71 protein-coding genes and 1 other annotated feature (1 of these 72 cut by a window edge) are annotated in these 56,235 nt (G+C 35.7%); of the genes, 22 read left to right on the top strand and 49 right to left on the bottom strand.

Going from position 1 to position 56,235, the window contains the following annotated elements:
- The 5 genes from JR050_RS09255 to JR050_RS09275 all read right to left on the bottom strand — a co-directional run.
- Positions 1 to 410: the 5' portion of a DNA topology modulation protein gene (locus JR050_RS09255; RefSeq protein WP_204203216.1), read on the bottom strand. 97 nt of this gene lie to the left of the window's left edge; 410 of the gene's 507 nt are visible here — the first part of the coding sequence; the start codon lies at positions 408 to 410; its stop codon lies beyond the left edge, outside the window.
- Positions 411 to 753: 343 nt separating this feature from the next.
- Positions 754 to 1,473 (bottom strand): polysaccharide deacetylase family protein, encoded by a 720-nt coding sequence (locus JR050_RS09260; protein WP_204203217.1) that lies wholly within the window; start codon positions 1,471 to 1,473, stop codon positions 754 to 756.
- 50 nt (positions 1,474 to 1,523) lie between these two features.
- Positions 1,524 to 2,006, bottom strand: coding sequence for a hypothetical protein (locus tag JR050_RS09265; protein WP_204203218.1), 483 nt, complete (start codon positions 2,004 to 2,006; stop codon positions 1,524 to 1,526).
- Positions 2,007 to 2,341: 335 nt separating this feature from the next.
- A complete protein-coding gene (locus tag JR050_RS09270; RefSeq protein WP_239454240.1) occupies positions 2,342 to 2,746 on the bottom strand; it encodes a DUF4440 domain-containing protein in 405 nt (134 codons plus the stop codon).
- 33 nt (positions 2,747 to 2,779) lie between these two features.
- The gene (locus tag JR050_RS09275) at positions 2,780 to 3,268 is read right to left on the bottom strand and encodes a GyrI-like domain-containing protein (RefSeq protein WP_239454241.1); all 489 of its coding nucleotides are present in this window, start codon (positions 3,266 to 3,268) and stop codon (positions 2,780 to 2,782) included.
- 385 nt (positions 3,269 to 3,653) lie between these two features.
- Here JR050_RS09275 and JR050_RS09280 point away from each other — a divergent pair, with 385 nt between their 5' ends.
- Positions 3,654 to 4,331: an SOS response-associated peptidase gene (locus JR050_RS09280; protein ID WP_204203220.1), complete on the top strand. Its 678-nt coding sequence runs from the start codon at positions 3,654 to 3,656 to the stop codon at positions 4,329 to 4,331.
- A gap of 385 nt (positions 4,332 to 4,716) precedes the next feature.
- On the opposite strand, the gene JR050_RS09285 is transcribed toward JR050_RS09280, so the two are convergent.
- The 3 genes from JR050_RS09285 to JR050_RS09295 all read right to left on the bottom strand — a co-directional run bounded on the left by JR050_RS09285 (position 4,717) and on the right by JR050_RS09295 (position 6,351).
- Positions 4,717 to 5,490 (bottom strand): TerC family protein, encoded by a 774-nt coding sequence (locus JR050_RS09285; protein WP_204203221.1) that lies wholly within the window; start codon positions 5,488 to 5,490, stop codon positions 4,717 to 4,719.
- Between the two features lie 194 nt (positions 5,491 to 5,684).
- Positions 5,685 to 5,915, bottom strand: a complete 231-nt coding sequence (locus JR050_RS09290; protein WP_204203222.1) for a hypothetical protein — start codon at positions 5,913 to 5,915, stop codon at positions 5,685 to 5,687.
- Positions 5,916 to 5,928: 13 nt separating this feature from the next.
- Entirely contained in the window at positions 5,929 to 6,351 is a 423-nt protein-coding gene (locus tag JR050_RS09295; protein ID WP_204203223.1) for a hypothetical protein, read from the bottom strand.
- Between the two features lie 297 nt (positions 6,352 to 6,648).
- Between JR050_RS09295 and JR050_RS09300 the strand changes: the two genes are divergently transcribed.
- Together JR050_RS09300 and JR050_RS09305 are read left to right on the top strand one after the other, a co-directional pair.
- Positions 6,649 to 6,867 carry a hypothetical protein gene (locus tag JR050_RS09300; protein ID WP_204203224.1) on the top strand — a complete coding sequence of 73 codons (219 nt, stop codon included), beginning with the start codon at positions 6,649 to 6,651 and terminating at the stop codon, positions 6,865 to 6,867.
- Positions 6,868 to 7,295: 428 nt separating this feature from the next.
- The gene (locus tag JR050_RS09305) at positions 7,296 to 8,156 is read left to right on the top strand and encodes a VanW family protein (RefSeq protein WP_204203225.1); all 861 of its coding nucleotides are present in this window, start codon (positions 7,296 to 7,298) and stop codon (positions 8,154 to 8,156) included.
- A 160-nt stretch (positions 8,157 to 8,316) separates the two neighbouring features.
- On the opposite strand, the gene JR050_RS09310 is transcribed toward JR050_RS09305, so the two are convergent.
- Positions 8,317 to 8,877: a sugar O-acetyltransferase gene (locus tag JR050_RS09310; protein ID WP_204203226.1), complete on the bottom strand. Its 561-nt coding sequence runs from the start codon at positions 8,875 to 8,877 to the stop codon at positions 8,317 to 8,319.
- 347 nt (positions 8,878 to 9,224) lie between these two features.
- Between JR050_RS09310 and cspC the strand changes: the two genes are divergently transcribed.
- From cspC to JR050_RS09325, 3 genes are all read left to right on the top strand, one after another.
- Positions 9,225 to 9,425 (top strand): cold shock protein CspC, encoded by a 201-nt coding sequence (gene cspC, locus JR050_RS09315; protein ID WP_204203227.1) that lies wholly within the window; start codon positions 9,225 to 9,227, stop codon positions 9,423 to 9,425.
- Between the two features lie 388 nt (positions 9,426 to 9,813).
- Positions 9,814 to 10,371, top strand: coding sequence for a CBO0543 family protein (locus JR050_RS09320; protein WP_204203228.1), 558 nt, complete (start codon positions 9,814 to 9,816; stop codon positions 10,369 to 10,371).
- 179 nt (positions 10,372 to 10,550) lie between these two features.
- Positions 10,551 to 11,054: a CBO0543 family protein gene (locus JR050_RS09325; protein ID WP_204203229.1), complete on the top strand. Its 504-nt coding sequence runs from the start codon at positions 10,551 to 10,553 to the stop codon at positions 11,052 to 11,054.
- 251 nt (positions 11,055 to 11,305) lie between these two features.
- Here the strand turns inward: JR050_RS09325 and JR050_RS09330 are convergent, their stop codons facing one another.
- From JR050_RS09330 to JR050_RS09355, 6 genes are all read right to left on the bottom strand, one after another.
- Positions 11,306 to 11,506 carry a hypothetical protein gene (locus JR050_RS09330; protein WP_204203230.1) on the bottom strand — a complete coding sequence of 67 codons (201 nt, stop codon included), beginning with the start codon at positions 11,504 to 11,506 and terminating at the stop codon, positions 11,306 to 11,308.
- A 472-nt stretch (positions 11,507 to 11,978) separates the two neighbouring features.
- Positions 11,979 to 12,167 (bottom strand): hypothetical protein, encoded by a 189-nt coding sequence (locus tag JR050_RS09335; protein WP_204203231.1) that lies wholly within the window; start codon positions 12,165 to 12,167, stop codon positions 11,979 to 11,981.
- Between the two features lie 110 nt (positions 12,168 to 12,277).
- The gene (locus JR050_RS09340) at positions 12,278 to 13,057 is read right to left on the bottom strand and encodes an alpha/beta fold hydrolase (RefSeq protein WP_204203232.1); all 780 of its coding nucleotides are present in this window, start codon (positions 13,055 to 13,057) and stop codon (positions 12,278 to 12,280) included.
- A 93-nt stretch (positions 13,058 to 13,150) separates the two neighbouring features.
- On the bottom strand, positions 13,151 to 13,672 hold the full coding sequence (locus JR050_RS09345; protein ID WP_204203233.1) for a hypothetical protein: 522 nt from the start codon (positions 13,670 to 13,672) through the stop codon (positions 13,151 to 13,153).
- The gene (locus JR050_RS09350) at positions 13,665 to 14,150 is read right to left on the bottom strand and encodes a hypothetical protein (RefSeq protein ID WP_204203234.1); all 486 of its coding nucleotides are present in this window, start codon (positions 14,148 to 14,150) and stop codon (positions 13,665 to 13,667) included. The genes JR050_RS09345 and JR050_RS09350 overlap by 8 nt, the downstream gene beginning before the upstream one ends.
- Positions 14,151 to 14,329: 179 nt before the next feature.
- Entirely contained in the window at positions 14,330 to 15,568 is a 1,239-nt protein-coding gene (locus tag JR050_RS09355; protein ID WP_204203235.1) for a CNNM domain-containing protein, read from the bottom strand.
- A gap of 228 nt (positions 15,569 to 15,796) precedes the next feature.
- Here JR050_RS09355 and JR050_RS09360 point away from each other — a divergent pair, with 228 nt between their 5' ends.
- Together JR050_RS09360 and JR050_RS09365 are read left to right on the top strand one after the other, a co-directional pair.
- Positions 15,797 to 16,726 carry an ABC transporter ATP-binding protein gene (locus tag JR050_RS09360; protein ID WP_204203236.1) on the top strand — a complete coding sequence of 310 codons (930 nt, stop codon included), beginning with the start codon at positions 15,797 to 15,799 and terminating at the stop codon, positions 16,724 to 16,726.
- A gap of 1 nt (position 16,727) precedes the next feature.
- Positions 16,728 to 17,843, top strand: coding sequence for an ABC transporter permease (locus JR050_RS09365; protein ID WP_239454242.1), 1,116 nt, complete (start codon positions 16,728 to 16,730; stop codon positions 17,841 to 17,843).
- A 45-nt stretch (positions 17,844 to 17,888) separates the two neighbouring features.
- Here JR050_RS09365 and JR050_RS09370 read toward each other — a convergent pair whose 3' ends face one another.
- The 4 genes from JR050_RS09370 to JR050_RS09385 form a co-directional block, all read right to left on the bottom strand.
- Entirely contained in the window at positions 17,889 to 18,770 is an 882-nt protein-coding gene (locus JR050_RS09370; protein ID WP_346726734.1) for a cupin domain-containing protein, read from the bottom strand.
- 202 nt (positions 18,771 to 18,972) lie between these two features.
- Complete coding sequence (locus tag JR050_RS09375; RefSeq protein WP_204203237.1) at positions 18,973 to 19,530, bottom strand: peptidoglycan-binding domain-containing protein; 558 nt, start codon at positions 19,528 to 19,530, stop codon at positions 18,973 to 18,975.
- A gap of 83 nt (positions 19,531 to 19,613) precedes the next feature.
- A complete protein-coding gene (locus tag JR050_RS09380; protein WP_204203238.1) occupies positions 19,614 to 20,315 on the bottom strand; it encodes an endonuclease/exonuclease/phosphatase family protein in 702 nt (233 codons plus the stop codon).
- Between the two features lie 295 nt (positions 20,316 to 20,610).
- The gene (locus JR050_RS09385) at positions 20,611 to 21,288 is read right to left on the bottom strand and encodes an RraA family protein (protein ID WP_204203239.1); all 678 of its coding nucleotides are present in this window, start codon (positions 21,286 to 21,288) and stop codon (positions 20,611 to 20,613) included.
- Between the two features lie 326 nt (positions 21,289 to 21,614).
- Here JR050_RS09385 and JR050_RS09390 point away from each other — a divergent pair, with 326 nt between their 5' ends.
- The 5 genes from JR050_RS09390 (at position 21,615) to JR050_RS09410 (ending at position 27,235) form a co-directional block, all read left to right on the top strand.
- The gene (locus JR050_RS09390; RefSeq protein ID WP_430392875.1) at positions 21,615 to 22,484 is read left to right on the top strand and encodes a fumarylacetoacetate hydrolase family protein; all 870 of its coding nucleotides are present in this window, start codon (positions 21,615 to 21,617) and stop codon (positions 22,482 to 22,484) included.
- A gap of 163 nt (positions 22,485 to 22,647) precedes the next feature.
- Positions 22,648 to 24,186, top strand: coding sequence for a Na+/H+ antiporter NhaC family protein (locus JR050_RS09395; protein WP_204203241.1), 1,539 nt, complete (start codon positions 22,648 to 22,650; stop codon positions 24,184 to 24,186).
- 134 nt (positions 24,187 to 24,320) lie between these two features.
- Positions 24,321 to 25,010, top strand: coding sequence for a FadR/GntR family transcriptional regulator (locus JR050_RS09400; protein ID WP_204203242.1), 690 nt, complete (start codon positions 24,321 to 24,323; stop codon positions 25,008 to 25,010).
- 11 nt (positions 25,011 to 25,021) lie between these two features.
- Entirely contained in the window at positions 25,022 to 26,584 is a 1,563-nt protein-coding gene (locus JR050_RS09405; RefSeq protein WP_204203243.1) for a carbon-nitrogen hydrolase family protein, read from the top strand.
- A gap of 126 nt (positions 26,585 to 26,710) precedes the next feature.
- A complete protein-coding gene (locus tag JR050_RS09410) occupies positions 26,711 to 27,235 on the top strand; it encodes a GNAT family N-acetyltransferase (RefSeq protein WP_204203244.1) in 525 nt (174 codons plus the stop codon).
- A gap of 61 nt (positions 27,236 to 27,296) precedes the next feature.
- Here the strand turns inward: JR050_RS09410 and JR050_RS09415 are convergent, their stop codons facing one another.
- From JR050_RS09415 to JR050_RS09485, 15 genes are all read right to left on the bottom strand, one after another.
- Entirely contained in the window at positions 27,297 to 27,713 is a 417-nt protein-coding gene (locus JR050_RS09415; protein WP_204203245.1) for a hypothetical protein, read from the bottom strand.
- 13 nt (positions 27,714 to 27,726) lie between these two features.
- Entirely contained in the window at positions 27,727 to 28,035 is a 309-nt protein-coding gene (locus JR050_RS09420; protein ID WP_204203246.1) for a hypothetical protein, read from the bottom strand.
- A gap of 22 nt (positions 28,036 to 28,057) precedes the next feature.
- Positions 28,058 to 28,210 (bottom strand): hypothetical protein, encoded by a 153-nt coding sequence (locus JR050_RS09425; RefSeq protein ID WP_204203247.1) that lies wholly within the window; start codon positions 28,208 to 28,210, stop codon positions 28,058 to 28,060.
- Between the two features lie 218 nt (positions 28,211 to 28,428).
- A complete protein-coding gene (locus JR050_RS09430) occupies positions 28,429 to 29,676 on the bottom strand; it encodes an ATP-binding protein (RefSeq protein WP_204203248.1) in 1,248 nt (415 codons plus the stop codon).
- Positions 29,677 to 29,681: 5 nt separating this feature from the next.
- Positions 29,682 to 30,698, bottom strand: a complete 1,017-nt coding sequence (locus JR050_RS09435) for a CPBP family intramembrane glutamic endopeptidase (protein WP_204203249.1) — start codon at positions 30,696 to 30,698, stop codon at positions 29,682 to 29,684.
- A 37-nt stretch (positions 30,699 to 30,735) separates the two neighbouring features.
- Complete coding sequence (locus tag JR050_RS09440) at positions 30,736 to 31,179, bottom strand: hypothetical protein (protein ID WP_346726735.1); 444 nt, start codon at positions 31,177 to 31,179, stop codon at positions 30,736 to 30,738.
- Between the two features lie 13 nt (positions 31,180 to 31,192).
- The gene (locus JR050_RS09445; RefSeq protein ID WP_204203250.1) at positions 31,193 to 31,369 is read right to left on the bottom strand and encodes a hypothetical protein; all 177 of its coding nucleotides are present in this window, start codon (positions 31,367 to 31,369) and stop codon (positions 31,193 to 31,195) included.
- A 17-nt stretch (positions 31,370 to 31,386) separates the two neighbouring features.
- Positions 31,387 to 32,100 carry a GNAT family N-acetyltransferase gene (locus tag JR050_RS09450; protein WP_204203251.1) on the bottom strand — a complete coding sequence of 238 codons (714 nt, stop codon included), beginning with the start codon at positions 32,098 to 32,100 and terminating at the stop codon, positions 31,387 to 31,389.
- Between the two features lie 23 nt (positions 32,101 to 32,123).
- Positions 32,124 to 32,633 (bottom strand): hypothetical protein, encoded by a 510-nt coding sequence (locus JR050_RS09455; RefSeq protein ID WP_204203252.1) that lies wholly within the window; start codon positions 32,631 to 32,633, stop codon positions 32,124 to 32,126.
- A gap of 233 nt (positions 32,634 to 32,866) precedes the next feature.
- Positions 32,867 to 33,301 carry an SRPBCC family protein gene (locus JR050_RS09460; protein ID WP_204203253.1) on the bottom strand — a complete coding sequence of 145 codons (435 nt, stop codon included), beginning with the start codon at positions 33,299 to 33,301 and terminating at the stop codon, positions 32,867 to 32,869.
- Between the two features lie 35 nt (positions 33,302 to 33,336).
- Positions 33,337 to 34,119, bottom strand: a complete 783-nt coding sequence (locus JR050_RS09465; protein ID WP_204203254.1) for an SRPBCC domain-containing protein — start codon at positions 34,117 to 34,119, stop codon at positions 33,337 to 33,339.
- 543 nt (positions 34,120 to 34,662) lie between these two features.
- On the bottom strand, positions 34,663 to 35,055 hold the full coding sequence (locus JR050_RS09470; RefSeq protein ID WP_204203255.1) for a hypothetical protein: 393 nt from the start codon (positions 35,053 to 35,055) through the stop codon (positions 34,663 to 34,665).
- Between the two features lie 92 nt (positions 35,056 to 35,147).
- Entirely contained in the window at positions 35,148 to 35,867 is a 720-nt protein-coding gene (locus JR050_RS09475) for a 3-ketoacyl-ACP reductase (protein ID WP_204203256.1), read from the bottom strand.
- A gap of 182 nt (positions 35,868 to 36,049) precedes the next feature.
- Positions 36,050 to 36,163 carry a YjcZ family sporulation protein gene (locus JR050_RS09480; protein WP_204203257.1) on the bottom strand — a complete coding sequence of 38 codons (114 nt, stop codon included), beginning with the start codon at positions 36,161 to 36,163 and terminating at the stop codon, positions 36,050 to 36,052.
- A gap of 40 nt (positions 36,164 to 36,203) precedes the next feature.
- Positions 36,204 to 36,299, bottom strand: coding sequence for a YjcZ family sporulation protein (locus JR050_RS09485; protein WP_149220047.1), 96 nt, complete (start codon positions 36,297 to 36,299; stop codon positions 36,204 to 36,206).
- Between the two features lie 336 nt (positions 36,300 to 36,635).
- Between JR050_RS09485 and JR050_RS09490 the strand changes: the two genes are divergently transcribed.
- Together JR050_RS09490 and JR050_RS09495 are read left to right on the top strand one after the other, a co-directional pair.
- Positions 36,636 to 36,884, top strand: a complete 249-nt coding sequence (locus JR050_RS09490; RefSeq protein WP_204203258.1) for a hypothetical protein — start codon at positions 36,636 to 36,638, stop codon at positions 36,882 to 36,884.
- A 124-nt stretch (positions 36,885 to 37,008) separates the two neighbouring features.
- Complete coding sequence (locus JR050_RS09495) at positions 37,009 to 37,662, top strand: DsbA family oxidoreductase (RefSeq protein WP_204203396.1); 654 nt, start codon at positions 37,009 to 37,011, stop codon at positions 37,660 to 37,662.
- A gap of 35 nt (positions 37,663 to 37,697) precedes the next feature.
- Here the strand turns inward: JR050_RS09495 and JR050_RS09500 are convergent, their stop codons facing one another.
- The gene (locus tag JR050_RS09500) at positions 37,698 to 37,883 is read right to left on the bottom strand and encodes a hypothetical protein (protein ID WP_204203259.1); all 186 of its coding nucleotides are present in this window, start codon (positions 37,881 to 37,883) and stop codon (positions 37,698 to 37,700) included.
- Positions 37,884 to 38,035: 152 nt separating this feature from the next.
- Here JR050_RS09500 and JR050_RS09505 point away from each other — a divergent pair, with 152 nt between their 5' ends.
- On the top strand, positions 38,036 to 38,680 hold the full coding sequence (locus JR050_RS09505) for a hypothetical protein (RefSeq protein WP_204203260.1): 645 nt from the start codon (positions 38,036 to 38,038) through the stop codon (positions 38,678 to 38,680).
- Positions 38,681 to 38,724: 44 nt separating this feature from the next.
- Here the strand turns inward: JR050_RS09505 and lysS are convergent, their stop codons facing one another.
- Positions 38,725 to 40,185, bottom strand: coding sequence for a lysine--tRNA ligase (gene lysS / locus JR050_RS09510; RefSeq protein ID WP_204203261.1), 1,461 nt, complete (start codon positions 40,183 to 40,185; stop codon positions 38,725 to 38,727).
- 79 nt (positions 40,186 to 40,264) lie between these two features.
- Positions 40,265 to 40,532: a binding site (T-box leader), on the bottom strand.
- Positions 40,533 to 40,811: 279 nt separating this feature from the next.
- Between lysS and JR050_RS09515 the strand changes: the two genes are divergently transcribed.
- A complete protein-coding gene (locus tag JR050_RS09515) occupies positions 40,812 to 41,012 on the top strand; it encodes a hypothetical protein (protein ID WP_204203262.1) in 201 nt (66 codons plus the stop codon).
- Positions 41,013 to 41,398: 386 nt separating this feature from the next.
- Here JR050_RS09515 and JR050_RS09520 read toward each other — a convergent pair whose 3' ends face one another.
- The gene (locus tag JR050_RS09520) at positions 41,399 to 41,566 is read right to left on the bottom strand and encodes a DUF3934 family protein (RefSeq protein WP_204203263.1); all 168 of its coding nucleotides are present in this window, start codon (positions 41,564 to 41,566) and stop codon (positions 41,399 to 41,401) included.
- Positions 41,567 to 41,903: 337 nt separating this feature from the next.
- Between JR050_RS09520 and JR050_RS09525 the strand changes: the two genes are divergently transcribed.
- Positions 41,904 to 42,059: a sporulation inhibitor A family protein gene (locus JR050_RS09525; RefSeq protein ID WP_204203264.1), complete on the top strand. Its 156-nt coding sequence runs from the start codon at positions 41,904 to 41,906 to the stop codon at positions 42,057 to 42,059.
- A gap of 372 nt (positions 42,060 to 42,431) precedes the next feature.
- On the opposite strand, the gene JR050_RS20810 is transcribed toward JR050_RS09525, so the two are convergent.
- The 10 genes from JR050_RS20810 to JR050_RS09565 all read right to left on the bottom strand — a co-directional run bounded on the left by JR050_RS20810 (position 42,432) and on the right by JR050_RS09565 (position 51,034).
- On the bottom strand, positions 42,432 to 42,965 hold the full coding sequence (locus JR050_RS20810) for a CBO0543 family protein (RefSeq protein ID WP_430392876.1): 534 nt from the start codon (positions 42,963 to 42,965) through the stop codon (positions 42,432 to 42,434).
- 139 nt (positions 42,966 to 43,104) lie between these two features.
- Positions 43,105 to 43,662, bottom strand: a complete 558-nt coding sequence (locus JR050_RS09530; RefSeq protein ID WP_204203265.1) for a CBO0543 family protein — start codon at positions 43,660 to 43,662, stop codon at positions 43,105 to 43,107.
- A gap of 438 nt (positions 43,663 to 44,100) precedes the next feature.
- A complete protein-coding gene (locus JR050_RS09535) occupies positions 44,101 to 44,646 on the bottom strand; it encodes a GNAT family N-acetyltransferase (RefSeq protein WP_204203266.1) in 546 nt (181 codons plus the stop codon).
- Positions 44,647 to 44,784: 138 nt separating this feature from the next.
- On the bottom strand, positions 44,785 to 45,501 hold the full coding sequence (locus JR050_RS09540; RefSeq protein WP_204203267.1) for a DUF2161 domain-containing phosphodiesterase: 717 nt from the start codon (positions 45,499 to 45,501) through the stop codon (positions 44,785 to 44,787).
- A 22-nt stretch (positions 45,502 to 45,523) separates the two neighbouring features.
- Entirely contained in the window at positions 45,524 to 46,378 is an 855-nt protein-coding gene (locus JR050_RS09545; RefSeq protein ID WP_204203268.1) for a PhzF family phenazine biosynthesis isomerase, read from the bottom strand.
- Positions 46,379 to 46,560: 182 nt separating this feature from the next.
- Complete coding sequence (locus JR050_RS09550) at positions 46,561 to 47,166, bottom strand: hypothetical protein (RefSeq protein ID WP_204203269.1); 606 nt, start codon at positions 47,164 to 47,166, stop codon at positions 46,561 to 46,563.
- A gap of 133 nt (positions 47,167 to 47,299) precedes the next feature.
- Positions 47,300 to 47,860: a glycerol-3-phosphate acyltransferase gene (locus JR050_RS09555; RefSeq protein ID WP_204203270.1), complete on the bottom strand. Its 561-nt coding sequence runs from the start codon at positions 47,858 to 47,860 to the stop codon at positions 47,300 to 47,302.
- Between the two features lie 115 nt (positions 47,861 to 47,975).
- A complete protein-coding gene (locus JR050_RS09560; protein ID WP_239454244.1) occupies positions 47,976 to 48,815 on the bottom strand; it encodes a thermonuclease family protein in 840 nt (279 codons plus the stop codon).
- Positions 48,816 to 49,431: 616 nt separating this feature from the next.
- Entirely contained in the window at positions 49,432 to 49,563 is a 132-nt protein-coding gene (locus JR050_RS20515) for a hypothetical protein (RefSeq protein ID WP_283244064.1), read from the bottom strand.
- 97 nt (positions 49,564 to 49,660) lie between these two features.
- A complete protein-coding gene (locus tag JR050_RS09565; protein WP_204203272.1) occupies positions 49,661 to 51,034 on the bottom strand; it encodes a hypothetical protein in 1,374 nt (457 codons plus the stop codon).
- A gap of 637 nt (positions 51,035 to 51,671) precedes the next feature.
- On the opposite strand from JR050_RS09565, the gene JR050_RS09570 reads away from it, so the two are divergent.
- The 4 genes from JR050_RS09570 to JR050_RS09580 all read left to right on the top strand — a co-directional run bounded on the left by JR050_RS09570 (position 51,672) and on the right by JR050_RS09580 (position 55,312).
- On the top strand, positions 51,672 to 53,153 hold the full coding sequence (locus JR050_RS09570) for an esterase/lipase family protein (protein ID WP_204203273.1): 1,482 nt from the start codon (positions 51,672 to 51,674) through the stop codon (positions 53,151 to 53,153).
- A gap of 593 nt (positions 53,154 to 53,746) precedes the next feature.
- Positions 53,747 to 54,766 carry a DUF3231 family protein gene (locus JR050_RS09575; protein WP_204203274.1) on the top strand — a complete coding sequence of 340 codons (1,020 nt, stop codon included), beginning with the start codon at positions 53,747 to 53,749 and terminating at the stop codon, positions 54,764 to 54,766.
- A gap of 53 nt (positions 54,767 to 54,819) precedes the next feature.
- Positions 54,820 to 54,945: a hypothetical protein gene (locus JR050_RS20520; protein WP_283244065.1), complete on the top strand. Its 126-nt coding sequence runs from the start codon at positions 54,820 to 54,822 to the stop codon at positions 54,943 to 54,945.
- A gap of 4 nt (positions 54,946 to 54,949) precedes the next feature.
- Complete coding sequence (locus JR050_RS09580; RefSeq protein ID WP_204203275.1) at positions 54,950 to 55,312, top strand: hypothetical protein; 363 nt, start codon at positions 54,950 to 54,952, stop codon at positions 55,310 to 55,312.
- Between the two features lie 62 nt (positions 55,313 to 55,374).
- Here the strand turns inward: JR050_RS09580 and JR050_RS09585 are convergent, their stop codons facing one another.
- Positions 55,375 to 55,779, bottom strand: coding sequence for a MaoC/PaaZ C-terminal domain-containing protein (locus JR050_RS09585; RefSeq protein WP_239454246.1), 405 nt, complete (start codon positions 55,777 to 55,779; stop codon positions 55,375 to 55,377).
- Positions 55,776 to 56,225, bottom strand: coding sequence for a MaoC family dehydratase N-terminal domain-containing protein (locus JR050_RS09590; RefSeq protein ID WP_204203276.1), 450 nt, complete (start codon positions 56,223 to 56,225; stop codon positions 55,776 to 55,778). Before JR050_RS09590 ends, JR050_RS09585 begins: the two co-directional genes overlap by 4 nt.
- Between the last annotated feature and the right edge of the window lie 10 nt (positions 56,226 to 56,235).

Consider the following 56,235-nt stretch of genomic DNA (forward strand, 5'->3'; position numbering starts at 1 on the left):
TTCTCTCTTTTTACCTTAGGAAAATCCCACACCCATTTTAAAAATTTAAGATCAAACTTTTCATTACACCCTTCTTGCATGTCAGGACGAGTTCGATTTTGATATTGAATCATTCTCTTAAGAACACGCGCAACACAGATTACTCTTGGGATATCTAAAAATACGATGGTATCTGCTGCCTGCAGCCTAATGTCTAAGGTGCTATTGTAGTTACCATCTATTAACCACTTTTCTTGATGTATCAGTTTTTCTTGTATTTCCCTTTGTTCCTCTTTAGAGGTTAATGTCCAATTAGGCTTCCATAATAGTCGATCTAAATGAAACACTTGAATGTCTAATTTTTCACCCATTTTCCTAGCCAATGTTGATTTCCCTGAGCCACCTGAACCAATTAGAGCTATTTTCCCCATTGAAATCCTCCTATACAACAATAAGAACTCTTACAATTCCTATTGGTTCTTTTCGTAAATTATGCAACTTAATAGATTACTGCAATTATTGTTTTGACAATCATTGAAATATGGGGATAGAGACTACGAAAAAAACCTTACTTCAAACTGAAATAAGGCTTCATACTAATATTCGGAAAAGGATAATGATTTCCTTCTTGTTTGTTAAAAGTAGTTAAAAAGTGATTAACTAAAGATAACCATTATTTAAGATGTTTAGGAAATGTAGCTTGGTTTTCAGAAGAGGTCGTCATTTGTATAGCTATATCAGAATAATTCTCAACTCTTCTAGCTTTCTATCATATCACTTTTCTTTTTCATATTTTAAGAGTTCCGAAACAGTTACAAATGTATATCCCTGATCCTTCAACGATGTAATAATACCTTCAACGGATTCAAGTGATTCTTTTCTGCTTTCATACATGACGTGCAGTAATATGATTGAACCTGGTTCTATGTTTTCAACTACATGGTCAACTATTTTAGTTGAATCAGTTGCAATTTCAGCATAAGATTCCGGCTCAATATTCATATAAATGGTTTGCCTGTTTTGTTTAGATAAATAATAAGGTAATAGCATTAATCGTTTCCCAAACGGTGGTCGGAAAGTTATTTCTCCCTCATATCCGATTTCACGTATTAACGCATCTGTTTGTTCAATTTCATTTTTTATAAACGATGGTGATTTAAAGACCATTCGCTTATGCGCATACGTATGGTTCCCGATTTCATGACCTGCTTGTACGAGCTTTTCTGCATCCCTTTTATTCTTCTCAATGTCAGAACCAATTAAGTAGAAGGTGCCAGGCACATTATTTCCACCTAATATTTCTATTATTTCATCTGTGTGAACCCCTGGCCCATCATCAAATGTTAAAGCTACTACTTTTTCATTTGTTTCAACATTTGTAACGAGTCCACCGAAAAATTGAAACGTTCTCGATTTAGATAACTCATTCACAAAATAACCGGCAGTCAAAATAATCATGAGTCCAATCACACAATTTATTATTACTTTTTTCATATTGCCTCCAAGCGTTGTCCCTTCAAGGAATTACACGATTAATCATTAACCTATTGTTCATTTAATTTTAAGAGTCTACCATATTTGATTATATCATTCACAGAAAGTGGAACAACATTTGTTTCATAAACGCTTTCACCATTAAACATACATTTATTGATCATAAGTCCAAAAGCATATACATCCACTTCCTCGCATGTGTGAGTTCCATCTGGCAAATTCTTAAAGCCATCAAATGTTACCTCATATGTTCCATCATCTACCCTAGTCAATGAAACATTGTTAATAATGGCACCATGTTGTGAATCATGTCGAACTTCAAGTTTTTCCGTTTTCTCTAAAAGGAAATCCTCAAGATTCTCTAAGTTTTCTACCGTATATTTCTCTTTAGTAGTCCCCGTCGTTGTGTCGGGAACAGTCGTATATGTAATAAGTACCTTTGAATTCATATCATTTTTTACAGTACCTTCTGAACTGCATCCAGCCAACAGCCATATCATACAGATTAAAATGTAACTAACACTCTTACCCATCCAATCCCTCCTTACTATTACTACGGATTAACGAAGAATTGGTTTCACTGTTCCTTAATAAATCGAAAAAACCGACTGATTAAAAAATCAATCGGCATACTTCTCATATGCATATTAACTAGCTATACCGTTTCAAGTAAAAATCTTTATCGATACTTTCATCTTTTTCCTATAGAAATCCCCAGCCAAAAACAAGCAATTCCTACTAAATTAAGCATCATATTCCTGATTGTGTCGAAATCATCGATCGTCAAAGCTAGTAAACTACTTTCCCAACAAGATGAATGGTATTGATAATACGAATCTCAAAGCTTTCCCCCATCTCGCCCTCTAAATTAGCTAATTGGTTCTTCAATCTCCCTGACAATCATCCATTTATCATTCAGTAACTTCCAATTTTCAATCGTAAAAAGTCTAGCTAAAACTTCCTCGTTTCTCACAATTACTTGTTCATAAAAAACAACTGCCGTATCGTCATTCTTCATACGGATCACTTTATTTTCAAATTTCTTTTGAGCTCCAATAAAATGCATAACCAATTTTCTCATCCCGTCTAAAGCATCCTGTTTTGTAAAAAAGAGTGGTTTTTCATGCTCACCTCTGAAAAATGCAACATAATAATCCTCTGTCATTCTATCTAATGCTGAAAGATCGCCTGTACTCATTGCTAGATTCCAATCAGCATGAAATTCATCATGCATGTTCGTAAATTCAACTACTTTGTTCGTTAAATCAATCAATTTCCCTACCTCGCTTTTCACCATTACTTCAAGTTACACACTAACTGGTAAGTAAATATGTACCTCTTCTTCATGATCTTTCACAGGATGATAAGTCTCAACAATATAAGAATTCAGATCCCTTTCATACCCTTGCTCCTCAGCCCATTTCACTAAGTTCATATGTAGGGTGCCAACATTTGATATGGTCCCTTTTGTTGTGACATAATGCTGGTTCGTTTCAAGATACGTCATTCCATCCGGAACTTCATTTACTTTCTCATCAACCATTAATCCCACATAATAGCTTCCTATTTCATGATCTGAACCCCTTTTCGGTTCAAATAACGCAATTTCGATACCCGCATGATGTTGGATTTCATTTTCCCTATTCAATAATTCTTGTGCAAGTAAAGGAACTTCATGACTAAAGCTTGCAAAGGATCCAGTTCCTTTTAATCCGACCATTTTAAAATCCTTATTAACTTTTGAAAATTCCATCATATTCCCCCATTTCATCTCACCTAAATATTTCCACATCATAACGAGAGTTCCTGCATCGACGTGAGAAAATTCGCAAACCGTTGGAATCTCAACAATTATGTTAATCTTACATTATCTTGTGATCATCAAAATAGAAACCTTAAAACATATAGACATTGCTTTGATTAAGTTGATTCCTATAAACTATCAGGTATAGTTGTTATTTTTATAAGGCTCTTTTCGTAAAGATTGTTGCTATTTGGATAGCTCTGTTAAAAATTGAGTTGATTGCAGCGGAAGGCACTCGACTCCTGCGGGAGATAGAGGGAATCGTGAGACCCCGCAGGCGAAGCCGAGGAGGCTCACGTCCCTCCCCGCGGAAAGCGTGAGCCTGAAGCGGAAATCAACGGTGAAAACAGCCTTTTTTAAAAATGGAGTGATTTGTATGTGTGGAAGATTTACTTTATATGCAGATTATCGTTATCTCGTTGATCGTTTCGACATCGAAGCAGCCATTCAAGAAGAATTATACTCTCCAAACTACAATGTTGCTCCTTCTCAATCTGTCATCTCTGTCATTAATGATGGGGAAATGAACCGTTTAGGAAAAATGAGATGGGGGTTAATTCCGAGTTTTGCAAAGGATGAAAAAATCGGCTACAAAATGATTAATGCTCGAGCAGAAACGTTAACGGAAAAACCGAGCTTTCGAAATGCTTATAAGAAGAGACGTTGCTTAGTATTAGCTGACAGTATTTATGAATGGAAACGACTTGATGCGAAGACAAAACAGCCGATGCGAATCAAATTGAAATCCGATGATGTGTTTGCAATGGCGGGAATTTGGGAGCATTGGAAGTCTCCTACTGGTGACAGAATATTTTCTTGCTCAGTCATTACCACTACCCCAAATGAAGTAGTTGCAGATATCCATGACCGAATGCCCGTTATACTTCAACGTGAAGATGAGAAAAATTGGTTAAACCCAGCAATTTCGGATACCGACTATCTCAATCAGTTACTACAACCATTTCCAGCAGAATTCATGGAAGCGTATGAAGTATCATCTTTAGTAAACTCACCTAGGAACAATTCACCTCATTTGATTCAAAAAATATGTTAATTGAATAAAACTGATTGAGAATTTGTTGCGTTTTGATATCAAAAGTAGCTATTTCTGTACGTTTCATACGTTGTCTCTTTATGGAACTGAGTCAATTCCAATCCTCTAATGAATGTCGGCTTAATTTTATCGACGAACTTTATATATTTCTTATGAGTTTAGTCTAATTCGGCGACTATTGAACATGATTCGGCGAAAGTTTAAATCTTTTCGGCGAATTTCAACTATAATTCGCCGAAACTCCGAACACTTCCGGCGATGCTACTTCTATTTCGACGAATCCGATAGTATATCAACAACTTAAATCTTATTTCGGCGAAAAACTTACAACCTTCCCTTAAAAGCAAACAAGCGATAATCCACTTAATTATCGCTTGTTTCTACCTTACATAGATTCTGCTTCTTTTCCTTTTTTAGCCGGTGCAAACCAACCGATAAGTGCGATAGCAACTAATACACCATAAAAGACAAGTGTCCAACCAGTACTGTGAGGGAAATGATGATCTAATACACCGATATCTGGATGAGCAAGTGTAATGACTGCAAGCTTCACACCAACCCATGCAACAATGGCATAGGCAGTTGTTTCCAACGCTGGGCGTTTGTCAAGGAGCTGAACAAACCATGTAGCGGCAAACTTTATCAATACAAGTCCTGCGATACCACCGAGAACGACAACTATAAATTGTCCTCCGTCCATCCCACCGAAATTACCTAATGGTGAATCTGGAAGACCTAGTGCAAGTGCTACTGCAGCTAAGATTGAATCAATCGCAAAAGCAAGGTCAGCTAATGCAATCTTCCCTACTGTAGGGTAGAACCCTTTACCCCTAGCCTCTTTTTCATCATCTTTATGAATATCTTCATTTTTCTTACCGAACTTTGCTTTAATGACATGCTTTAAACCTAAGTAAAGTAAATAAGCTGCTCCGATGGCCTGAATTTGCCATACGTTTGCAATAAAAGAAATTGCAAATAGTGCTAAAAACCGAAAAGCGAAAGCCATCAAAATACCATAATTGATTGCCTTTTTCTTTTGATCTTCTGGTAAATGTTTCGCAATAACTGCAAGCACTAGCGCATTGTCAGCTGATAACAAACCTTCCAACCCAATTAAGATTAACAAGGTCCATGCATACTCTAACCAAATCGAATCCATTGATTTCTCTCCTATCTAAATGAATAATGACTATTTCAAAAACATCTCTTACTGTAGATTTTCCCATTAACCTACATGTATTCCTGTAGATATTTGGTTTATATTAATTTTTATAAACACTATTTGAATAAACCTTTAAAAGAAACACATTAAAGACATATACGTACTGATAAAGGAAAATGTTTCAATTTGCCTTATACGTCAGTTTCCTTTTCCTCCAAATACTTGTTATATACTTCTTGTGCTTTATCTTCCTTGGGTACAAATTTAGATATTCGTTTATGTAGATCATTCAATAAGTATAAACCTCTAAAAATACAACCAACTACAATACCAAATCCAACAATGCCGGCCACAAATGGGTCAACAATCCATAATATGTAGGCTAACACAGTCGCTAAAATAATTGATAAAAATAAATACACTTTACTCCTCCGCTCAATTCTTCTCTTCAGCTTTAATCATACTGATCAATTTACGTATTATAAGTGCAATCAGAACAGATGAAGAGACGAACATAAAATACGTATTCACATTAAAATATTGAGAATTCACATGGATTGACATAAACGACGTGATGTCTTCTATATACTGCCAGTCAATAAACCCAAACTGTTCTTGATATACACTTGCAAGTAATTTTTTGTACGTAAAAAAAGCTTGTCTTTGATACAGAAACGAACTTGTGAGTTGTATGACGAGTACGGTAACGATCATGATGAAAGTCATACGATTTAACGTAAATTCCTTCAAAATCTTATACCACACAAACACTAAACTACAAAAAACAACGAAAAGTATACCGACAAATAATATCGCAGGGTTTCCATTGCCCGATGTTTGACCAGGGTTTGGATTCATTTCATAACATATCCAAAAAATAGGAACTGCAAATAGCAACAAGAATAGAAGAATCGTTATCTTTTTTCGAATAGAACATTCCTCCATTTTGACACGTTTCTGACAAATATAAGACTTCTTACATAATTTTACCATAGCTACTTGCATTATAAATAAAATTATAGATTATGAAAAGAGAGAAATACTCTAGTATTCCATGTTAAACTAGTAAAAAATTTTTCTAGTAACATTGGTCTAAATTCCACATCTATTAAATAGTTATAGAATATAAAAAATTTAATAGAAAAGGTGATTACAATGTTTAATGTTTCATTCTATGATAAGAAAGATGTTTTACTCGTTCAATATCGAAGCCAAGTTCCAGCTGAAGGAGAAGAATTAAAAGTAAAAGGACGTAAAGGGAAAGTAACTCGTGTTGAAACGGTTACAGAACACAAATTCAACGTACACGTAGAATTAGAAGCAGAAAAGAAAAATAATATGGCGGCAGATGCAGGGAAAAAGAAAAAGCGATAAGTAAATAAACGCACAAGTTAGGGGTATCTCTAATTTGTGCGTTTTCTAATATAAATACTGCTTTTGTATGCGACGTTTTTTAAACTGGTAATTTTCTCTGGTTCTTTAGCCGCAGCTTTCATTCCTATGAATGTACCATTTGAATAACCAATGACGTTTACCTTTTGTTTAAACCATTGTGCTACATAATCAGTCAATTAAAGTAAATCTTCCACGTGTAGGTCTTTATTTACATCGAATAATTCTCAAAAAATGAACCGTCTTCTAACTTCCTCTTTAATCATTCTTTTTCGTCACAACTATTTACTCCTCTTGTTATGCCTTAATTACATATACGAGAACACACTCTGTTTTCCTTTAAATACCATTAATGTAAAAAGCTAATATTCTCCCAAATAAAGCACATAGTATTGGTAGGAGGAATCAGGATGATTAATTTATTTTTCTCATTATGTTTACTTACTTTCAGTACTTATAACCCTACAAATAATGATGACCTGGCTCTCAAACATGATGGTGAAACAATCGCCACAATCAATCATGATGCATTCACATCATCTCTCATTGATATTCCGACTATAAATGAAAAAATGTTTGAGCAATTGGTAACAAAATTAGAGCAGCATATTAACGAAGAGCCCGTGAATGCCTATATCAATGAGAAGAACGTAATTGTATCCGGTAAACCTGGATATCAATTAGATCGTGAAAAATTCAAACAAGAACTATATACATATTTTTTGCATCATCAACCATTAGAGTTAGAAATTCCTACTGTAACCGTTCATCCGAGAGTTAGTTCTGAGCTAATAGCCGACATCCATGTGAAGCAAATCGGCAGCTTTGTTACCTATTACAGTGTTCATAAAAGCGAGCGGTCGTCTAATATTGCAATAGCTGCAGAAGCCATTAACAATCACGTTGTGTTCCAAGGAGAAGTATTTTCCTTTAATGAAGTGGTAGGAAAACGGACAGCGGAAAAAGGTTATCTACCTGCACCTATCATTATTAAAGGTGAATTGTATGACGGCGTTGGCGGCGGAATTTGCCAAGTATCCTCTACTTTATTTAATGCCGTTGATGAAGCTGGTGTAAAGATAGTCCAACGGTATTCCCATAGCCGCCGCGTTCCGTATGTTCCACCTGGTCGAGACGCAACAGTTAGTTGGTATGGACCGGACTTTACATTTAAAAACGTTTATAATCAGCCAATTTTAATTCGTGCTAGCGCCAAATATGGAAGACTGGTTATTCAGATTTATTCTTCTGAAGTGATTAATACAAATTAATTAAAATCAAACTCGGATGGTTCGATGAGCCTCCACAAATGGAAGACCGGGGTAATTAAGTGATAAAATTAAAAATAAATAGCTTTATACTTAGAAACGCATGGACTTCCATGCGTTTCAGCTTTTATTATTGCTATATGTATGTATTCAAAAAATGAATTTACAATTCAATGTACTTAACTATTCTTGCTGGATTTCCTCCAACCACAACGTTATCTGGTACATCCTTCGTGACTACTGCACCTGATGCAATAACTACATTGTTCCCTACTTTTACACCCGGGTTTATTACTGCACTTCCTCCAATCCAAACATTGTTTCCAAAATAAATCGGTTTTGCATATTCTTTTCCCGAATTACGTTCCACTGGATGAAGTGGATGTGTCGCTGTATAGATTTGCACGCCAGGAGCAAGCATACAATTATCCCCAAATCGCACTTCACAAACATCTAATATAGTGCAGTCGAAGTTTGCATAAAAGTTTTCTCCGACGTGTGTGTTATATCCATAATCGAAACGAATATTGGGCTCCATATATAAGTTTTCACCAGTTGAACCGAGTAATTCTTTTAAAAATGTTGTTCGTTTCTCTCCTTCCGTTTCTAGTGTCTGGTTATATATCCTTACCTTACGTCTAGCCTCCACACGATCCTTTACTAAAACTGAATCAGCAGGGTCATACATTTCTCCAGCTAACATTTTTTCTTTTTCTGTTCTCATTGCATTTGACCTACTTTCTAAATCTTTTTAATAATGGTAACGTGTATACTCAACATATTACTCTTCCTTACTTTCTATTATAACGTACTGCTCCACCACATAATTAAATGGATTCTGATTCCCTAGTTACATATAAGTACATATTGCCAAAGTTAATTATTTGTCCCGGTAAGAAGTTACAGTAATAGAAAATAATTTATCCATGATTTGCTTTTTGCAGATTTTCCTGTTATGATGAATAAGAATTATTTTTGTTCGGTGTAAAAAATATTGACTTTTCGTCTATAAAATCACTTTGGGCAAGGATAGTAATACATTGTGTGGTAACACACTAGGAGGCAACAAAAATGGAACAAGGTACAGTAAAATGGTTTAATGCAGAAAAAGGTTTTGGATTTATCGAACGCGAAAACGGAGACGATGTATTCGTACATTTCTCAGCAATCCAAAGTGATGGCTTCAAGTCATTAGACGAAGGTCAAAAAGTTACTTTTGACGTTGAGCAAGGTGCTCGTGGACCTCAAGCTTCTAACGTTCAAAAAGCTTAATCTTAAAGCAACCTACAAACAGGCTCTAATTTTAGAGCCTGTTTTTTTATGAGAATTAGTAAATAATGAAAAAAACGGTAAACCTCTAGGGTTTAACGCCTCTTTTCTCTTGTAATGATAGCTTCTGTCACTACGATTATTCATATCATTTAGTTCTGTATTACTTTAATTTCTTTTCCCTCTTTGCTTTTGACCACACTTTTATAAATTTTGTTCGTAACATAACCCACATGAAAAAATACTTCAAAATGATTTCAAAAATATATAAAGTGTTTCTCCATTGTGAACTACATTAGTTGAAGACTCTCTTCTTTTTTCTTGAATTAAGATCTTAATAAATGAAAATAATAATAAAAACTGAATAAGATTTCATTGGTGAACTCAAATTATGAACACAAACGTAAAGATAGCAATTAAACTTGTGAATCAGCATCATCAGAATGTTACTCAAGATATAAACCAATGGCTAAACAATGAATTATTTACATGGAACTGGTGGGTTCTTTTGGCATTTGCACTACTGCCCTGGATGGTTTGGTTCAAATTCAAAGAACGCAAAATACTAATAGAAAGTATCCTTGTTGGTACCATAGCGATCATACCCACTACCTATTTGGATGCGATTGGACTTGACTTAAAGTTTTGGACTTACCCCGTACAATTTATACCATTAGGTGCAAGGGCTCTACCATTTGATATGTCAATGGTTCCTGTCGCTTATATGCTGCTGTATCAATTTTTCAAAACATGGAGAGCCTTTATTATTGGTTTATTAATAATGGCAACTCTATTTGCTTTTATTGGTGAACCTGTTAGTAAAGCGATGAACTTGATCTATTATTTAAAATGGAAGTATTATTACTCTTTCTTCTACTACATAATTCTTGGTCTTTTTATAAAATGGTTTGTTAATAAATGTAGAGATATTAACAAGAATAATATTTAAGATCGTTCTTAATGACATATTTAAATGCAATGTTTACGACTCAAAAGAGACTTGGTTATTAACTTAGTTTCTTTTGTATCATTCGGAATCTTCCTTTTTCTTCACAACCCCTATCATTCACGACTGGTTTTACATAACAAATAGAAATGATGACACACTAAATAAAGGAGGTGTTGAACTTGAGAAGAAGACAAAAAGTGAAATTATCAGGATCCTTCCTTGCTATAACTACAATAATTGGGATATGTTTGTTACCCTTTGCAATTTATAAACGTTCATTCAAAGACTGGTTAATTGTTTACCTTGTCAGTTTAATCGGGAACTCATTGGCCGACCGATATCTTGTATCAAAGGGGTATTTAAAGTACAATATACGACCATTTCCAAAGAATGTTAAAATTCATTTACCTTTTGATTATATACATTATCCAATATTGCTTCTTTACTATAATCAATGGACACTAAATAGTAGACCTTTAGGAATAATCTTAAAACTCTTCCCTTTTGTTATACCACAAGTAATTATTGAGACGATTGCAGCAAAGAAGACAAACCTCATATCATGGAAAAAAGGATGGACTTGGTACCATTCATTTATCTGTTTAGTGATTAAACTTCTATTATGTAGAAGCATTATTGCAATTATTAGGATGTTAAGTAAAGAAAAGGTTTCTACTACTTAGTAAGCATTATTTTAAGGAGAAGCCTTTAAAAAGTAAAAGTTCTAAGTAGTCACTTGTTTTCGCATATGCTTGTAATATATTTTAGATTTATAAAAACTGCAGCAGTGATTTAACAATTTTATTTAAAATGGAAAGTTACTGAAAGTAGAAAGGTCAAGATGTTAAAACTTCTGAAATCTTCAAAACTATACCTAAATTGATGCGAAAGTGGCGGATCACTATTATCTATCCCCTGTTTATAAAAAGGTATTTTATTCTTCTAATTTTAACAATTCTGCAATCATATCAGAACTACCTGGCATAAACAGAATCAATGCGAAAACGATACAAAGAACACCAACAACAAACAAAAAGATTAATATTTTAACTGACCGAGGTACCTCTTTCCATAAAGCTCCTATCATAATAAGTACAACACCTAACAGAAGTAATAATAAATAATAAAACCCCACTTCATCACCTCGTGTAACCAGATTTTAAATACATAGAATTTTTATGTATGTAGTAATTCTATGTATAAGAATAAACGATGATGTTAATAAAGTAAATACTTTTGTATTAGGAACCCAATAAAAAAGTACATGATCCATAATGGATTCATGCACTCTACACTTTTCACAGTTCGTTACTTTTCCTCTCTTCCATTGCCAATGAAATATATAAAATTAAAAATATGATACCTTGAACCAACGGAAAAAAGATTACTATCCAAGTCAATGTACTTATTTCACCATTTCCAATTGGACCAACTTTTGGGCGGTACATTTGATATAGAGTAAAAATAAAAAAGAATATAGACAATATTGAAACGGTCAGGAACACATTTTTCCGCACTTTTTACACCTCTAATCTAAACTAACGTTTAACCATTATTAACTAGTACAATGTGTGACCTTTCCAACTTATATACCAGTATTTCCTTTCTTAATAGATTTCTTTAATAAAAGTAAAGTTCTTATTCAGTTCACTTTCATTGATTGCGATTCTATTTGTTAAATCTGTCGTTCTAAATACAAACTCTTTTACCCCAATAAATTCTGATTGACTAATCAAGTAAAACTGAGTTCCCTTTTTATAACCATTAAACTGTCTTTTTAATTTATATACTTTCATTCATTAACCTCAAATGATAATTTGTTTTCGATATATGTTCCCTACCTATTATTATTCACCAAAAAAGAACACTATCCTCTATGAATAGTGCGGTGAATCTAACTTTTTCACTAAATAAATTGTGTTAGTAGCTTGTTAAACTTATCACGTTCTTCCCAAAATGCGCCATGTCCACTATATTCAAACGGTATTAGCTGTGAATTTCTTATTTTTTGGTTAAGTTCTGGTGCCTGTGCAAACGGAATAACTTTGTCATGTATTCCGTGAATGATTAACGTAGGTACATTTATTTTTGGAAGATCCTCATCCAATTTTTCATCTCTTAATGTCACAATAATAGCAGCTGTTGACCAACTTGCAGCTTGTAATCCCATTTGCATAAACCAGTCCGAAAATGGTTTCGAGATATACTGAAAGAAAAACTGATCAGTTACACCTTGCATCATTTTAGGGCGATCATTTAATGTTTCCGTAAGAAGCGCATTTGCTGTTTCTGGTGTAAATCCAGTTGGAGCTGCCGCATCAACGAGAACAAGTTTTGATACCCCATAACCATTGTGGCGTGACATATACCGAATTGCAATAGCCCCACCCGTGGAGTGACCTACGAAAGTAAAATTGGTTAACTGTAGGATATCGACTACGGTTCGGATATCATCTGCAAGTCTGTTAAAAGAATACCCACTCACTGGTTTATCCGATTTTCCAAAGCCCCTCCAATCTATACCAATACATCGGTAACCCATTGCAGGAAGAATCGAAAATTGATACTCAAACTGGTCATGACTTAACGGCCAACCGTGTAAAAAAACGATGGTCTTACTCCCTCCAGGGTTAACATCTTCCACATATAAATTCACACCTGGCTCCACCGTAACAAAATATCCCATGAAGATTCCTCCCTAGTTAAAATGTGCTAACTATAAGTTATTCATTTTGTCAACATAGGTGAGAATCTATAGGAAATAGTTTATTCTGCAAAGTTAAGCTTCTTTTATTAGTCGTCCAATCCATTTAAAATAAAGTATATTAACAACCATTGCAAAACAATAGAATAAATAAGAGTAGTAATTCTCCCATTTCTTAAATTGAAACAAATTAAAATACTCAGCAGATATCCATTCTAATCCCATTAAAATGAAGGCACACAGTAGAATAAAAATAATGTTGTTTAATTTGAATTTTTGATAAAAGTGAATAAACGTAATAACCGGCAATGGATATACGAGTATTTGAAGAATGGAATCAAAGAATTCGCCATGTGCGTAATCTAACGTATCATAAAAATCGAGTGGCGGTTCGGCGAAAATCCGATCTCCTACAGTTGCAAATAACATATTAAATACAAATAATGCTACAATCTCCGTTTTGAGTAGAACGGGATCCTTTCTATGAATAAAAAACAGAATAAACCACGTAATAAAAATGATGGCTATTACAAAAAGTTCATTTTCATCAAAGTCTTTTGGTGTTAGTGGCCCTAAAATTATTGATACATTATACAACGCCGATATATTCCTTTCTTAACACTTCTTGTAGATTCCTCATGAATATAATCGAAATACAAAGGATTCCAATTGAAATGCATAAATCTACAATCGGATACCAATGATTTGATTCAGATTGTAAAGCTCCTATTAACAAATAAACTTGTTTAAACACTAAATCGATTACTACCCAACTAACCAAAACTAACGATATAATCGAGTGTTTTGTTCGATACATATATAATAGCCACATTAAAATGATTGGAAGTGTAATCCCGAAGTGCAGATAACTCCAAACTCTAGGTATTAATTCTTCTTTAACTCCTAAACGTTCATAAGCTGAGAAGATTTTGAAATTAATATGTTGGCATAAAAATGATGTGAAAATAAACAGCAATAGTACTTCTAACTTCATAAATAATTTTGTCAAATGCTTTAGTGAGTTTAACAAATAGATCATGAGTAAGAGTTCAAAAATTAAACAAATATATAGCATTCTCAATTCCATCCTTTTTCCAGCTAAACTTAAGTTATAATTTCTTCTTATTATCTAGTTTCACAGCATTTATATTCTTCTAACGAACTAAAAAAAGCCTCTTACTTTTCAGTAATGAGGCTTTCTTTCGTAAATCAACGTTCATAATAATAGCTTATAAAACTTTTCACACCAAGATATTACTGTCCAGGCGGTGTTTTCTTTGTAACTTTAATAGCTTTCAACTTATTGTCCTCAACAGATTGGATTAGAAAATGCAGATGGTGATATTCAAATGTTTCACCCTCAATTGGAAACCTACCTAATTCCTTTAATATAAATCCTGTTAAAATATCTTCTTGTTCTGGTATTTTTGTTTTAAATGCTTCATTAAATCTTCTAAGAGCTAGTTTCCCATTACAGATAATATGAGATTCTGTTAGTTCATCAATTAGAATTTCCTCATTTAGATCCGTTTCATCCATGATTTCCTGACCAATCATCGCTTCGATAATATCTTCATGGCTAATAATCCCTTTTGTCCCACCATATTCATCCAAAACAATTGCCAAATGTCTTCTGTTTTTGAGCATTAGTTTAAAGACATTTTCAATCGAATGAAATTCAAAAACAAATAACGGATCACTATCAATATAATCCTCTAGCTTTTTTGTCGGTTCTAACGACCATTCAAGGAGCAACTTTGAGTGTAACACCCCTACAATATGATCCATATTCTCTTTATAAACTGGAAAACGTGTATGGCTTCCATTTAATATTATTTCTCGAGATTCTTCATAACTTGCTTCACAAGGAATTCCTTGTATTTCTGTGCGTGGTGTTTTAAGTGCATCACGGACATCCATATTATAAAAGTCAAGAACTCCTTTAATTCTCCTTGTTTCATCATTTTGAAATGTACCTTCAGATGTTGCGATATTGACCATCGTGATTAACTCTTCTCTTGAAACAGATATAGAAGGTTCCGCATCTTTCGAAATTAACTTAATAATGAACCTTGTAAAAGCTGACAAAAGAAACGTAAGCGGCTTAAATACAATTAATAGTATCCTTATAACCGGGAATACGATATATGCAACTTTGTCAGCGAACGTTGCAGCAATTGACTTTGGTAGTACTTCAGCAAAGATGATTAAGACTACTGTTAAAATACCTGTTGCGACACCAACATTAACTCCATATTCAATCGCAATAATCGTGACAATCGTAGGCAGCATGATATTTGCGATATTATTACCAATTAAAATTGCCGTAATTAATTCATCAGGTTTTGAAACAAGTTCCAGTAGCTTTTGAGATTTTTTATCATGATTCTCTGCTCTAGTTTTTATTTTCATTTTATTTGCTGCCGTTAAAGCTGTCTCACTTCCAGATAAAAAGAAAGAGACCATTAGAAAAAACAGTATTGCAATAAACAATTTAAAATTCCTCCATATAGGTTGATAGAAAACGTATTTACATATATTTTACCTCTCTACTGAAAATTTTACCAATTTACGTATTTTCTTTATTAAAAAGTTGCAGGTTATGTATGATCTCTTGTCATTGTAAATTTTTATAAAATAATGAATCTTTATCCTTTGTCATACGTACTAGTAAAGGTAGTTCATTTGTACTGGTATTTTTTATAGAAATGAGGAGATGTAATGGCGGTATTAGAGGTTCATAATCTGAAAAAGTCTTTTGGAACAAACCACGCTGTGAAAGACATAAGTTTCACTGTCAAACCTGGTGAAGTCTTTACGATAATTGGTCCAAATGGTGCTGGCAAAACGACCACACTAGAAATGATTGAGGGCTTAGTAGATCCCGATCAAGGTGACATTCTTTTCGGAGAGTTAAACTGGAAACAGCATTCCGTTCAAATTAAGAAAATGATTGGCGTACAACCACAAACAAGTGCGATGTTTGACCTGCTAACACCCGAAGAGAACTTGGATTTATTTGCTACCTTCTTTGACAAGGCAAAGTCTACAGAAGAAATTTTACAGCTCGTGAACTTAACAGATCATCGGAAAAGCCACGTGAAAAAGTTATCAGGTGGTCAGCGACAACGTCTCGCGATTGGCCTTGCGATGATTAGTGATCCTGATATTATCTTTCTAGATGAACCCACAACAGGACTTGATCCACAAGCCCGTCGAAACATTTGGGACATTGTACTGGAGTTAAAGAAGCTTGGTAAAACGATTATTTTAACAACTCATTATATGGAAGAAGCTGAAAAGTTAAGCGATCGTGTTTGTATTGTAGATTCTGGGTTAATTGTCACATTAGACACCCCTACTGCTCTTATTGGTCAGTTAACAAAAGAACGTGAAGTTAGATTGTCGTTCACAGATAATGAAGCAGCGGCAATGGATGCAGAAAAATTGGCTGAAAATCTTGAATCTGTATCCAGGATAGAACGAGAAGGAACAGCTTTAAAGGTATGGAGCGAGAGCCCGGAGGATTTATTATATGACTTATTCAAGTTTACAAAAGAAAAGGAATATCAAGTAGACCAAATCTCCATCCATGAAATGAGTTTAGAAGATGTGTTTATCGCCTTTACTGGCAAGGAATGGAGGGATTAAGATGAAGCAATTCAAACAAATGTTTCTCGCTCAATTGCGGTTAACACTCCGTGAAAAGCAAGCCTGGTTTTGGGGAATCTTCTTCCCTGTTATTCTCATGGTCATCTTTATGACGATTTTTAGTGGTGATAACTCGAATGACGAGTTCAAAACTGAAGTTGCCATCGTCAGTGAAAACTCAAATGCTACTTCTGATATGATGTTAGAACAGCTTAAGCAAATTCCTGTTATTGAGATTTATGAGGACGGACTCGTTAGCCAAAAAGAAGCAAATGAACTCGTTCGCGAACAAGAAATAGACGCTGCCATTATCTTACCAAGAGAAGTAGATGCAACTGAAATTGGTTTAATTGTAAATAAAGAAAACGAAAGCAGTGCAACAACACAAGTTGTTGCGGGCATTCTTGATAAGTTTGTCCAACAAGCAAATTTAGCGGTTGTTGGAGCAACTCCTACGTATGAGCTGCAAATCGATTCAATAACGGCTGGAACTAACACGTTAGAGTATACCGATTTTCTTTTAACCGGGATGATTGCCTTATCAATTGCTCAAGGTGGATTGTTTGGAATGGTCGGTCTTGTAGATATGCGCCGAAAAGGCTTGATTAAGAGACTACGAATGACACCTGCAAATATGGGGCTTTTTGGTCTTAGTGATATGCTTGTGAGGTTATTGTTTAGCTGTATTCAAATTACATTATTAACGCTCATTGGTGTATTCGTTTTTGGGGCAAACGTTTATATTAATGTCATTAGTCTATTATTTGTTTTCTTAGTCGGAGCCCTTTCGTTCAATGCCATTGGCTATTTAATTTCTTCATTCAGTAATACAAATGAAGCCTACATGGGCGTTGCAAATATTACTAGCTTTGTGATGATGTTTCTTAGCGGTATATTCTTCCCAGTGGAAACAATGCCAGAATGGCTTCAGCCGTTTTCAAATATCTTACCTCTTACTTACTTTGCAGATGGATTGAGAGATAGTATGGTGTACAACTCAAGTATTGCAACGAGTTCGCTATGGCTAAGCTTTGGGAATATGGTCATTTGGGGAGGAATTGCCTTCTTAATTGGCTCATTGTTGTATAAAAGAAAATCGATTGTAGAAACGAGATAATGAAAACGCAGTGATTTCACACCGAATTCACTGCTTTTTTCATTACTAATTGCCTTCTTCAGCTTCTGCTGCTAATGCGTCAGCTTTTGTTTTGTGTACCGTACCGAAAGGGTGTTGAGGTGGTGCATAGATGGAATACAACTTTAAAGGTTCATTACCTGTATTGATTAGGTTATGCCATTTTACTGCAGGGATAATGATTGCAAAGTCATCATAAATCTTTTCCTCAAAAGTAAGTTGTTCCCTGCTATCCCCCATCTTCACAACTCCTTGGCCTTGTTCTATACGAAGGAATTGATCTAAATCCGGGTGAATTTCGAGCCCGATATCTTCCCCTACACCAATACTCATTAACGTTAGTTGTAAATGACTACCTGTCCATAATGCTGTTCGGAACGTATCGTTTTGCTTCGTCGCTTCCTCGATATCGATCACAAACGGTGCATCGCCATAATCTTTAAGTTGAAGAAGTGCCTCAAATCTCATCGCATTATCTCGTTCATTATTTAGTGCCCAAATAAACATATTTTGAACCTGTGGATTTTTAGTAAGTAAACAACTCTTTTGATAAAGATCATATCCCGCTACTTCCGTTTGATACGCCTTTTCCAACCCATCACGATAATTTTGATAATGTATCTGTTCGTGTTGAAATTGTGGATGTGTTCCAGTCAATTGAACATATAAACTATGAAGCTGGCTATATTGCACTTTGTTTCTTTCTAGCGCATATAAAATATGCTGCTGATGACTTTCATTTGGTGCTGTGTGTGCTAATCTCGTATAAAGCTCTATAGAAGACGCCTCTTTTTTTATCCCATCTACCACAGCATCAATAAGCGGCTGATCATATCGATACATCGAGTTTGAATAAGTAGGATAATAAGGATAAGAATTTGTTAATGAATCATCATACATCCTGTTCATTCCCTTCACATAAATATTCAAAACATCATATGCCTATAAATTCAAAATGGAAGTTGTATACAAAACAAAACACTTTAGCACTTTAAAGGAATGGGGGCCTGGCCCCCACTCCTTTAAAGTGCTAAAGTTCATGTTTCAATTTCCACAAATAGAAAAACAGCCTGATACATTGCTATCAGACTGTTCGTTTCCATAATGTATATTAATCATTTAATACTTTATCCATAACCGTCTTTGTTTTTGGTCCAAAGACACCATCATTCGCTAACTCAGGGAATCTCTCCTGGAATTTTACGACTGCTGCCTTTGTATTTGGACCGTATACACCATCCACCGCTACGTTATAACTCATATCATTTAGCGCCTTTTGAAGTGTTTTCACGGCTTCCCCTCGACTACCGACTTTTAGTACACTAGTTTCTGCAAAGCCGAACGAGTTTACTGCTTTCGAAAGTGAAGCATGTGTTTTAGCTCCGTACACACCATCTTGTGATAGATTCTTAGATTTTTGAAACGCAACAACAGCTGTCTTCGTGTTCGGACCGAAAACACCGTCCTCCGACAGCTCCGCCCCCATAGCCTTATTCAGGGCACGCTGCATAATTTTCACACTTTCTCCTTTTGATCCTACTTTTAATACTCCCGATAAATCAAAAATCGAATAATTGATGCTATCTTCTGCATGAGTCGCTGCTGGTACTCCTGCAAATAACAAAGAAGCTGTAAGTGCTGTAGCCGATAATACCTTCCACGTTTTCATAAAAAAATCATCCCCCTAAGTTTTCATTCGCTTATGTAACGGAGGATGTTTTGGATTTGTTGCATAGAAATGGAAAATAATTGTTAATTCATTTCGAGAATTAGCGGCAAATGATCACTTAATCCTTGCCACACATCATTATCTTTAATACAAAACCTCGTGTTTTTATCTAAAATGGATTGAGAAACAAAACAATAGTCTATGTGAAAGGGTTGGTCTTTTTTTCTATGATGATAGTATGTAGGGGTAGCCTCTTCACCAAATGATTCATTCGTGAAATGATGATAACAACTTCTAATTCCAAACATACCTAGAAACTCATTTATTTCACCCATACCCTTAATACCACGGTAGCTAGCTTTTAGCTTCTGATCGATATTAAAATCTCCCATAATAATTACATGTTGATTTCGAAGCAATTCTCCATATTCGCTTAAAGCTGTAAGTACATATTTTCCGTATGAAATACCCTCTTGCCTAATTGGCCAAACAGCTATTAAAGTAAAATCTTCTTCACCAGTTACCTTTATAGGAACAATCCACTCAAAGCTAGGGAATTCTTTGATGATACTTAGTTTGTATTTATCAGATAAAGAAATAATTCCTAAACCTTTATTCTCATTTTTACCACACCATATCCCGTCATAAATATTCAATTCACGCATAAATTGATCTGTGTTTTGACACTCTGGAATAATCGCAATATCAGGTGCCAATTCTATTAATCTTTTATACTTATCTTTATTGATAAATCCTTGCTGGCAGTTCCAAGAGATTATTTTCATACATACCTTCCACTCCTATATAAGTTTCTGTTAATTAATACCTATTCGGATTTATATATATTTACCTACCTAATTTTGGTAATTTATGATATAAAAGTAATTATTTTATTAACAAAAGGGACCAAACTGGCCCCATTTATAACTGCATTATTCGTTTATGTACTTAACAGTAGCTATCTCGCTTGCAAATCTATCCCCGTTATCAATAAAAACTATTCTTGAGATTGAGTGCACCTAGATTGTCAGGGCCATAACTGCTAGTTTTAGATTTTAAGAGAACTAGTAAAATGTTTTCTCAATCCACCCCTTCACACCCCTTCGTTCTCAAAAGCACGTCAACAGCCGATCCGTCGTAGGATCCATTATCAATGGAGGCGAGAATTTCTATCTCATTTAGCATTCTTTCTTTTGCTAATTTAACAATTTCTTCTGCATGATCTGGTCTTACTGCCACGACACCATCTTCATCACCGATGACAATATCCCCAGGATGAATGACCATTTCAGCAATTGAGATTGGTACATTGATCTCCCCTGGACCATCTTTATACGGACCACGGTGTGTGACGGCTTTCGCATAGACTGGGAATGATTCTTTTGCGATCACCCCGGAGTCACGGATTGCTCCATTTATGACAAATCCGTTTACGCCTTGTTTCATCGCAAGACGCATCATAATTTCACCAATCATCGCGTGTGTCACCTCACCACCACCATCAACCACAATCACATCGCCAGGCTCTGCAAGCTGAATTGCCTTATGAACCATTAGGTTATCACCAGGTCTCGTTTTTACCGTTAATGCTGTCCCAAGGAGCTTTCCGTTATTATGAAATGGACGCAAATGTGCACCACCCGAAAACATACGATTCATACAATCACTAATCACTGTCGTTGGTATATCTCGAAACTTCGATACAAGTTCCTCACTTGCCTTACGATCTCGTTGTAATATTCTAAAACCTAGATTCATATAAATTCCCCCTCACAAACACACAAGTGATTCATTATATTTCTCCCATGCCCCATTTCAGAACAAAACCAAACCATCTTTTACAACGAACTTTCACTTTATCACTTTAAAGGGGTGGGGGCCTGTCCCCCACCCCTTTAAAGCGTAAAAGTGGTATCAAATAATTACAAAAATAAATTTTCTAAATGTTCTAAATTTAGGATTAGGTAGATAAGTATATGGTAAGACCATACAACTTGGCAGTGAGTTAAAGGTAGACTCGGATGGATGTTTCTACAATAGAAATGTAAGCCCTTCCAGTGTTGTGCGGATTATTTAATAGGATGGTGATAAGCTTGAAGTTGCTTTGTTTTGAGTCAAGTAGTGGTGTTCGTTTAGGAGTAAAAACAGAAAATGGTGTCGTGGATGTGCGTGCAACAGCTGAGAACGCTGGATTACGTGCACCTACTTCAATGGCAGAGGTGATTGCTTCTGGTCAATCAGCTCTAGATCAACTTAATCAGGTTGTTGCAAGTGCAGAATCTTTCCTTGAAGAAGCTGAGATTACATTTGCACCAGTGTTCCAAGAGCCGAAGAAGATTGTGTGTTCTGGTGCGAATTATTTAGCTCATGTAGCTGAAGCGAACTTAAATATTCCAGAATATCCAATTTACTTCCCTAAGTACCAAAATAGTTTGGCTGCTCACAATGAGGTCATCTCTCCTCCTGATGCGACGGATCAAGTTGACTACGAGGTGGAGCTAGTTGTTGTGATTGGCAAGCAAGCTCGTGATGTATCTCAAGAAGATGCCCTTGATTATGTGTTTGGATACACAACTGGAAATGATTTATCAGCTCGTGACTTACAGTTCCGTGGTGTTCAATGGTTAATGGGTAAAGCAATTGATAAATTTGCACCAGTTGGCCCATACCTCGTTACAGCTGATGATGTTCCAAATCCACAAAACTTAAATCTATCAACTACTGTTAATGGCGAAGTTCGTCAAAGCTCTAACACAAGTAAAATGATCTTCCCTATTGCAGAGATGATCAGTGACCTTTCAAAGGTTATGACACTTGAGCCAGGAGACGTCCTGTTTACAGGAACACCAGAGGGCGTCATCGTCGGAATGGCAGAAAAGAACTGGCTAAAACCAGGTGACGAAATTGTTTGTGAAGTTGAGGGAATTGGACGCCTCGTAAACAAAATTGGCTAGGTGCCAGGCACTTGTCGAAAAATCTTTATTCATTCTCAAAAATACGGATCAATCGCACCAACGACTGATCCTCTTATTCACACAGGTTTGTAAGCGATTACAATTCTTTCCTCTATGTCGAGCATAATGAAACATCATTTCATTTAATGGGGGGCTATATGTTATGGAAGGTACAATATTTTCACTGATACCACCGATTGTCGTCATTGTTCTTATTATATTAACGAAAAGAATGTTCTTATCTTTAGGTGTGGGGATTGCACTTGGTGCACTCATGTACAACGGCTGGAACGTTGTTGACAGCTTTACAAATGTCTTCACGATTATGTCAGAGGTTTTACTCGGTGATGGAAAGGTTTTAGTGTTCGTTATCCTCATCGGGATTCTTTCTTCCCTTCTCTATCTTTCTGGTGGAATTCTCGCCTTTGCTGAATGGGGCGTTCGTGTTGCAAAAACTAGATTTCAAGCTCAATTAGCGACGATGTTACTCGGGTTCTTTACTTGGTTTGATGATGCATTCAGCTGTTTATTCCGTGGTGCTGTAATGAAATCTGTTACTGACAAATATCAAGTTTCTCATTCGAAATTATCCTATCTTATCCACTCTACTTCTGCACCAATCGCCCTACTCGTACCTGTATCAGCTCTTGCTGCATTCATCACTTCCATTATTGCAGGAGTTTTAACTTCTACAGAAATCACTGAATACCAAGCACTTGAAGCTTTCTTACTTTCAATCCCTACAAACTACTATACTATTTCAACAATTGTTCTCGTATTTATCGCAGCCTACTTCAGCATTAATGTAGGCCAAATGAAGCGTGACGAAAAACGTGCACAAGAAGAAGGAATCTTATTTGATGAATCTAGAGGAAAAGTACCCGGCGCAGAAGAATCTAAGCTGCCAAGTCGTACTGACGGAAAAATCGCAGACTTATTACTCCCTGTTATAACGTTGATAGTTGTAACAGTGATCAGTGCCATCTGGATGGGTCAATCGGCAGAAGGTCCAACTTCTGCGATGGAAGTTCTTAAAAATACAGATGTTATTTCAGCACTTGTAAATGGTGGATTATGTGCAAACCTTGTGATCATCGCTCGTTTACTCATGAAAAAAACACCTGGTAATCATTTAACACAATCTATTGTTTCAGGTGCGAAAACAACATTACCAAGTGTATGTATTTTATTCCTTGCCCTAGTAACAGCTAACATTATCTCTTCATTAGGTGTTGGTCAATATTTCGCAACATTAATCGAAGGAAACTTGTCTCTAGCATGGTTGCCGGTTATCTTCTTCCTATTCGCTGCATTCATTTCTTACTCAATCGGAAGTACGCTTGGAACAGCAGGATTAATGCTACCAATCGGTGCTGAAATTGTTGCAGCAACTGACATCACATTCTTAATCCCAGTAATTGGTGCAGTATTAGCTGGAACTGTATTTGGGGAGCATAGCTCACCACTATCTGATACAACGATTCTTGCTTCAATCGGAAGTGCCGTGCACCCAATCGATCACATGTTAACTCAGTTACCATATGCTATTTTATCAAGTATTGCTTCCATCATTGGATTCGTAGTACTAGGTTTCTCTGGAAGCACAGTATTTGGACTTATTGTTTCACTTGTAACAGTTGTACTTGGTGCCTTCATCCTCAAGCATAGGCAAACCAAAGCGTTACAACCCGCTATAAAGTAAAAAATAGTAGACTTCTAAGACGGAGCCCTCCGTATTTCCGGCAGGGCTTCGTTATTTTACTAGAATAATCGATAATGAAATGCGATAAATATAGCTATATACCCTACTATTCTTTTAAGAAAAGGTGAAGAAAAATGATAGAACCAGTGAAACGATTAAATGTTACAGATAGTATCGTAAATCAAATAAAAGATCTTGTTCTTCAAGGAAAATTAACGATTGGGGATAAACTCCCACCTGAGCGAGAGCTGATGAATCAGTTTGGTGTTGGAAGACCATCACTTCGGGAGGCGTTAAAAGTGCTTGAAGCACAAGGCTTAATCGAAAAAACTCAAAAAGGTACGATCATTACAGGAAACCACAATAAGTTTTTTACCGAGTCATTAATGTTTCAACTGTATTTTTCCTCATCAGATCTAAACGACATCTTTGAAACAAGAAGATTCATTGAACGAGAATTAGTATTCATGGCAACAAAGCGTGCAAATGATGATGATCTCCATGAAATCGAACAAACGATCTACGCCATGGAATTAGCCATTCAAACTGAAAATCAAGCAGACTACGTTTCTGCAAATCTACACTTTCACGACCGAATTGCGAAAGCATCGAAAAACGAAGTGATGTATAACTTATATCAATCCATTACTAGTTTAGTTGAGCACTCACAAGTATTAGCGGTCGCAGTCCCTGGTATTAAAAGCGATTCCTTGCACTATCACAAAGAAATTTTTGCTGCCCTAAAAGAAAGAAACGCTCAATTAGCAAGTGAGCGAATGGTCAATCACATTACAAGTGTATCTCAGTTTCTTTTTAAAAATTGAGGAGGTATAAAATGAGAGTCGCCTCTATTCAGACGCCTGCCTTCGACTTATCACAATACAAAGAAGCATTACATTATATGTTAGCTAAAATTGATGAAGCTGCTAGCCTAGACCCTAAACTTATCGTTGTCCCAGAGTGTGCCTATCCATCCTACTATCTAGGCTCCAGTGAAGTACACTTACACGAAGCCATGAACCTGGTGGAGGATGTCATTGACTCTATCAAATACAAAGCGATTAAATATAAGACGTACATTGCGTTCGGACTCGTCGTAAAAGAAAATAACAAACTTTTCAATAGAGGAATTTTGCTTGATCCGAGTGGAAATCAAGTGGGACATGTAAACAAATCATTTATGTGGCATTTCGACAGTGATTGGTTTTCTACTGAAGAGTCTGCGAATATCGTAGAAACACCTTACGGAAAATGGGGACTCATCATTTGTGCAGACGGTCGCATGCCAGAGATCGTTCGGAACTTAGCATTACAAGGAGTCGACCTTGTGATTGACCTCGCTAATTTAACATCTACCGGACAAATCAAAGAACAGTTAACAAACGCACAATCCAATTTTATGCTCTCCACTCGTGCACTAGAAAACAACGTTTGGCTTGTAATGGCGGATAAAATTGGCATCGAAGCTCGAACAGTTACCTATTCAGGCCGTAGTAGTATCATTGGTCCCACTGGTGAAATCATTGCCGAAGCATCCCCTCATCAAGAAGAAATCATACATGCGGATATCGATGTTACGAATCGTCCTGGTAAACTACCCTTACGAAAACCAACGACCTATCAAGCACTTACAGAAAAAATTGAAACCCTACCTTGTTCTCAAATTTACAATGAAGAAGTCATTCCTTCAAACTTAGTAATCCAAGGCTCAACCGTTCAATTTTTTTATGGAAACAAAGCGGAATATATGAAACAAGCAGAATTTTTCATTCAAACATTAGAAAAGCAGTTAACAGATGTAATTGTTTTGCCTCACAGTACAGAAGAAATACAACCATCAACGATACAAGCGGCAATTAACATGGATGAAACAATCGTATTTTTCTCAACGACAGAAAAACAAACCCTTACCCTTTATGCAGTTACGAGAAAATCGTTAACTAAATACGATAAAATACATGTAACTGATGAAGAATTGCTACACTATCATCCAGGTCAAAATTACAAAGTATTTGAAACATCAAAAGGCAACATCGGAGTGATGATTGGAGAAGATGGTTTGTTCCCTGAAGTGGCACGGATATTATCTCTTCATGGAGCAGATTGTATCGTTTGGATTAATGAAATGGATCCCATTAATCAAGAAAAGGTTGCCCGAACTCGAGCTGCCGAAAACAAGGTATTTGTCCTAACAGCAAGTCAACTAAATTGCTGTGAGAACACGTCAAGTATGATCATTGATCCAAACGGAAACATTATAGCAGCTACACTTAAGAATACCGAACAGGCTTGCTCTACTCAAATGCCGCTTGTGCTTAGCCGTTGCAAAAACATCGTACCGAAAACCAATGCGATTTTTCACAGAACCCCAGAAAAATATCATCGACTGTTGAACTAAAGAGGACTCGTTCCTCTTTTTATTTATGGCTGTTTTTCGGAACATGTAGTTACACCACCAAAGTGAGTTGTTAGTAGATTGTATAAGAAAAATAAAATACAATAATAAATAAAAGGAGTGATTACAATGCAGCTAACATTTGAGGTGATTTCTGAAAACAAACTCGAAGTTTGTAAAGACCTATGCAATGAACTAATGACATTCCAAAAATCCGTAGCACATATAAGGCCGGAAATATTTGATAACATGCGTTATGAAACGCGACTCGTTCCTTCTGTTAAAAATGCCATACATAATTATATCGTTGTTGTAAAAGACGGCGTGACACCGATTGCTTATATGTACTCAAACATTTCATCGAAAGAATCACATTCGAATGAGTTCGCGACGTTTTTCGACCTTGATTCCGTCAAAAATAAAAACGTTGGGAACTTAGCACAATTTTTTATAAAAAAAGAATACAGACAATATGGTATAGGATCCAAACTGTTCAGTATGTCCATGGACTGGCTTAACCAATTCAACGATGTTGAAGACTACTTTATATACGTATCGAATGGAAATGAAAACGCACTAGAATTTTACAAACGAAAAGGATTCGCTGTTAGCCATGAGATATTAGATGGTTTTATAACAGTGTTACGTCGTTAGAACGATTTATAATCTAGAAAAAATAACGAAGATAAGGTTGTAATACCACCCTTATTCTTCGTTATTCATGTATTTCCTCTAATGTTCGCCCGTCTATTGATTCAACATCCCCATTACCTGGAAATAACGTTAGCGGAGAAGAATGTGCACCGATAACTTGTTGTTCTGCCTTCATTATAAATATATGTCTAAGTCCCGTTTTCAAACGAAAAGCTACAAACCCTTCTGTCGTAACCTCTTTGCCTATATAGGATTTAGGGCTTGTTTCTTGTAGACTCCAAATTTGATTAAATGGCATTTCCAGTAACAGTTCTTTGTTATATGTGGTTGTGTGGATATCGCCTTTCGACCATAGAAGAAAATAACCTTGATTCCTCGCATATTCTCTACCTGCAACACTACTATTCACTATGATTAGAAATACATAGAGATAAATCATTGCAACCACCGTTAAAATCATCCAACACTTTTTTCTCACATAGAACCTCCTGTTATAACCTCCGCACTCGATCCAATAACTTCACTACGACATACATACCGTAAAAAACGATAAAAACATCCACAGTTAGAACGAACAAGGAGAAGTCATCAATACCATTTTCTCTAATATCCATCATTGATACATAAATAGGTAAATCAGATGGCATTGGAGTTAAAGAAGTACTTTGATTCATAAAAGAAAAGGGAAAACCGAGTGGTACATGCTGCAATTGTTCCATTTCAGTAACCTTCGTTTGTTTCCAAACAGGTGAGGAAATGACGATGAATACACTCGTTATGAATAAAACAATGAATCTCATTCGACTACCTACTTTCAGGTACCTAGCCCTTATTAAGTTTATTCGGGGCAACTAATATTTCATTGTTGTCCTGTTGCTGTTGTTCCATTTGTTTAGACATCGATCTAACTTTGAAAAACAAGTAAAATAATATCCCAAATTGAATGAACGTTAGTAGAATGGTAAGGAATGCCATTAGGGTTCCTCCTTGTAATTTATATATTAGTATCATTGTATATTCCACATAATATAGGAAATCCCTTCCAACTTCTATCCTACTTTTCCAATTCTTTTATTAATATTCGTTAATTGTTATAACATAATAACTCGCTATTTTTTTAGATAACAAGACAAAAAAAAAACCCTAGTTTCATAACTGGGATTAGTTTTCTAAATTTTTCACATGCAATATTTTTATTCATTCACCGTAGGAAGTTGAATATAAAATTTCGTCCCTTCTCCTAGTTTACTATCAACTTTGATTGAACCTTTCATCGCATGAATGATTTTATAAGCAACGGATAATCCTACTCCAGTCCCTTTATCTTTCGTTGAGTAAAAAGGAGTTCCGAGATATTTTAATTGAAGTTCTGACATCCCTTGCCCATTATCCTCTATCTCAACGATTACGTCTCCATTTCGTTTATAAGCAGAGACTTTGACTTTCCCACTCTTTCCAATTGCTTCAATACTGTTCTTCATTAAATTTACAAATACTTGCTTAATTTCAGAGCTGTCTCCTTTAATAAACAAGTCATCCTCAACAGAGGCAACAATCGAAATCGCTTGGAAGTTTGTATAGGATCTCATTAATTCTATAATATTATCGAGGTCATCTTTTAAGTTAATTTTATGTAAGTCAGTCGTAGACGGTTTTGCTAGAGATAGAAACTCGGTTAATATCGATTGAGAATGATCGAGCTCCTCTAATGAAATATTAATATATCTCTTCTGCGATTCATTTAAATTTTTGTTATCTCTCATTAGCTGTAAAAAACCACGAACAGCTGTCATCGGATTTCGAACTTCATGAGCTACAGATGCTGCAAGCTGTCCAACAACGTTAATCGTTTCTGCTCTTTGAACCTTATATTCTAGTTCTATTTGTTTATGTAAGTTTTCAAAAATAAACACAACAGAAAGAAGGGTTAACCACGAGATAAAAGAGTAAATGAGGATAGTTACAACTTCTTCCCCGTTATTCGTTTGTACGAGCCACATAGACCTTGTAACAGTAATTACCCATTCGATCAAGCTAATGGAGATCAGTTTTGCAGTTAAAGAAAACTCTTTGAACTTTTTAGAGGTTACAATAAGTAAACCAGTAGCAATTCCAAAATTCACTATCGTCATAAGTAGGTTTCCATCTTGAAATAATACTTTGTATAAAACGGAAAGAACGACGATGATGATCCCAGATAAAGTAGATCCATATAAAAACGCAATAATCATTGGAATAATTTTTAAGTCATATACAAAGTGATCTCCATATGGCACTGAAAATACTAAAGTTAATAGAAGAGATAGTACTAACACAATCGTAAGTTTTGGTTTAAACCTTTTATTCTTATATCCTTCTTCACGTAAAAACAAATGATAAAACCAAATAGGAAAAAGTACAATTAACACTTGATTTAAAACGTGTCCAATATTAAGTAGCATGTCTGTCACTCCTGCCAACTATTTGTGTCAATTTCTCTAGTTACTATACATAGTTCTCGAAAAATTCCTAAAACCCTTTTTTCGACAAAAATTCCCCACGTTAAATATAGATGAATACCTAGTTCGTTAGCTCTACAAAAAAAATGCACAATTTTTCTTTCGCTTGCGCACTTTTCCAATACTTTATGTAGTTTGATTTTGAACAAATGGTATGTTTGCACTTTCTTCGGATATATTCGATATAGAACATAAATAACAAAGGGAATGAGGATAAAGAACATAATGGCACCCGCTTGTAAGTACCGTTCTAATTCATTCAAAAACAATTGAGCGTCATCACTTGTTACAGGACCACTATCATAAAAACTCGTTACGAAAATAACTGATCCAGCTATGGCATTATTAATCGTATGCAGAATAATAGGAACAATAAGTCTTTTCGTTTTTACGTACACAATACAAAAAAGCAATCCTAAAAAGAAATGACCTATAAAACCACTGTTGAAATGTAGTAGCGAAAAAATAAAAGAACTTAAAATCATCGCTTTCACTAATCCCATCGACTCTCCCCATTTATTAAATAGAAAGCCTCTGAAAAATAGCTCTTCAACAACGGGGGCAAAGGTAATCATAATGATAAAATTGAATAGTGCAATAAGAAGTCCTGATGTTTCTTGGGCAGGTACAGTATCTAGCATCTCCTTCAAAAATGCTTCGTTATTTATATGAAGAAAGTTTAATACTGTTGTGATAGCAGCGATTGAAAATAATAAGAAAAATAGTTGGACTCCAGCATATTGAATAAATTCCTTTTTCGATATCCAAATTTCACCGATGATCGACGCCATTTTGATATCATGTTTTCTTAAATATCGTATGAGAATAAACGTCATGTTAACATAAAGTCCAATCGAAAAGAAAATGTCTAGATAGCCAATATCTACATTAAAAACAGAACCAACAATAAGTAGAAAGATGAATAACCCTATTCCTAGCATGATGATTTTAAAAACGATAGACATTACCTTTATTTCTTGTAAACTACTCAGACTCCTCACCTCAAACTCTATTTTTATACGAAACCGATACTGTAATACCGAGTCCGATTACAACTATACCAAGTAAAACCTTGGTAATATTATTGAATAAAAGATTGTATAGATGAAAAGGGGCATCATGAACGAACTCTGCCTTAACGAATTCATCAGGATTTACTTCAACAGCAATCGCTTTTTTAAGTGGAACATCTAGAATCTTATAGTATTTCGTACCTTTGTCATAATAGTTTGAAGCGTTCCCGTAATATCGTCCATTATAATCATTTGCCCTCGTTTTCACTTCACCGATTTCTTTATCAATATTCTCAGCCGAAACGGGTGAATCTTCTAATACTTCGTATACCCTCCCGTCATTTACAACAAATATATAAGCCCATGATAGAGCACTTACTGTTGAAACATACACCAAGGAGAATACGGTCATCATCAGTAAAATCCTCTTCACTCTCACCGCCCCTTTATTTTTGAGTGCCTTCAAATTCATCCTCAAGTTCTTTTTCTATTTCATCATTACTTACTTTTTCTTCTTGCGATATATTTAAATTTTTCATAATGACATCTAATTGATTTTTAATGACCCAGAGGCTATATATCACATAAAATATAAATGCCATGAAAAATATGTCCCAAAACATGTCGTCCCCCCTATCTACTACTCTTCATTGTTATATTCAAAAGTCATAATCTTATGTTTTTGTTGTACACACCCATTCGTGATCATGACTTTTTGCATCGGTATATTTTCTACTTTTGTTGCCCCAACATACATTTTTGCGTGAAAATCATGCTGCAAACGAAATAATCCGATACTGTGCAAAGCTTTTGCATAGCCTTTTCCTTGATGTTCTAGATGAATACCAATCCAAAACATTCGCCCTTCTTGATTCGTGTCAGGTTCAATGTGAGGAAACACAACTCCAATGGGAACGTCATTTTCCATATAAACGGTATACATGTTGTCTACTTGAGTTGGAAGTTCACTCTTCATATTTTCAAGAAAGCGTTTCGCTTTCTCATTAGACACGTTCATTACTTCAGATAAGAAAGATATTGACTTCGAATCAAAAGGTGGCCACACTTCATAGGACGGAACTTCTTTTTCATGCGATTGAGAAAGAGTTTTTGAAAATAGTATTCTCTCTCCTATTAATGTCATTTTTTCTTGAACAGTTGGAAGTTGGTCAAGAATTGTCTTCGAGCATTCTAGAACAACTCTTCTGTCTCTATTTTTGAGCAGTTCATGTATGCACCTATCCGCTTCCTGCCACTTAAGAAGCTCATGATTGGGTATCTCTACTAAAATATCATCGTGATTACAGAGTACGTGCACACCTAACTTTTTCAACTGTTGTATAATTTCTTCCATCTATATCCCCACTTAAAAAAGCACTAATCCGTTAGGACTAATGCAGAATAATCATTGAATGCATATTTAATGAAAATGATTGAACTAGCAATCTTTAATAACTCATCTTTAGTAAGTAAATCTTTGCCTCTATAATCAATAGCATATTCTACAGAATCTACTCGGAAGCTAATCATCTGTATACCATCGACCTCATTGTAATAGACCTTTCCTCCATGAATTTGAAGGGTTTCATCCCACTGTGTGACATTATTCCAACCAATTTCCGTCGTCGCCCATACAATCATACTTTCATCTTCATTTTCATATACAAGCTTAACTCGATCTATACCTGAAATTTTGTAATAGCTGTCTTCTACTTCAAATGGTATATAGGGGGTGTACACTTTAAACGGAACAAACCACTCCACCATCGAAACCGGCAGTTTTGCGAAATAGAACAGACCACTTAGGAGGATAACTCCAATGATGACATTGGTAATCACTCTTCTTCTGTTCATTAGTTTTCTATAGGTTGAGACTGTGTTTTCCATGCGTATCCCCCATTCCATACAGTTTATTTCTAGAAATGAGGAAGAATTCCTTCTTTTGTTTTGACACTGTTACAGAAGGAGGTTGGTTTACGTTACATGGTCGTACGGTAAGCCTTTCCTCTGCACTCTGTGCCTATGGCATCTTACTAGCCCCGCTGCCGTGGGAGGCATTAGCAGAGGTTCTTACTCGATAAACTATTGATTCGATATCTACCTAGTTAAAACAACCTTGTTTAACTTTCTAATATTTCCTTTATTTTCTTTAAGTCTTTCATGTTCGCTTTCTTCATCATCGTAGACATAAAAGGAGCAAACACCTTCGAAAAACCAGTAGGAACTCCGCTGTTTCTTAAGGTCATCTTTGTGAGATTAGGCTCTAATTCATAAAACTCGTACGTTGTTTCCATTGGAAAAGGTCCTTGTGCTGTTTTCATCACCATTTTTTCTCCTGGAATAAACTCAACAATTTCATAAACATAAGCTAAATCCCTGTTAAGGAATTTAGCCTTAAAGGCAATTTTCGAACCTAATGTAAGGGGCTTCGGCGTTTGCCACTGGGCTGAATGAATATTAACATACCAATGAGGTGCGTTATCAGGATTTATCGCGTACTCTGAAACTTTATCGATAGAACGATTAATCGTAATCTCAGTTTGAACTTTTACCATATCTATTTTCCTCCAGTTAATTGATATAAGAGAAATTATTTATCATTTTTTTCTACGTAGTTCTTTAATAATGTTCCTAGGAGATACTGCCAACCCTTTGTATGTTCCTGCTCCCAATGTTCTTGAATGACTCCTGATGCTGTATGAGATAATTGAAGCAATGTTCCTCCATTTTTTTCAAGTAAACGGTACGTGTAAGCACTATTTACCGCACCCTGCATACCAAGATGTCCGAACAGACGAATTTCCTCTGGAGCATTAACATAGTACACATTTCCCCATACAGCCCCAGCTTTCCCTCCCCACATCTCTTTAAATTGACCACCAGGTACTGCATCAAATGTGAATTGGCTAGTCACACCTTTTGGCGCTAAGCGAAATTCCCACCAATCCTCTACTCTATTTGTCAAAGCCTCATAGACTTCTTCACGGGGTGCTTGAATAAAGATCTCTTGTTCAATTTGAAATTGATTGTTTTTTTCCATTGCTTTTCTTCCTCCATTTTCTGTAATGACTGAACGTAAATTTAATAATGAGTTTGAAGTAGATTGCATATATTTCCCAACCCACCGATCATGCATTTCTTGAAGAGGGACAGCGTTGAGAAAATTCCGCCGATATTTCCCCTCACGCCTTACTACAACTAAGTTTCCCTCCTCTAATAAGTTTAGATGTTTCATAATTGCATACCTTGTCACTTCCGGGAAGTATTCATTCAATTCACCAGTAGTTTTCGGTGAAGATTTTAGGATATCTAAAATTTTTCTCCGAATAGGATGACCTAATGCCTTAAATACGGTAGAAAGTTCTTCTCCCATTTTGCTATTTCCCTTCTTTAAAACTAGAAATAAGTGACTTAAAAGTCACGTATAATATGTGACCATATGGTAACGTGTATTATAACGTAAAGTCAATTACTAGTTCTAGATACTATAATATGTAAAATAATGACCTTACAAATGGAGTTATTTCTTAGATAAATATCTGAAATTAGAAGATAACAGCGAATCGACACTAATAACTAATGCGCCTTTTTCAACTTGATCCTGATCAAATAAATCTATGAAATAATATTGTCATTTCCCAGGCAAGCGCAAGAACTGACATTTTATACTGCTATTACACGCGTTCTTGTCGATTTCTTGTGCAAATTTAATTGAAAAAGGTATAACCATGTTTATGGTTATACCTTTACTTTTTTATGGGCTTAGTAAAACAATAAAGATTATTTCGGTTACCGGTTTCGCAGGACATACTGGTGCTTCCTCGGCACTTTGACATTGGACATCTCATCTGTCCCGCTACTCACAGAAGTCATCCACCTACCACTACATTCAAAATAGGTTAATAATCCAGCCATATTAAAAACAAGTAAATGATGAAATTTGTCTTAAATCTATTCCGAAGTATAGCCATCTAAAGCCATTCCAACGCCATCCTGATACAGATCTTCTTCCAACAAATGTTGGATAAAACCAAAATTGTCGACCATTATTTAACCACACATATGTGTATCTAAATAAACAACCTCTTATACTTCCTGGATCCACTGCAAACGTTCCCGCCTGTTGAGTTTGCATTGGTACAGCTGATGGTGGTGGTGCTGATGGTGGTCCACCTTGACCTGGAGTATATGGTGAAGTTCCCGGTACTCCTGGGGGTGGTCCCATAGGTCCTCCTCCAAACGGAGGGAAAAATTGTCCTAATTGTCTTTCTTCCATCGGATAATAAAAATACTCATATTCTGGATACATGATCTGCTCTCCTTTATTGTTCAGATATACAGCATCATATGTAATAGACTTTGGCCTATCAACTTGTACCTAGAAAATGTGCGTTTACCCACTTATGGATTCGTTGACCATAAACCTGCACTTTTTACAAATACCCGACGATTAAGTTTCAGATTTGCAATCATTAACTCCGCTAAATCTTCTGGCTGCATGAAGCGATTTGGATCATTTTCACTAATTAAGTTTGTATCAAATGCTAAGTCTGTCGCTACTGTACTTGGTGTTAAAGCACTTACACGAATATTGTGCTTTCTTACCTCTAACATTAATGATTCCGTTAAACCAAGAACTGCAAACTTCGAGGAGCTATATGCACTCGTTACTGGTGCACCTTTTTGCCCGGCAGATGAGGAAATATTGATAATATCGCCCGTTTTTCTCTCAATCATTTCAGGTAATACAGCTCTCGTCACATTATAAACTCCCATGACATTTACTCGAATGATATGCTCCCACTCTTCAGGAGACAAATCTAAAAAACCGCCGAACTTCGCAGTTCCTGCATTATTAATGAGAATATCAATTGCACCTAGGTCTGATCTAATGTGTTCCACTGCATGATTTACCGCTTCTAGATCTGCAACGTTTGCAGTAGCTGCTGATACATCGACTCCTAAATCAGATAACTCTCCCGCTACTTTTTCAAGGTTATCCATCGATAATCCCATTAACCCAACATTTACACCTTCCTTCGCCAGCGCAATCGCAGTCGCTCGTCCAATTCCTCTACCTGCACCTGTTACAAGGGCTACTTTACCTTTTAACGATTCCATTATGTACACCTCTTTCATAAACTTTCCATTATTCATTAGTCCCTAAATAATAGAAAGACTAAACTATCACCAAGTCCTTGGACGCAGGTGATAGCTTAGTCTTTATTATACGCTTAGAACTATGGATATAATTCTGATAAACCAAGAAAAAAGGCTGCTATTTCTAGCAGCCTCTTTACCAATTAATAAGTTAATGTTGCACCAACGATGATTAGTAGAATGAATAGCACAACGATTAATACGAACGTATTTCCACCGCCGCCATAAACCGGAGCTGAGTAACCACAACCGTACATACAATCTCCTCCTTTATTATCTATTTATTAAACGTTTGAATTACCATCCAACGTATGCTGAACCAACAATTACTAATAAAATAAACAACACTACGATTAACGCAAAGCCTGCGCCATAACCTGTTCCATGACTCATTAATAAACACCTCCAGGTTCATTTGTTATAACATATGTTGTTTACCTACTAGTGGACTGGGCGAATATCACAATCTTAGTAAAACTGGGCGAATGTTTACATTGTAATTCTTATACACCTTGATTTGCGTTGATTTAAATGGGGATTATTTATTACTAAATGATATTGCTACCGCGCTTAACGACTATTCCAACAAGAAATCCACACAACTAACTTTAGCACTTTAAAGGAGTGGGGGACAGGCCCCCACTCCTTTAAAGTGCTAAAGAACCGTATGCCTAGTAACTTTGTTCTCTCTCCCCACGTCTAATGGTATAAACAGAAGGGATGGTCAGTATGTATTTCACTTTTGTGCTGCTTATTAGCTTCATCTTACCTGTCCTATTTAGAAAAGCAAAAAATCCTCACCTAAAATGGATACCTTCACTTTTATTTGTTTTTATAACAATCATTCTAGGTTTTAAAGTTGTTTACTTCCCCTCACCAGAGATGGCAATTCTTGCTGATATTATGTATGTTATGACATTTGGAATAGCTATAATCGGTTCTATTATTGGTGCAATCATTGTGAAGCTTACAAGATAGTCATCAAGCACTTTATTGGACTAAACTCCTTCTAAGCAGTTATACTAATTGGCATAATGAATGGGAGGTAATCACAATGCTTTTAATTGAAATGTGGACTGATTTTGCTTGACCATTTTGCTCAATAGGCAAAAAGCGTCTGGAAGACGCTCTCACTAAAACGAATGAAAATGTAAAAGTTGTATATCGTAGCTTCCAGCTTGATCCGACTTTACCGAAGGATATTAATATGAGCTTAAGCGAAGCCATTGCGAAAAAATATGGAATTAGCATTGAGCAATCAAAAGCTAATAATGAAAATATAAAGAAGATGGCACTAGAAGTTGGTCTAGATTTTCAACTTGATACACTTATTTTAACGAATACGTTTGATGCTCACCGACTAACCATGTTAGCGAAAAAGCACGGGCTAATGAATGAAATGACAGATCGCCTACTACATGCTTACTATACAGAATCTAAACATATTGGTGACCATCAGACACTTGTAGAACTTGCTAAGGAAATCGGATTAGACGAAGATGAAGTAAAAAAAATGCTTTCAAGTAATGACATGGCAGAAGAAGTACAGGCTGACCAACAAGAAGCATCAGAACTTGGTATTCGCAGCATTCCATTTTTCCTCATCAATCGTAAATATACGATCACTGGTGCACAGCCGACAGAAACATTTGTTCAAGCAATTGAAGAAATTGCAAAACAAGATGGTCCTTTCACTGAAATTACAGATGAAGGCGTAACCTGTGACGAAAATGGCTGTGAAATACCTAAAAAATAATGAAAAACCTCGTCCAATGGATGAGGTTTTTTCATTTACACATTATCGCTTTCCTTTTTTGCTCCTGTAAGTCCATCTTCATCAAAACGCATTGCTGCAATTTCTGCTTCACTATCAATATCTCCGACAACTGGAAAACTAGAAACTTGAATATTCGTCCCGTCAAGTCCTGCCTTCCCAAACTGGTAATTTAGATTTTCTTCTTTTTCATGATTTTCCATTGTTATCACCTCTTTTATAACATTTACAGAAGGTTGAAAACTATACACTTTTCCAATGTTTACATTTTTTGGTATCATGAAGACAACAAAGTTATATATCTATTATATACATACGATTATAGTCTATTAAAAATCGTGAAAGGTGTGTTGGAATGATTCCATTTGTTATTGGATTTACGATGCTAACTATTGGAATAATAATGTTTTGGATACGGAAATCAGCTCCAGAAAGTGAAATGATGAGAGATTTTGATGATGCAGAATTTAAGAAGTTTTTCAGTATTTTTACAGTAGGAGGTACTTTGCTCGTTGCTTTTGGAGTTTACTCCTATTTAACAGCAAAACCACCCTTCTTAACTGTAACCTACGCTAAAGCAGAGCATTTTATTGACGGAGAAATTGAGAAAATCGGTTACTTGCAAAAAAATTTATTTATAAAAGATGAAGAATTTGAGTTAACCGTTGTATCCTGGGAAGATTTAAATGAAAATGAAGTCCGTTTCGAGTTCATCGCACCAGATAAGAGTAGTCAAGAAGTGAAAGTTACGAAAATCAACGAAAAAAGAGAAAAAATCTTACTTGAAACAATTGAAGCAAAAGAGGTATATAAACTACCTCCTTTTGACTTCTCTCAAAGCGGAGAATGGAAAGTAAACATTTACGAAGGAACTGAAAAATTTTCATCATGGATCATACAAGTTAGAACCCAAGAAGAAGTTGATCAAATGTTTGAAGACTATGAGAAAACTATTGACGATGATCCACGCTTTGAAAATTTTTATAACTTTATGAAATAGATAAAATCCCCTAGCGACTTTTAGCACCAGTCGCTAGGTGTCCACTATATTTTTTTTGTTAAAGGAAATAACACACAATCCTTGATTGTTTCACTATCAGTTAGCACCATTAATAATCGTTCAATACCAAACCCAAATCCAGAAATAGGTGGCATTCCATACTCCATCGCTGTGAGATAATCTTCGTCCATCTCCATCGCTTCCACATCTCCATTACTTTTAAGTAGTGCTTGTGCCTCTAATCTTCTTCTTTGTTCTAAAGGGTCAACTAACTCAGAATAGGCATTTATAATTTCCGCGCCATTCACTACTAATTGGAATCGGTCTGTAAGTTCTGGATTGTCATCATTTGCTCTAGCTAGTGGAGACAAATCAATAGGATGCTGAATTAAGAATGTCGGTTTCACGAGTTGTGGTCGACACATTTTCTTGTACAGCAAATCGATAAAATTCCCTCTTCCTAATGATTCAATATCGGCATGCTCTATGTTGATGTTTCGCTTGACCGTCTCTTGATATAAATATTTCACATCCATAAATAGGTCTATATCAATCCCGGTGTCTTTCAAAATTAAATCTCTGAAGGAGACAATTTCCCATTCACGTGAAAAGTCTATCGTTTGACCTTGCAATGAAATCGTAGTTGTATGAAAGGTTTGTTCTAAAACAAATAAAACCATCTCCCGCATTAATTTCATCGTATCTTCATAATTCCAGTATGCTGCATAGCCTTCAACCATCGTAAATTCTTGAAGATGCTGTGGGCTAATCCCTTCGTTTCTAAAACACTTTGCAAATTCAAACACTTTCGTAAACCCACCTACAATTAACCTTTTTAAATACGTTTCCGGTGCAATTCGTAAGTTTAATTCAGTATCTAAAGAGTTATGATAGGTTCGAAAGGGTTTCGCTAGAGCGCCCGAGGAGGTATGCTGCAAGACAGGTGTTTCAACTTCTAAGAAATCTTGGTCCTCAAAAAACGTACGAATCGCACGTACCATTTTTGATCTTGCCAACAATCTTGATTTTGTGTCTTGGGTCATCATCAAATCTAAGTATCTTTGTCTATACCGAATATCTACGTTGGTTAATCCGTGCCACTTTTCTGGAAGAGTTCGTAATGCTTTACCAAGAAATACATAGCTCTCAATTCGCAACGTTTTCTCATTTGTTTGAGTCGAATACATGAGACCTTGTACACCGATAAAATCTCCTATATCAATTAACTGATGGAATTGATCAAACAGTTCGTCACCTATCTCTTCCTTTTTCAAAAGGAGTTGTAAACTTCCTTCGATGTTTGAAATCGAAATAAATGTTAATTTTCTAAAATTCCTAATCCCCATTATCCTTCCTGCAACTCGTACTTCCGAAGTTCCATCTTCAAGCTCTGCTGCCTCAAACAAATCATAATTTGTAGAAAACCTTTCAGGATAAGCTGATATCCCCTGCGATTTTAATAGCTCTATTTTTTCTGTTCGAATTTCCGTTTGTTCGTTGCTCATACTACACACTCCATTCTATTTTTTTGTAAGACTTAATTTTCTAAATAACAAAAAAACTCCCACCCCCAAGATTATTCATCTTGAGGACGAGAGTTTATAGCTCCGTGGTACCACCCCAGTTTATTGATATGTTACCATATCAACCTCTTCGGGTACGTCAATTTATTAAGAATTGATTATACCCTATCTCTGTAACAGGAGATCCCGTCGCAGTATCACTAAGAACTCTCTTAGATCCGTGCGAAGCTCCGAGCCTTTTTTCATTAAGATCATTATTACTCCTTCTCACCAACCGGAGCTCTCTGAAAATAAATAATCAAAACTACTCTTCTCTTCATAGCTATCTAAACCGTATTAATTGAAAATATCTTAACGTAATTTAATGATGCAGTCAATCATGTTTCATGAATTTTCTAAATTAATGCTTCATCTAAAACATTCAAGTATACTAGACTTACTAACTTTCCCGGCTGTTATTTTGTTAGGGAAAGAAAAACAAAAATTGAGGTGAGGATATGGAAGTCCGTTTAACGAATGACTCACAAGAACAAATCATGAAAAGACTTGGCAAGGAGCCAATCATTAGGATTAATGAATTCCAAACAACTGGTTGAGGAGCAACCTATATGTATGAACTTGCTCAGGGTGAGCAGGCAGAAAATGATCAAGTTTTTAATGTTGGAGAAATTACCATCTTAATAGACCCTGTTGTCATTAGTCATCTAGATGGGGATATTGTTATCGACCATAATAAAAATTATGGCTTCATTCTCAAAAACAATTTTGAAGTATTAAACTTTGGGATGAAATTAGTAACAAATCCTTAATGAAAAACTTAGTAAAATGAGGTTGGGACAAAACTACTCTAAAGACGAACAATTTCAAATTAGATAGCCTTATAATACAGCTGTTAATTTCCGTGCAAGACTTCGCTTTCCGCGGGGTGTTGGTGAGCCTCCTCAGTCGTTCCTCCCAGCGGGGTCTCACCTAACTCGCTTCTCCCGCCGGAGTCTTCGTCTTGCACTCCAATTAACAGCTAGAACATACTTAAAACAATACGTAGTCTCTATAATACAAATAAAAAAATCCGAACTCATTCAAATCCTATTAAACGAATTTGAGGTGATTGTTCGGATTTTTCTTCGCCGAAAATACTTTTTGCCCAGCCTCTTTCCTTTACTTATTGCTTAAACACTCCCTGACAATGTGTTCTCTATTTTTCAGAAGTCTCTCCGTTATTTTTTGTACTAGGAGAATGTTTAACACCTTTACTTTTATAAGGTTTTGCACTCTTTGCTTTGTTTGCACTAGTTTGCCAACGACTCCAGCCTTTTTTACCAGTTCCTCTCCCGGTTCCACCCTTTCCCTTCGCTTTACTCATAGCATCATCTCCAGTTTATATAAATCGTGTATATTGTGATCCTTATCAATTGCTCTGTTAAACAATGATGTAATTTCCGTTACAATTGCTCCATAATCAACGTCGTCAATTAAGTAACAAATAAGATTTATATTGTATCACATTTTAAAAAGTCTCGAAGGTTTCTTAATCATTATCTCACCATTTAATTGTTATTGTTTTAACTTTAGAGGACTACATTCACTTCGTTTTTCTTAAGGAACAAGGATTAAAAATTATACTTTACTATCTTATAATAATCGTTATAATAGGAAATACGAACCATGTATATATACCCATTCAACAAGAGGTGATTGCAATGAAATTCACATTACTATCAGATGAATTACTAATAGAATCCTATATTAAGTCTCTAAGTCCAAAATTTGATCAGCAATTTCGAGAGCAACTCCTCAATGCAATAATTGAAAGAAACCTTCAGGAGTTCCTAAACGTAAAAGCATATTTAGGATAATCAAAAAATCAAAAACACAGATAGTGCTAGCCGGCACTATTTTTATTTTTTTAGCTCAATACATGAGCACCTATGATAAGCAAACTAATATATAAGTTAAATTAGATTCATCTCCTTATCAGTCCCCTAAAACCATTGGCCCTCTATTTCAACTTGTCGAAATAACACTTACTATTTCTTGTTCAACTTTAAAATTGTGGGCAAGAATAATCTAGAGAATAAAAGACTTGATAAGACGATCATGAGCAACATTTCACCCCAAATCCTTTTATTTTCATGCACCAAAATGGCTACTTTATTGTAGCAGTAGCCTTTCCAGCTATTTTTAAATGTCCTTTCAAAAACGAACTCGACAAATATACCCTTACTTTTTTACTTAAGTGGTACATTAAAAAACCAAACCATAAATACAACACATATGACTGATATTCCATATGTAAGTAAAGGTCTTGTGAAATGAAGGCGAATCATCAAGTACATCGCACTATAAAAGAATATTTCCATCCAATATTCGTAACCATGCTTCAAGAGAAGTCTCTCGAACTTTACAAAAGGGAATTCAATAATGATTGAACCTATTACCCAATACATGATATATAGGAGCTGATGACTTTTTTTCTTTAAGAATGGGTAGTGAGTAAGATATATAAGAGTTATAGCTGGCAGGATAATAAATAAGTAAAATAATTCAACAATATAGTGTTTTTTTGGCAGAATATCGGGTTTATGTTCCCATAGTAAATAGTCTTTGCACAATAGGTTATAAAGGAAATTACATATTATTACATAAGCAATCGTTAGGGCATATTTTTGCCAATTTCGCCAATCCCCCTTCCAAAAAGCAAAACAAAGTAGGGCTATTGTTAAAGTTAAGTGGGATACAAGTCTCCTGTAACTATTTTTTATTGATTAGTAATATGAAGATTTCTAGTGCCTTTAGCTTGGTTTTGAAATTTATAGTGTAAATACTTATTAATAGTCTTTGCATTATGACCGAAAAAATTCTATTCTAACTAATCTGTTATCTCTCTTAAGCTCGATCCACTCACTCATTTAAGGATGCAAAGTTGTTTCTTTTTGAAATATAGTGGGCCATTAAATAAATCACAATCTGAATTGGTACCGAATAACTATATCGCCAGTGCTTAAGATTATAGATTTGTAACCAGTGAAAAAAAGGTTCAGCTAAATAAGAACTAATTACGGCAAATATTAACGCTTTTATTAAAGGGTTCGCTCCTGGTCTTATTTGAAGTATGATTATGACTGTTAGAGGCATTAATGTGATATCCCAAGGTACATATGTAGGAAGGACAGGTATCACATTAAAACGGTATCCCCAAACCCCCAGTTGATCCCCCAATACATCTAGGCAAAGTGAAACAACCATCACAAATAGTGCAGTATACAATAATCGATCAGTGCTATCTTTTTTACGAATAAAAAACCAAATGATCCAAGGGATTATTGAAAGAGCCACTCCTAACCACCATAGTTCTGAAAAGAGCACGTATTCTCTCCATATATCTATTTTTTCAGAGATTAATTTTTCAATCTCGTTCCCATTTTTATCAACTAAGCTTATATATTTATCATTATTCATATATATCTCCTATCAAGATAATAGTTCTTGTAGTAGTATCTCCTAATTCAAAAGTTGAAATGTAGTATGTTTAGACATTATAGGTGTGGATTTATTTAATTTTTTTCTTGGTACATTTTTTTATGAGGATTATTATGAAGTTTTAATTCTTAAAGCTCAATGTATTTCATCTTACTAAGTAAAGAACGAGAGCAGTGTGTGGTGGACAAAGTTGAAAAAGGTTTGATCCTATTATTTGTAAATGACAAAAAAAGAAGAATCTTTAAGATTCTCCTTCTATCGTCTAAAAATTGACTTATATGTCATATTCAAAAATTTCATTATTCATTCTATATGAAATTACTTATGTAAGAAAAAGGTGGGTAAACCGAGTAAAGACTCACAAACACGTTTAAAACGATACTAATATTTCTAAACGTCAAAAAGAGTAAAATAAGATCAAGATGTCTCTCCTTTTAAAATTGAAAACATATATAAATCATCAAATTTACCACAAGTAAATTCATAATGTCTAAGCAACCCTTCTCTAGTAAAACCTAGCTTTTCTACTAGTTTGATTGATGGTACATTGTCCGGTTCAATTAATGCCTCAATTCTTTCTAATTGAAAATGCTTAAAACCATACTTAACAACTGCTTCCAACGCTTCTTTAGCAATCCCTTTTCCCCAGTAATCTTTATTTAATTCATATCCAACTTCAGCACGGTAATGTTTAGATTTCATATTCAAAAACCCGCAACTACCTATTACCCTACCTGAGTCTTTAAGTGTAATTCCCCATCTTATTCCTGTGCCTTCCTCATGTATTGATTTATACCATCTAATTTCATCTAGTACTTCCTCTTCAGTTTGAGCAGGCTCTAACCCCATATGTTTCACAACATCTTTATCAGATAAATAGGCAAACATATCCTTTGCATCCGCTGGCGTGACCTGTCTTAATATTAATCTACTCGTTTCAATAACGGAAAAATGTTTGAACATTGAATGCTCCTTTTCATACTTACTCTGTTTTTTTATTATTAATGCCTGTTGTTGGATTTATTATCTCTGTTCAGAATAGTTTTACAACTGAAAGTTTCTAATCATTAATAAAGGAAAAACATCCTTTATCCATAAAGATTATTCGACAAGTAACTGGCACCAATACTCATAAATCTCTGGATTATCTCTTATTTCTGTTTTGCCTTTTTCGGTTAATTCGTAGATGCCACGCTCAGCTCGGTTGAACCAGTTGTAGTAGTTTTTAGTTAAGATGGAGGAGGTTTTTTCGCCTGTTCCCAGTTGCTTTAGTGCTTTCGGTGATAGCTGTCCATATTTGTCCAGGTAGCATGCGATTTGGATGCAGTTTTCTTTGTAGGCTGTCATGATTTTCGTTTTATTACTTCCACCTACATTGTAATCAGCACTGCGTCCGTTGATTTCTTTTAATAAGGCTGAACGTCTTTTTTTGTTAAAGCTTCTTTTACGATCAAAAGTGGATGGACCAAACATAACCTCCACCTTTTTCCGATTTCCAGAAAACGTTATGACGATTAAACCTAGTTCAAGTCTTCGAATTAAGTGACAAAGATCTGTCCAGCGTTTCGAACGCAGTTTATATTTCGGCTTCGGTATGGCAATGTATACTTGATCCGTTAACCGTTGACGCTTCGTTGCTTGCACAAGTAGATCGACCGTTAAGTTCAGCTTCAACTCAATAACGACTAACTCCTCGCCTCTTACTGCTGCGACATCACAATCGTTCACTTCTCCATAAACATCATAACCTTCTTGCGTAAAATACTTGTGAATCGGTTTATATAAATCTACTTCTTGCCGTTTTATCGTTTCTGACATATGTTACACCATCCAGACTTTCCTATATCTCAATATGTTGAATTTGAATCTCACCTGCTGTTCCACCAACTTCAATTCGATCTACACTGTCATGTGTATTTACTAGTAATCTAGTAATAATCAATGAAGATTGCTGCATCGCTTCACCTTGTACAAATAAATAAGAACCACTTCCAAGAGCTTTATACTTATGTAAATAACAAGTAAGTGCACCATTTGATGTACCTGTTGCGCTTTCTTCGAGTATGTCATACAAAGGAGCAAAGTTCCGACAACTTGCTATTACTCGCTCGGTATCTAATGTAAACAAATGGTATCCAATTACATTGTACTTTTTACTGATTGTAGTAATCTCTTGAAAATTTGGTTGAATGTTATGTAATATTTCCTTGTTTTTGATTGGAATGATTATATCGCGGAGTCCAGTTGAAACAATTTGAATCGGAAACTCAAGATTTAAATCCGTTTCAAGTATGTAAAGCGATTGAACAATTTCGTCAGGCTCAATTACTTTATCAAATGTAGGCAAAGCTTGAGAAAGATAAATATACTCAGACTCTATAACAACTTCTAGGATTCCCGCTTTTGTTTCAATCTTATAAATGCCGTTTCCAACACCTGTCTGTCTTATCAACTGAAAAGCTGCAATCGTCGCATGTCCACATAGATCCACTTCCTGAACTGGTGTAAAATAACGAATCATGTAATCTGCAACTTTTGAGTGTTGCACAAAAGCCGTCTCGGAAAAACCGACTTTTCTAGCAATGGTTTGCATTTGTTCGTCTGATAAAAAGTCAGATTGTAGGACTACACCAGCAGGGTTTCCACCTTTTGATTGTTTTGTAAATGCATTAAGGGTATAGACTTTACATTCCACGCCAATACCTTCTTTCTTCTAGGTAAATAAAGTTATGTAAGCTATAAAGTATATGCTGTAATGTACTATTATTCTATCATGATTCTTTTATTATTCGAACTCTCAATTTAATTTGATTTACAAAACCGAGAGACCAAAATAAAAATAGCCTGTGTCGACTAGACCAGGCTATTTTTCACTATCTATTGACCCCACTTATTCCCAATGCTTAAATTAAAATCTGGATCGAAGTTAAAATATGCTTGTGTGTTAGGGTTTACTTCGATATTGCTATTTAAACTAGGATTTACTTGAGTCTGTGGGTTTACTTCTAAGCTTGGATTTACTTGTGTATATGGGCTAACGTTCAAGTATGGATTCACTTGAGTTGCTGGGTTAATTTCTGAATGGAAGTGGAATCCTGGGTTTCCCATGCTCTCAGCCATATCTGGACTCATTTCAGTGCCCCAAACAGGACTCATCGTATTTACTACAGGGCTCATGCCGCCTGGATTCATCATACCTGGACTCATGGTAGGACTCACCATGGATGGATTCATGCCTGGATTCATAACTGGACTCACCATAGTTGGACTCATTCCTGGATTCATATCTGGACTCATCATAGTTGTACCCATTTCTGGAGTCATGTATGGGCTTACCATGGTTGGACCCATTTCTGGAGTCATACCTCCACTTGTTAACATTGAATTTAATTGATTGAAACATTGATTATAGTGATGATATTGTGCAGCCGCCTCTTGCATTTTACACCAATAGTAATGTGTTCTTCCCATAATATCATGCATTGTGTAAAGCCTCCTTTAAGTTTCATCCCTGTATCTATATGGAATGACAAAGGAATAGGTAACTAGTCTATATTGAAAATAGGCAAGAATCTATATCAAAAAAGCACTCTGAATCGAGTGCTTTTAGTTGAAGTCATTCCAACTTCTCCTTAATTCCATCCCAATGAACGAAAATCATGATCGCTACAACGATACCCATTAAGATGAAGGAGGTGATTGAATGAGTGATATACAGTAGAATAATAGGAATAAGTGCAAACCCGCTCATAGCGGCTAACGTAACACTTCGAAGTATGAGTAAAAAAATAAGAAATATAATAACAAAAACTAATGTTACAACCGGATGAAACGTTAATAGCGCACCGATAAAGGTTGCAATTCCTAATCCACCTTTAAACTTCAAGGTAAAAGGCCATATGTGTCCTACGATAACTGCGAGCATGGAAAGGAGTTGAACTTCGACGGAGAAATCTAAATACTTCGCACCACCAATTACGAGCACTCCTTTTAACCCATCACCTATTGCCGTAATGAGAAAACCCTTTTTCCCTATTAATCTACCAACATTACGTGCCCCGACATTTCCACTGCCAAGTTGCCTGATGTCACCACCATTTTTGATTCTCATCACAATGAAGGCAGTCATAATGTTTCCAACTAAATATGCAGCTATTATGTATAACACTTCGAGCATTATTTCACCTCCTTCTTTAAAATATATACCCTACTATATAACTACATAAATAGAAAAAAGCCATGTATCCTTGTTTTTATGATACATGGCTTTTTTCATTATTGAAACATATTTTTCACTCGCAAGCCCAGTTGTCTTTATCACGATCATGTTTTGAAGAATAGGCTGGGTGAGTAGATGGAACACCATCAGGATAAATCTTTCTTAGCTCTGTACAGTTTTGATAACTCTCATTTCCTCCACTACTCGCTGGTGGTGAGCTTGATTTTGGTGCACGCTTATCCATATCGCCTTTTGTCGTTCCATCAGGTCCATAGCCCCATAATCCTGTGTTAGATTCTCTCGCTTCCCTGGCAAATTTTAAAAAGTACTCACTATATTTAACATCTGGAGGATACGTTGACGGTTCAGCAAATCCGTTTAATACTAAGTGAGCATTGAACATCTTCTTACGAATTTCAGTTTCATTCATGTCATCTGTCGGTACATCCAGCCAAATGATTCTCAAGTGTCTGCTATATCGGTCTGTTTCGGAAACATCCTTTTGAATCCAAACATTTCTTCCGTCAAGTTCATTAGTCGTATATTCTTTCGCTTCCTCCCCATATACCTCTGTTCTTGTTGTTGACTCGGGAGTGTTAATACCAATTAATCTTACCTTTCTTCCATCTTGAAGAACTACTGTATCTCCATCAACAATCCTTGAAATAGCTACTTGTTCTAACCCGTAAAGTGAAACAAAATCCTTTGTCACTTGAGGATCATCAGGTTTTTCTTCTGGTTTTTCTTCTGGTTCATCATCTGTTAATTCTAGTTGAACCTCATTCTGATTTCCATTCTCTTGACTTTCAACGTGATCCTTTGACTTTACTTGTATCTCCGTTTCAGAACTTGCGCACCCGCCTACAAATAATATCGAGGAAAGTATACTAAGAAGTCGTAATTTTAGTGTCAATTTACTTTCACCTCTAGTTGTAGATAATTTTAGTAATAATTCTATTATATCCTTAAATTGATCATCGATAATAAAAAGAGCTTGAAGAAAACCTCTAGCTCTCCTTTTACCATTTGTTAGCATCAGTAATAATTATTATTCTTTTAATCTTCTAACCTCTTGATACTGAATTTGGTTTCCATCACTACTTTGAACTTTAAATAAAATATTGATTAAATTTAATCTTAGTCCCTTTACCACCAACTGTCTCAACATCTTCATGTTGTATATCAGTACCGAATAAATGATTGACATCTTCAATTTATAATTTTGAATTTAAAAAATATGAAACTCACCTAGGTTTCTAAGATTATCTCTCAAGAAATTTACCATTACATCCGCAGACTTATGTACTCCAAATTTCATACCAAGAATAATCATATACCTCTATTCCCCCTGACAAAGCTTGTATATTCTTTGATTGTAACAAAGAGGACCTTTGAATTTTGTCAAAACAACTAGAAATATAAAATTAGACCTATATGCCTAAATATAAAAAGCTACCTAACAGAAGTTAGATAGCTATCTTCATAGGGTTTATGTAGTCAATCTCCCTAAAAAGATGACTTATAAACCCTTATTTTGTTTTAACTGGTGTCACGACTGCGTAAAGATTATCAATCAGGTTTGATACGTTAACCTCTACTACTTTGTACCCTGATACATAGTCAGAAGTGTTTGTTGTCTTGTTGTTTTCTTGATTATTCATGTTGTTCTTCCTTCCTTTCATCAATTACTCACACAAGAATAATCATATGCAGGAAGTGAAAAATTGTTCCGTTTTTATATAAATTTAATGAATACATCTAAAAAACAGCCAACAATCCAAGTAAAAACGTTGATACTACAGCGAATAATATAGCCGTGAATTTTGCATTCCATTTGGCAACCGTGAAGGTTTCTTTCTTTGTTAAGGATGACATCATGGCCGTTGTTCCGTTAAATGGGCTAATCATAATTCCGATGCATAACGCTGTCAGCATTCCTACTCCATATATAATCGGTGAGATGGCTAAATCAATGGGATTAATGACAAGTGCTACAATTGTGATGGAAACGAATTGGTGAACCCCAACTATGGAAAGTAAAATAAGAGACGCCATACCAATTATTAGGAGCGGTCCTGTTCCAACTTGATCTTTTATTACTGTAAAAAACTGATAAACAGGCTGAATATATGTGTCATGTTTCAGAGATTTCACAAAAAATCCAGCTGACAATAATATACCAATTTGGCTATACATACTAGGGATTACTTGTTTAAAATGTCTCTTTACAGATTGATTAAATGGTTGTAATTCACGAATGATAATAACCCATACAAACGTGAATGGAAGAGTTGCAACCGTTAATATATAGAGCATTCCATATGGAAGTAGCAAATCTAACATAATCGTTAGGCACATGAAAATTAACAAAGGAATGGCCAACGATATAATGTTGAGTTTCTTTGTTTCTCCTTGTTCCTCTCGCTCCACAACCCTATTCCTAGTCTGTAATTTGTGTAAAAGTCGATCAAGCATTAAGCCACCTATCGCGGCCAAAAATGTAAAGGGAATCAATGTAATAACTGACGATTTCGTGAGTTCAGCCACAATTGCAACACCTGCTCCAATCGGACTCCAAATCATCGCTAACGCAAAGCCACGTGTAATCGAGGTAGAAAGGGTTTGCGTTACTTCCTCTCCCTTTTCCAACTTATAGCTCGTATTCAAATACGACCACGTTAACGGCAATGCTCCCATATTCATGATGCTAGCTAAACTAAATGACATTGTAGAACCTTTTGTATATAGCTTACTTCCAGAAAGCTGCGGCATTTTTTCTAGTGACTGATTACTTTCACGTGTTCGAATTAACGAAATCGGAATGGCTAAAATTGGGATGATTCCAATAAACGCTGCGATGCTTGATAAATCCGAAAAAGATAAAATAAATTCTGTTAGGTCTGTATGGACCAATACCTGCATGGCTACTCCAGAAACGACAAATAAAACGGATAAATAAAAGGACAATCCTCTCATAAACGGAATCGTCAAGAAAATTGTCGCAATCGTAGAAATGGCAACAACAAGTGATAAAGGCTTATAATCTATCGGAATTGCCAAACTATACAATAAAAAGTTGAGTCCAAATACGAGCGCTTGAACCTTCGTTATGTTTTGAGATAATGTTCTCATGCTGATCGTCCCTTGAGTTTGATATATTCATTATATACTACACAGACTTGGAACATATATGTTGATGACTTGTGGATATAGACTAAAGAATTTTTCCAATAAAAACGGAATGGTATTTATCAATGAATGAAATGGGACAATTTTTTTGTTACTATAATTTTTAATCTTTTCAACTATGATCACTAGTACCTTATTACGAGAAACTAGGCATGTTAAAAACAAATTATCATAAACAATCTGGTAGAAAAAAAGAATGCTTGGATCTTAGCTGGCCAAGCGTTTTGCTTTAGAAATCTATATTTTTCACTTTGAACCCAATCAAGAACACAAGATACTACGCTAAAAAAGCAAAACGGACTAAGCTTGATAGATACACGAGTGCCTTGTTCAATAAAGACATTGTGATAATCCCTACAATTCCCCCAATAATTCTTACATTATTTCAATTATTCCCTTTCAACATACCTTTTATCACGTCTAATTCCATCCTCTAGTACTTTCGGTATACCTCCATCAAAAATACTCCCTACTTTTCTCTCATTCTTACGAAAAATGTACTACACTGACTACCACCATCGATATATTTGAAGTGGATAGAAGCTTCATATCCTCTAATTACACGATAAGGAGTGAAACGATGTTTAAAAAAATGTTACTTGTTTTTGTAACCGCTTTCTTGTTATTCCCTTCATTTTCTCATGCTGGGTCGTTTGGTAAAGATAATGATCCGTCTGGTGTACCTGGGCAGTGGTATGTTGGTACAACCCCTTCTTATGTTGCTCCTTCCAAGCACCCTATTTTGTACGTACATGGGTTAAATAGTTCTTCTAATACGTGGTGGAACGAAAATAACATGTATGACATAGCGTATCAAAACGGATACGAAACTGCATTTATTGATCTTTATCCAACGAAAAATATGTGGGACAACGGGTATCTGCTGTCACAAAAGATTCGTGATATGTACAACTATTTTGGAGAAAAAGTAGTAATTGTAGCTCATAGTAAAGGTGGAATTGATACTCAATCTGCACTTGTTCATTATGGAGCCTATCCTTATGTTGCACGTGTGATTACACTTTCTTCCCCGCACTATGGCTCTGAGCTTGCTGACTTAGCTTATAGCAGTTCTGCTGGTTGGCTAGCTGATATTATGGGAAGTAAAAGTGATGCGACATACTCATTGCAAACAGGATATATGAGAAATTTCCGAAGCCAAACTGACAGTCATGCTAATGTAAACAAATCGAAATTTTACACACTTGCTGGAACGAAATGGGGAAGCTTTGGTTCTTCGCTATATTGGGGTGGTCTATACTTAAGCAGCTATGGCTCTAATGATGGCGCAGTAACTGTCACCAGCTCCAGGCTGCCATACAGTAGCGAGTTACGTGTAGGTGATTGGAACCATACAACGATTAAAACGGGTTCAGCAACGTTTAACTTATTTAAAAATTACTTAAATGAAACAATTGCCTCTACCGCAACTATAACAACACAAAATGCAGAGGCAGAACCGGGAGCCTCTACGTTCGTTCGTGGTGGCGCAGCAAAAGGACAAAAGAAAGAATCCATCTTTGTTGAGAGCGGAGTAAATTCAGTTACAATCGATTGGATGAGCGACACTGAAAACCCATCTCTTCTATTAAACGATCCAGACAATAACAGTTACACAAGCTTTTCTACAGAAATGGACACTGAATTCTTTAACGGTGCCTATCACCACTCCATCACGATTGACAATCCAACAGCTGGAGAATGGTCTGTAGAGTCAAAGACAGATAGCACTGAACATTATTTACTACACGTTACGTTAGATAGTGAAGTAAACGAAAATCTCCAAGTTGACATTGTTGGAGAAGAAGTAAAAGTAGATAATAAAAACAAAAAGTTGAATGTAAAAACAAATATGACAATTGAATACTATAAAAATGGGAAGTTAAAGCAAGGAAAAGTAATAGCGAAGAAAAATGGAGAAAGCTACAAAATTCCTAAGCTTGGCGAAGGTGTATATAACATGACGGTAGAAATTGACGGTAAACATAATAACGAAACATTTAAGCGTACTGTTATTAAATCAGTTTATGTGGATCATACTGGAAAATTATATTTTGAATAAAACGCTTAAGAGGCTGGGAGATAACTAAATAAATGATCCTTAAAGGCGAATAATATCATAAATTATTCTATCTATTAAAGTATACTTTTTTCGTATACTATATTATTTATTAATCAGTTCAGTTGGAGGAACAAGTTCATTCCATTGCGCTGCAGACACTCGCCGGATACCGCGGGGAGGAAGCTGAGCCTCCTCGGCTATGCCTGCGGGGTCTCAGCCTTTCCTCTACTTCCCGCAGGAGTCGAGTGTCTTCCGCTCCATTCCACTAGTTTTTAAAAATAGTATGCGAAATCAAACAAATCTATTGAAAGCAACAAATAAAGACCCGAACTATTAGGTGAAAGATATTGCCTAATAGTTCGGGTTTATCATTTGCTGAAATACTTATGTCCCAGCCTCTTACTATTTAGGGCAGTTTGATAATTAACATGCCAGTTCCATGCCACAAGATACTAATATGTTTTTCTCCTATTCATAAAAGGAAACTCTTATTATCCTTTCATTAAATCAATTGGAAATTCCCTGTAAATAAAGCAAATAATTTGAAATGAATAGGAAAAACTATGTTTATGAACATAAGGAGGATTTTCTTTGTGGAGACTGATCATCATATAAACTTGACTTCAGCAGAAATTGCCCATTTATATACTACTTTTTCTAGCGATAGCATGGCGATTCGTGTTCTATCCTACTTTTTAGAAAACACTCAGGATACTGAAATTAAACCTATTCTTGAACAATCATTGTCCATTTCTCTAAAGCACCTTGAACAAATCTCAAAAATCTTTACAGATGAGAATTATGTAATTCCGATTGGATTTGGAGAGGAAGATGTCAACGTTCAAGCGCCTGCTTTGTTTTACGACACTTTCTATATTCATTATGTAAAGCAAATGAGCCGTGTTGGGTTAAACGCTTATAGCTTAGGGTTATCTATTGCCGCTCGCTCAGATGTCCGTATGTTTTATCATGAAGCATTGAAGGATGCAACAGAACTTGATGAAAATGTGACAAATGTTGCTCTGCAAAAAGGCTTGTATATTCGAGCACCTTACATAATTGGTCCAAAAGAAACAGAATTTGTTCATACCTATGACTTTCTTGGTGAACTGATAGGAAAACCACGTCCTTTACTAGGAATGGAAATTGCCCATTTGTACGGTAATCTCCAAACCATTTCATTAGGTAAAGCATTGTGTATTGGTTTTAGCCAGGCTGCACGATCTAAGGAAGTGACGAAGTTCTTCATAAAATTAAGAGAATCTGCTGGCAAGCATATGGATATGATAACGGACAAAATCAATGGTAGCCATTTAAAACCACCATTGACATGGAATGACACTGTCACAGAATCGATTTTCCCTCCTTTCTCAGATAAACTCATGATGTTTCATATTAATGCTGTAATGGCAACTGTTGTAGGGGATTTCGGTGTATCCCTAGGAGCAAGTTTAAGAAAAGATATTAATTCAATGTATGGAATTTTAATAACAGAACTTGAACTACATTTATATGAAGGAGCGAAACTCATGATTAAGAATGGATGGATGGAAAAACCACCACAAGCGATGAATCGTGATGAACTTGCCAATCTTTCAGATAAGACGGATTAAACGGAACATTAAGATTGATTTTAAATATAAAAAGGACATTAAGGAGGTATAACATGAAGAACAAAGAAAATAAGAAGAACTTAATTCCAACTGAAGAAGTTCCGGCAGTTCCACAATTGAACCTTGAAAATAAAGAAGAAGGAATTAAAACGATGTACAAAAAAGGTGAAAATAAGTAGGGTCATGGACGTTTTAAAACCTGAAATGAAACAATTAATTAATGAAGTAATAGATGGATTACGTTTCACGAAAAACTTTCGTTCTGCAACTGCTGAAGAGTGGTATATTTTCTTGCCTCATTATGAAGATCCACGTACAGGTGGCGCCGCGGGGAAAGCCCTTATTCATTACAATTTATTCGGCAATCGTGATGTGATGATCAATACAACGGTTATATTAGATGATCCAAAGTTACATCGTTCAGATCTTCATCCACTCGTTTATGCAGTTGCCGATGAAATTGTGAACCGATTAGTGGGCTATGCCGATACCATCCTATCAGTCCACGCGGGTGAAAACACGTATGACGCGGAGTATAAGCAGTAAAAACCAGTGGTATTGTACCCGCTGGTTTTTACTTTTAGTTTACATAATAATATTATTGTCGCTTAGAGTAATTGATACACAACTTCCCCTTTGATTACATCTTTGCCATGTTGATTTTGAGCTGCAACTTTGAAGGTGTAATGATGTCCATCTCTTTCTTTTAGCACGGCTTTTAATGTAACAACATCTTCTAAGAACACCATTCCTTTAAACCGAATCGTATAGTCCTTGAGAAAACCTTCGTCATAAAATGGCGTGAACAGTTTTGCTAGGTTTCCCATCGTCCACATTCCATGTGCAATAATTCCTGGAAGACCTAGCTTCTTCGCTTCTTCCTCAATTGTATGAATCGGATTATAGTCACCTGATGCTCCTGCATATTTGATTAGATCGATTCGAGAAACAGGGGTTAATTGTACTGTCTGCAATTCTTCTCCAACTTGCAAATCCTTTAACTTCTTTATCATGCTTGGGTCAACCTCCTAACCTCTTCAGTAATGATGATCAATCCCTTTGATGAAAAGAGCGTCTTCCCTTGTTCATCTTCACCATTGCTTGCAAGTAACAGGAATCCAAGACGACCTTGACTTCCAGTTTTATCATAATAATCTAGTATTTCTGAGTAACAGTAAATGTCCTCACCGATGAGTAGTGGACGCTCATAATGAAAGGTTTGTTCACCATGAATAAGACCGTCTATTGTCAGCTGAAAGCCATCAATCGTACCATAATCAAACACGCGTGGAAAGGTAGGTGGTGCAATATTTTGACCATAACGGGACTCAGCGCCAAACTGTTCGTCTACATAAATCGGATGATTGTCACCAATTGCATCGGCAAACTTTTTGACAGCTCCTCGTTCCACTGTATTTTTGACTCGTTTCGATTTTACTCCAATTAAACTAGTGAACATTGATATCACC

It is taken from the genome of Bacillus suaedaesalsae (assembly GCF_016890225.1).
Classification (GTDB): domain Bacteria; phylum Bacillota; class Bacilli; order Bacillales; family SA4; genus Bacillus_BS; species Bacillus_BS suaedaesalsae.

Bases quoted from the DNA above. Each gene is read 5' to 3' on its own strand.
- JR050_RS09550 (WP_204203269.1), bottom strand. From the start codon at position 47,166: ATGCATGATATTATGGGAAGAACACATTACTATTGGTGTAAAATGCAA.
- JR050_RS09280 (WP_204203220.1), top strand. From the start codon at position 3,654: ATGTGTGGAAGATTTACTTTATATGCAGATTATCGTTATCTCGTTGAT.
- JR050_RS09490 (WP_204203258.1), top strand. From the start codon at position 36,636: ATGTATTTCACTTTTGTGCTGCTTATTAGCTTCATCTTACCTGTCCTA.
- JR050_RS09555 (WP_204203270.1), bottom strand. From the start codon at position 47,860: ATGCTCGAAGTGTTATACATAATAGCTGCATATTTAGTTGGAAACATT.
- JR050_RS09585 (WP_239454246.1), bottom strand. From the start codon at position 55,779: ATGATAAAGAAGTTAAAGGATTTGCAAGTTGGAGAAGAATTGCAGACA.
- JR050_RS09525 (WP_204203264.1), top strand. From the start codon at position 41,904: ATGAAATTCACATTACTATCAGATGAATTACTAATAGAATCCTATATT.
- JR050_RS09300 (WP_204203224.1), top strand. From the start codon at position 6,649: ATGTTTAATGTTTCATTCTATGATAAGAAAGATGTTTTACTCGTTCAA.
- JR050_RS09485 (WP_149220047.1), bottom strand. From the start codon at position 36,299: ATGAGTCATGGAACAGGTTATGGCGCAGGCTTTGCGTTAATCGTAGTG.
- JR050_RS09275 (WP_239454241.1), bottom strand. From the start codon at position 3,268: ATGATGTGGAAATATTTAGGTGAGATGAAATGGGGGAATATGATGGAA.
- cspC (WP_204203227.1), top strand. From the start codon at position 9,225: ATGGAACAAGGTACAGTAAAATGGTTTAATGCAGAAAAAGGTTTTGGA.
- JR050_RS09420 (WP_204203246.1), bottom strand. From the start codon at position 28,035: ATGAGATTCATTGTTTTATTCATAACGAGTGTATTCATCGTCATTTCC.
- JR050_RS09395 (WP_204203241.1), top strand. From the start codon at position 22,648: ATGGAAGGTACAATATTTTCACTGATACCACCGATTGTCGTCATTGTT.
- JR050_RS09310 (WP_204203226.1), bottom strand. From the start codon at position 8,877: ATGAGAACAGAAAAAGAAAAAATGTTAGCTGGAGAAATGTATGACCCT.
- JR050_RS20515 (WP_283244064.1), bottom strand. From the start codon at position 49,563: ATGAATAATCAAGAAAACAACAAGACAACAAACACTTCTGACTATGTA.
- JR050_RS09565 (WP_204203272.1), bottom strand. From the start codon at position 51,034: ATGAGAACATTATCTCAAAACATAACGAAGGTTCAAGCGCTCGTATTT.
- JR050_RS09455 (WP_204203252.1), bottom strand. From the start codon at position 32,633: ATGGAAAACACAGTCTCAACCTATAGAAAACTAATGAACAGAAGAAGA.
- JR050_RS09425 (WP_204203247.1), bottom strand. From the start codon at position 28,210: ATGGCATTCCTTACCATTCTACTAACGTTCATTCAATTTGGGATATTA.
- JR050_RS09475 (WP_204203256.1), bottom strand. From the start codon at position 35,867: ATGGAATCGTTAAAAGGTAAAGTAGCCCTTGTAACAGGTGCAGGTAGA.
- JR050_RS09340 (WP_204203232.1), bottom strand. From the start codon at position 13,057: ATGGGATATTTTGTTACGGTGGAGCCAGGTGTGAATTTATATGTGGAA.
- JR050_RS09465 (WP_204203254.1), bottom strand. From the start codon at position 34,119: ATGGGAGAAGAACTTTCTACCGTATTTAAGGCATTAGGTCATCCTATT.
- JR050_RS09260 (WP_204203217.1), bottom strand. From the start codon at position 1,473: ATGAAAAAAGTAATAATAAATTGTGTGATTGGACTCATGATTATTTTG.
- JR050_RS09480 (WP_204203257.1), bottom strand. From the start codon at position 36,163: ATGTACGGTTGTGGTTACTCAGCTCCGGTTTATGGCGGCGGTGGAAAT.
- JR050_RS09365 (WP_239454242.1), top strand. From the start codon at position 16,728: ATGAAGCAATTCAAACAAATGTTTCTCGCTCAATTGCGGTTAACACTC.
- lysS (WP_204203261.1), bottom strand. From the start codon at position 40,185: ATGAGCAACGAACAAACGGAAATTCGAACAGAAAAAATAGAGCTATTA.
- JR050_RS09430 (WP_204203248.1), bottom strand. From the start codon at position 29,676: ATGCTACTTAATATTGGACACGTTTTAAATCAAGTGTTAATTGTACTT.
- JR050_RS09520 (WP_204203263.1), bottom strand. From the start codon at position 41,566: ATGAGTAAAGCGAAGGGAAAGGGTGGAACCGGGAGAGGAACTGGTAAA.
- JR050_RS09400 (WP_204203242.1), top strand. From the start codon at position 24,321: ATGATAGAACCAGTGAAACGATTAAATGTTACAGATAGTATCGTAAAT.
- JR050_RS09450 (WP_204203251.1), bottom strand. From the start codon at position 32,100: ATGGAAGAAATTATACAACAGTTGAAAAAGTTAGGTGTGCACGTACTC.
- JR050_RS09370 (WP_346726734.1), bottom strand. From the start codon at position 18,770: ATGAACAGGATGTATGATGATTCATTAACAAATTCTTATCCTTATTAT.
- JR050_RS09570 (WP_204203273.1), top strand. From the start codon at position 51,672: ATGTTTAAAAAAATGTTACTTGTTTTTGTAACCGCTTTCTTGTTATTC.
- JR050_RS09580 (WP_204203275.1), top strand. From the start codon at position 54,950: ATGGACGTTTTAAAACCTGAAATGAAACAATTAATTAATGAAGTAATA.
- JR050_RS09460 (WP_204203253.1), bottom strand. From the start codon at position 33,301: ATGGTAAAAGTTCAAACTGAGATTACGATTAATCGTTCTATCGATAAA.
- JR050_RS09320 (WP_204203228.1), top strand. From the start codon at position 9,814: ATGAACACAAACGTAAAGATAGCAATTAAACTTGTGAATCAGCATCAT.
- JR050_RS09380 (WP_204203238.1), bottom strand. From the start codon at position 20,315: ATGAAAATAATCTCTTGGAACTGCCAGCAAGGATTTATCAATAAAGAT.
- JR050_RS09500 (WP_204203259.1), bottom strand. From the start codon at position 37,883: ATGGAAAATCATGAAAAAGAAGAAAATCTAAATTACCAGTTTGGGAAG.
- JR050_RS09535 (WP_204203266.1), bottom strand. From the start codon at position 44,646: ATGTTCAAACATTTTTCCGTTATTGAAACGAGTAGATTAATATTAAGA.
- JR050_RS09350 (WP_204203234.1), bottom strand. From the start codon at position 14,150: ATGCTATATATTTGTTTAATTTTTGAACTCTTACTCATGATCTATTTG.
- JR050_RS09295 (WP_204203223.1), bottom strand. From the start codon at position 6,351: ATGAATCCAAACCCTGGTCAAACATCGGGCAATGGAAACCCTGCGATA.
- JR050_RS20520 (WP_283244065.1), top strand. From the start codon at position 54,820: ATGAAGAACAAAGAAAATAAGAAGAACTTAATTCCAACTGAAGAAGTT.
- JR050_RS09410 (WP_204203244.1), top strand. From the start codon at position 26,711: ATGCAGCTAACATTTGAGGTGATTTCTGAAAACAAACTCGAAGTTTGT.
- JR050_RS09335 (WP_204203231.1), bottom strand. From the start codon at position 12,167: ATGAAAGTATATAAATTAAAAAGACAGTTTAATGGTTATAAAAAGGGA.
- JR050_RS09470 (WP_204203255.1), bottom strand. From the start codon at position 35,055: ATGTATCCAGAATATGAGTATTTTTATTATCCGATGGAAGAAAGACAA.
- JR050_RS09540 (WP_204203267.1), bottom strand. From the start codon at position 45,501: ATGTCAGAAACGATAAAACGGCAAGAAGTAGATTTATATAAACCGATT.
- JR050_RS09505 (WP_204203260.1), top strand. From the start codon at position 38,036: ATGATTCCATTTGTTATTGGATTTACGATGCTAACTATTGGAATAATA.
- JR050_RS09375 (WP_204203237.1), bottom strand. From the start codon at position 19,530: ATGAAAACGTGGAAGGTATTATCGGCTACAGCACTTACAGCTTCTTTG.
- JR050_RS09405 (WP_204203243.1), top strand. From the start codon at position 25,022: ATGAGAGTCGCCTCTATTCAGACGCCTGCCTTCGACTTATCACAATAC.
- JR050_RS09590 (WP_204203276.1), bottom strand. From the start codon at position 56,225: ATGTTCACTAGTTTAATTGGAGTAAAATCGAAACGAGTCAAAAATACA.
- JR050_RS09515 (WP_204203262.1), top strand. From the start codon at position 40,812: ATGTATGAACTTGCTCAGGGTGAGCAGGCAGAAAATGATCAAGTTTTT.
- JR050_RS09360 (WP_204203236.1), top strand. From the start codon at position 15,797: ATGGCGGTATTAGAGGTTCATAATCTGAAAAAGTCTTTTGGAACAAAC.
- JR050_RS09435 (WP_204203249.1), bottom strand. From the start codon at position 30,698: ATGTCTATCGTTTTTAAAATCATCATGCTAGGAATAGGGTTATTCATC.
- JR050_RS09305 (WP_204203225.1), top strand. From the start codon at position 7,296: ATGATTAATTTATTTTTCTCATTATGTTTACTTACTTTCAGTACTTAT.
- JR050_RS09530 (WP_204203265.1), bottom strand. From the start codon at position 43,662: ATGAATAATGATAAATATATAAGCTTAGTTGATAAAAATGGGAACGAG.
- JR050_RS09285 (WP_204203221.1), bottom strand. From the start codon at position 5,490: ATGGATTCGATTTGGTTAGAGTATGCATGGACCTTGTTAATCTTAATT.
- JR050_RS09445 (WP_204203250.1), bottom strand. From the start codon at position 31,369: ATGTTTTGGGACATATTTTTCATGGCATTTATATTTTATGTGATATAT.
- JR050_RS09265 (WP_204203218.1), bottom strand. From the start codon at position 2,006: ATGGGTAAGAGTGTTAGTTACATTTTAATCTGTATGATATGGCTGTTG.
- JR050_RS09385 (WP_204203239.1), bottom strand. From the start codon at position 21,288: ATGAATCTAGGTTTTAGAATATTACAACGAGATCGTAAGGCAAGTGAG.